Genomic DNA, 55,973 nt, shown 5'->3' with positions numbered 1-55,973 from the left:
GCCCCGGTAGAGATGAGCGATGGCGCCCATCTCAGCAGGATTGAAGGTGTGTTGGAGGTGTGTTTCGCTGGAAGCCGTAACAGACATGGCAGGACTCCGGTTGTCCGAACCGCAGATCACCGGCGTTGACCGGGAGAGTCCGCATCATCGACGCCGACGAACCTATCCGGAATTGTGACGTCGCAACTATGCTCGCCCCGGGGCCGAATTGCCAGCAACAGATCCAGCAATAGAACGGTGCACCACACCATCCTGAGCCGCGGCCGCATCAGGTCGCACCCTCTAAGTTCCCGCAACAGAGTCAGGATGGCGAAAGCGGCACTGCATACCGCGCAGCGGGATCGTCTGAGCGCAGGAGAACAGCGGCATCAGAACTGGCGCAGGACCATGGTTCGATCGATTGGGAGATGGCCCTGGCTGAGACCGGCAGATCGCGGCGTCCCTACCTCTTGGCCCCGAGATACGTCGTCCATACGGCGCTGGCTAAAGTCTGGGATGCTTTCCGAGCGCATGTCTTTTCGACTTCCGCCACGATCGACGACACACTGATCTTCGGCTGTGTTTGGCCACTCGCCGCGGCAACATAATTAAGTCCCGTCCAGAAACCGTGGATCCAGACCGTCCCCTCCAGCCGGTGCTCTTCCGCGGACCGCCAGTGCGCGCAACTCATGCTCCCGACGCCAATCATTTCGACTGAAACCTTGGCGTCCTGCGCTGAGGCCACGCAGACGGAAGCGCCAAAGACGATTGACGCAAATAGAGATCGCTTCACCATCCACCAGATCATCCTGGCACCTCTCGCCTGAACGCCAAAAGTCGGCTGTCGCGTAAGTCCAGCGATCGGGTTGTCCACCGGAATGCCGCTACCAAATGATGCCCGCAAGGTTCGCGGCACCATCGAGAGTTCGATCAACGTGGATTCTCTGCAGCATCACCACGAATTAGGCTGCAGCGTGACGAATGAAGGTGGCGTCAGCCCTTCTGCCGCTCCCACTTGTAGGGGCGATGGATAGCGCCAGGATCACATCCTGCTCGGCAAAGTTGGTCCATCAGCCATTGCAATCGCAGCGACAGCGCTAGCGATCAAGAGGTCTATGAGTCCACGCCCGAGCTTGCCTGCGCTTCAGGCGCCGGCCATCGCCTCTTCGATCGCCGAGAGCGCCGCATTCGCCTTGGCGCCATCAGGCCCGCCAGCCTGCGCCATGTCAGGCCGCCCGCCGCCGCCCTTGCCGCCGAGCGCCTCGGAACCCTTGCGCACCAGTTCGACCGCGTTGAAGCGCGAGGTGAGATCGCTCGTGACGCCGACGACGAGACCCGCCTTGCCATCCTCGGTAACGCCGACGATCGCGACGACGCCGGAGCCGATCTGCTTCTTGCCGTCGTCGACCAGGCTCTTGAGGTCCTTGGTCTCGACGCCCTCAACCGCGCGGGCCAGGAGCTTGACGCCGCCCGCTTCGCGCACGCCGCCGGCCGCCGCGCCGCCATTGGTGGCGCCACCGCCCATCGCCAGCTTCTTGCGCGCGTCCGAAACGTCACGCTCGAGCTTCTTGCGCTCTTCCATCAAGGCCGCGATACGCGCCGGCATGTCGTGGACTGTCGTGCGGAGTTCCGATGCCGCGGTCTTGGCAATCGCCATTGTATCGTTGGCATGCTTGCGCGCATGACGCCCGGTCAGCGCCTCGATGCGCCGCACGCCGGAGGCCACCGCGCTTTCGCCGGTCACGGTAATCAGCCCGATATCGCCGGTGCGGCGCACATGGGTGCCGCCGCACAGTTCGACCGACCAGCCGAGTGCGTTCTGCCCCTGTTCGCGCGGGCCCTTGCCCATCGAGACGACACGGACCTCGTCGCCGTATTTTTCACCGAACAGGGCGCGCGCGCCAGCTTCGCGGGCATCATCGACCGCCATCAGCCGCGTTGTCACCTCGTCGTTTTCGAGCACGACTTCGTTGGCGATGTCCTCGACGCAGGCGAGTTCTTCCGCCGTGATCGGCTTCGGATGCACGAAGTCGAAGCGGAGCCGATCCGGCGCCACCAGCGAGCCGCGCTGGGCAATGTGATCGCCGAGCACCTGGCGCAGCGCCTCGTGCAACAAATGCGTCGCCGAGTGATGCGCGCGGATCGAGGAGCGCCTGCCATGGTCGACTTCGAGCTGCAGCGCTGTACCCACCTTCAGCGTACCCTGCTCCACCGTGCCGATATGCACGAAAAGATCGCCGGCCTTCTTCTGCATGTCGGTAACGCGGAACTTGACGCCCTCGCCGGTCAACAGGCCGGTATCGCCGACCTGGCCGCCGGACTCCGCGTAGAACGGCGTCTGGTTCAGCACGATTGCGCCGCTCTCGCCAGTGTTCAGGCTGTCGGCGTCCTTGCCGTCCTTCACCAGCGCGGTGACCACGCCTTCGGCGCTCTCGGTGTCGTAGCCGAGGAATTCGGTGGCACCGAGCTTTTCACGTAGCGGAAACCAGACGTTCTCGCTGGCGGTATCGCCCGAGCCTGACCACGACGCGCGCGCCTTGGCTTTCTGCTTTTCCATCGCATCGGTGAACGAAGCCTGATCAACGCTGATGCCGCGCGACTTCAGCGCGTCCTGGGTGAGATCGAGCGGGAAGCCGTAGGTGTCGTACAGCGTGAACGCGGTATCGCCGTCGAACATGTCGCCCTTTTTCAGGCCGGCGCTCTTCTCGTCGAGAATGGCGAGGCCCCTCGCGAGAGTCTTGCGGAAGCGGGTCTCTTCCAGCCGCAGCGTCTCCTCGATCAGCTTCTCCGCGCGCACCAGGTCCGGATAGGCCTGCCCCATCTCGCGGACCAGCGCCCAGACCAGGCGATGCATCAATGGCTCATGCGCACCGAGGAGCTGCGCGTGGCGCATCGCGCGGCGCATGATCCGGCGCAGCACATAGCCGCGGCCTTCGTTCGACGGCAGCACGCCGTCCGAAATCAGGAAGGCCGAGGAGCGCAGATGGTCCGCAATGACCCGGAACGACGCAGCGGTCTGTTCCTTCGGTCCGGTCCCTAGCGCCGAAGCAGTCGCGTCGATCAGGTTACGGAAAAGATCGGTTTCGAAGACGCTCTCAACGCCCTGCAGGATGCAGGCCATGCGCTCCAGCCCCAAGCCGGTGTCGATCGAGGGGCGCGGCAGCGGCTGGCGCTCCTCCTTCGTCACCTGCTCGAACTGCATGAAGACGAGGTTCCAGAATTCGAGGAAGCGATCGCCGTCCTCTTCCGGGCTGCCCGGAGGCCCACCCCAGATGTGCTCGCCGCGGTCGATGAAGATTTCCGAGCACGGCCCACAGGGCCCCGTGTCGCCCATCGCCCAGAAATTGTCCGAGGTCGCGATGCGGATGATGCGGTCGTCCGAAAAGCCGGCGATCTTCTTCCAGTGGCCCGCCGCCTCATCGTCGTCGTGGTAGACGGTGACGAGCAGCTTGTCCTTCTTGAGCCCGAACTCCTTTGTGATCAGCTTCCACGCAAGCTCGATCGCGCGCTCCTTGAAGTAATCGCCGAATGAGAAATTGCCGAGCATCTCGAAGAAGGTGAGATGCCGCGCGGTGTAGCCGACATTGTCGAGGTCGTTGTGCTTGCCGCCGGCGCGCACGCATTTCTGCGAGGTGGTGGCGCGCTGGTAGGGCCGCTTCTCGACGCCGGTGAAGACGTTCTTGAACTGCACCATGCCGGCATTGGTGAACATCAGGGTCGGGTCGTTGCGCGGCACGAGCGGCGACGACGGCACGATCTCGTGGCCGTTCTCCGCAAAGAAATCCAAGAATTTCGACCTGATCTCGTTGACGCCGCTCATGTTCATCCAATCGGAAGTATGCCCGGGTCGGGCCGCAAATAGCCCAATCTTCCGGCGGTACGCTTTTAGACAAGGGCCGCCGTGCTGTCCAGAAACTGTGCAGGCGGATCATGGGCTTGCCGCAGCACACAAGATAGGCGCGCAAGTCCCGTTGATAATGCTGCGGCTGCGTTGACAGGCTTGGCAGGGCTGTGTTTCCCTCCTATCTGTAAGACGTCACGTCGGGAGAGATCGGCTTTAGCGCCGGCGCCGAAGGAGCAACCGCCCCGGAAACTCTCAGGCAAACGAACCGCGTGACGAACTAGCATCTGGAAAGTGACGCCGGGCGGCTTTGGCCCAGGGCGTCCGCCGACGGGATAATACTCTCAGGCACAGCGACAGATGGGGCTTTCTTTCGGGTTTTCGGGGGCTGGTCCCCGGAACCCCTGAGGGTCCCTGGATGCTGGCACGCGACGAATCTCACCTGAAACGCACCCCGTTGCACGCGCTCCATGTTGCGCGCGGCGGTAAGATGGTTCCCTTCGCGGGCTATGAGATGCCGGTGCAATACGCCTCCGGCGTGCTCAGGGAGCATCTGCATACACGCGCGAGCGCCGGCCTGTTCGATGTCTCGCATATGGGCCAGCTCGCGCTGCGTCCCAAATCAGGCCAGGTCGCCGATGCGGCGCTGGCGCTGGAGCGGTTGGTGCCGCAGGACATCGTGGCGGTTGCACCGGGACGGCAGCGCTACGCGCAGTTCACCAATGAAGACGGCGGCCTCCTCGACGATCTGATGGTGGCGAATTTCGGCGACCATCTGTTTCTGGTCGTCAACGCCGCCTGCAAGGCCGAGGACGAAGCGCATCTGCGCGCGCATCTCTCCGAGACCTGCGTCGTCGATTCGCTGGCCGACCGCGGCCTGATCGCGCTGCAGGGGCCGAAAGCGGAATCGGTGCTGGCCAAATTTTGTGCAGACGTGACCGCGATGCGGTTCATGGATACCGGGCCGCGGAAGGTCTTAGGCTTCGACTGCTTCGTCTCGCGCTCCGGTTATACCGGCGAGGACGGGTTTGAGATTTCGGTTCCGGCCGAGCACGCCGAGACGCTGGTCGCGGCGCTGCTGGATAATCAGGACGTGCTGCCGATTGGCCTTGGCGCGCGCGACAGCCTGCGGCTGGAAGCCGGGCTTTGTCTTTATGGCCACGACATCGACACCACGACGACGCCGGTCGAGGGCGCGCTGGAATGGTCGGTGCAGAAGAGCCGTCGCACCGGCGGCGCCCGCGCCGGCGGATTCCCCGGCGCCGAAAAAATCCTTTCGCAATTTGAAAAAGGCGCGTCGCGCCGCCGCGTCGGCTTGCGGCCCGAGGGCCGCGCGCCGGTGCGCGAAGGTGCGCTGCTGTTTGCCGACGCCGCCTCAAGCGACCCGATCGGCAAGGTCACGTCGGGCGGTTTTGGCCCAAGCCTCAATGCGCCGGTTGCGATGGGCTACCTGCCGACATCGTTGTCCGCCGACGGCACGCAGGTTTTCGCCGAAGTGCGCGGCCAGCGCCTGCCGCTGCAGGTCGCGGCCATGCCTTTCGTTCCCAACACCTACAAACGCTAGTTCTGCAAACGCTGATTCAAACGCCAGAGGAAGTTTCATGACGACGTTGTTCACCTCAGACCACGAATGGCTCCGCATCGAGGGCGATGTCGCCACCATCGGGGTCACCGACTATGCGCAGTCGCAGCTCGGCGACGTCGTGTTCGTCGAACTGCCCAAGGTCGGCCGCGCCCTGAAAAAGGCCGAAGCCGCCGCCGTGGTCGAATCGGTCAAGGCCGCCTCCGACGTCTATGCGCCGATCTCGGGCGAAGTGCTCGAAGTCAACGAGGCGCTCGCCGCCGAACCCGCGCTGGTGAATTCCGACGCCGCCGGCAAGGCGTGGTTCTTCAAGCTCAGGATTGCGGACAAGAGCGAACTCGGCGGCCTGATGGATGAGGCCGCTTACAAGGCACATACGGCTTAAGGAAAGCACGCCATGAACGCGCCGCTGAAAACGACCGCCGAAGCCGCCACCGATTTCGTGCGCCGGCATATCGGCCCCTCGCCCCGCGACATCAGTGCGATGCTGGAGACCGTCGGCGCGAAAAGCCTTAACGAGCTGATGAGCCAAACGCTACCGGCGTCGATCCGGCAGAAGGCGCCGCTCGATCTCGGCCCGGCGTTCAGCGAAACCGAGGTGCTTTCGCATATGCGCGAGCTCGCCGCGCAAAACCAGGTGTTCACCTCGCTGATCGGCCAAGGCTATTCCGGCACCATCCTGCCCGCGGTGATCCAGCGCAACATTCTGGAGAACCCGGCCTGGTACACGGCCTACACGCCGTATCAGCCGGAGATCAGCCAGGGCCGGCTGGAAGCGCTGTTCAATTTCCAGACCATGATCTGCGACCTCACCGGGCTCGACGTCGCCAACGCCTCGCTGCTCGATGAGGCCACCGCCGCGGCCGAAGCGATGGCGCTCGCCGAACGCGCCGCGCAGGCCAAAGCAAAATCATTCTTCGTCGACGCGGAAGTGCATCCGCAGACGCTCGCCGTGCTGCGCACCCGCGCCGAGCCCTTGGGGTGGAATCTGATCGTCGGCGATCCCCTCACCGATCTCGACAAGGCCGAGGTGTTCGGCGGCCTCTTGCAGTATCCGGGGACGTCAGGCGCGGTGCGCGACCTCAGGCCGGCGATCAATACGCTGCGCGTCAAGGGCGCGCTTGCCGTCGTCGCCGCCGACCTGCTGGCGCTGACGCTGATCGCCTCGCCCGGCGAACTCGGCGCCGACATCGCCATCGGATCGGCGCAGCGCTTTGGCGTGCCGATGGGCTATGGCGGCCCGCACGCGGCCTATATGTCGGTGCGCGACGCGCTGAAGCGTTCGCTGCCCGGCCGCATCGTCGGCCTGTCGGTGGATTCGAGGGGGCTGCCGGCCTATCGGCTGGCGCTGCAGACCCGCGAGCAGCACATCCGCCGCGAAAAGGCCACCTCCAACATCTGCACCGCGCAGGTGCTGCTGGCGGTGATCGCCTCGATGTACGCGGTTTATCATGGCCCCGAAGGGCTGACGCATATCGCGCGCAATGTGCACCGGCGCGCGGCGGTGCTGGCGGCGGGCTTGCGCAAGCTTGGCTTTGCATTGAAGAGCGAGGCGTTCTTCGACACCGTGACGGTGGATGTGGGTAGCCGACAGGGCGAGATCGTCGTCCGGGCGCATACTGAAGCGATCAATCTGCGCATCGGTGAAGGCCGGCTCGGCATCGCGCTGGACGAGACTACGACACAGGCGACCGTCGAGGCGGTGTGGCGCGCGTTCGGCGGCAAGCTGAGCTATGCCGACATCGAGGTCGGCGCGCGCGAGACGCTGCCGGCGGGACTGAAGCGCGACAGCGCGTTCCTTGTCCATCCCGTGTTCCATGCGCACCGCTCCGAGACCGAGCTGTTGCGCTACATGCGCAAGCTCAGTGACCGCGACCTCGCGCTCGACCGCGCGATGATCCCGCTGGGCTCGTGCACCATGAAGCTGAACGCGACCACGGAGATGATTCCGTTGACGTGGCCCGAGTTCGGCAGTCTGCATCCGTTCGCGCCATCCGAGCAGGCCAAAGGCTATCATGTGTTGTTCAGACGGCTGGAGAAAGCGCTGTGCGACATCACCGGCTATGACGCGGTCTCGCTGCAGCCGAATTCCGGCGCGCAGGGCGAATATGCCGGGCTGCTCGCGATCCGCGCCTATCATGTCGCGCGCGGCGAGCCGCACCGCAAGGTGTGCCTGATCCCCTCCTCTGCACACGGCACCAACCCTGCCTCCGCACATATGGTCGGCATGGAGGTGGTGGTGACCGCGTGCGACGCGCGCGGCGACGTCGACGTCGACGACCTCCGCGCCAAGGCGGAGAAGCATTCCAAAAATCTCGCCGCCGTGATGATCACCTATCCCTCGACGCATGGCGTGTTCGAGGAGCATATCCGCGATATCTGCGAGATCGTTCACGGCCACGGCGGCCAGGTCTATCTCGACGGCGCCAACATGAACGCGCAGGTCGGTCTCTCGCGCCCCGGCGATTACGGCGCCGACGTCTCGCATCTCAACCTGCACAAGACCTTCTGCATCCCGCATGGCGGCGGCGGCCCCGGCATGGGCCCGATCGGCGTGAAGGCGCACCTTGCGCCGTATCTGCCCGGCCATCCCGCCACCGACGGCGCGGTGGCGGCTTCCGTAGGACCGGTGTCGGCGGCGCCGGCAGGCTCAGCGTCGATCCTGACCATCTCCTACATCTACATTTTGTTGATGGGCGGCGAAGGCCTCACGCGCGCCACCGAGATCGCAATCCTGAACGCCAACTACATCGCAAGCCGGCTCGATCCGCATTTCCCGGTGCTCTACAAGAATGCCAAGGGTCGCGTCGCGCATGAATGCATCGTCGATCCGCGCCCGCTCAAGACCACGAGCGGTGTCACCGTCGACGACATCGCCAAACGCCTGATCGACTACGGCTTCCATGCGCCCACCATGAGTTTTCCGGTGCCGGGCACGCTGATGATCGAGCCGACCGAATCGGAATCCAAGGCGGAGCTGGATCGTTTTTGCGATGCCATGATCGCGATCCGAAGCGAGATCACGGAGATCGAGGCTGGCCGCTGGAAGGTCGAAGCCTCGCCGCTGCGCCATGCCCCGCACACCGTGCACGACATCGCCGATGATGCATGGAGCCGCGCCTATAGCCGAGCCAAGGGTTGTTTCCCCGACGGCGTCTCGCGCACGGACAAATATTGGAGCCCGGTCGGCCGCGTCGACAACGTCTATGGCGACCGCAACCTGGTGTGTTCGTGCCCGCCGGTGGCGGACTACGCGCAGGCCGCGGAGTGATGCTCTTGTAGGATGGGTAGCGCGAAGCGAAACCCATCATGGTCATCACCGCGGGTGCGCCACGATGATGGGTTTCGCTGCGCTCTACCCATCCTACGGCCACGCCGCTACGGCACGAGCAATACAGGGTCCCAGCGCCACAGCCGGTCGTTGGTCAGGTGCGTGCCGCCCCACCAGCGATCGATCGGGTTATGCTGGCTGAAATCTTCGTTGCCGGCCAAAATTGCCTTGCCGAGCGCGGTGAGCGATAGCCGGCTTTCCTTATATCGCTCGTATCGCTCATGCTCATCGTGCATCTCCAGCGTGAACGGCCATTCCGCGAGGCCTGACACGGCCGGCACCGGGGCCAGCGCAAGCCTTTCCAGGAGAGCACCAGCTTCCCAATAGCCGAACACGCGGCGCTGAAAGCGCTGCTTGAAATGAGGAAATACCTCGAACGGATGCACGTAACCGGCCGCGATCAATTCCAGAATTCGCAGTTCGGACGCGCCAAGCCCGGTTGCGCGACCGGGAAGCTCATCGAGCATTTCCAGAACGCATCGCCGAAGCTGCGGCAAGATGCTCAGATCCTTGCTCAGCAGGTTGAACCACGCGCGTGGCGTGGGTGCCCGGAAGGCCTGCCACGCAAGGCTTGCGATCTCGATATGATGGTCGTTGATCGCAACACCCGGAAACCTCAATTCGGCGAGACGCGCCGGTTCTGTCTCGCCGAGAGAGGCATCCAAATGTCGCAAGATAATGTTTAATGTTTTCGCCTGTGGGCCGAGATAATTCAGCAGCCAGATCAGGACTAGTTGGGCATTCGGCTCGGTTTCCATCCAGAGCTCGACCGTTTCGCAACGTTCGCAAGCCTCGATCAACCCGAGATCCTTGAAGCCGGATTTCTGACGGCGCTGCCGGGGCAAAGAATAGAGCCAATGCGAGTCCGGCCCTTGCGTTGTCCTTGCCTCCAAAAATGCTGCAAGCTCCGCATCGGAACGCGGCGCCCCCCAAACCATCCGAAGCTCGATGGCGACAGCCAGATCGGCAAGACCGGCCGTTACAACGCAGCCCGCACTTGAGGAATCTGACGTCAGGATCAAACGCGTCACGGTACGCCTCGTTCAGACTGCCTGCAGAAGGGCTTGGTCAGCGCCGGATTCCAGCGCCACAGATTATCGTTGGTCAAATGCGTGCCGCCCCACCAGCGGTCGATTGGATTGTGCCGGCTGAAGTCTTCCTTGTGGGCGACAACAGCCTTGCCGAACTCGGTAAGCGACAGGCGGCTGCGTAAGTAGGCCTCATGGCGATCCCTGAGGTTTTCCCGCAAAAGTGTGCGCAGCCCCTCGTCAAGGCCCGCCACGGCCGGTTTGCGCCCGAACGCCAGCCCATCGAGCAAATAGCCGCATTCCCATTCGCCGAAGATGCGCGTGCCGCGGATAGTCCGCAGATGAAACAGCGGATTGGTATTCGCAAATCCCCACGCCAACATCTCCAGTATCCGCATTTCAGTTGCGCCGAGCCCGGTCACGCCGGAGGGCAGCTCTTCGAGCAGTTCGACCATGGCCGGTCTTAGCAGCGGCAAGGCGCTCAGATTGCTGGAAAGCAGATCGAAGCAGGCTTCGGGCGTCGGCGAACAATACGCCTGCCAGCTCCGGCTTGCCGTGTTCAATTCCGCCTCCGTAACGGACAAATCGAACACCTCAAGCCTGCGAAACTCCTCCGCGCGCACGCCAAGCAAATCAAAGTCAACAAGGCGAAAAACCAGCTTCGCTGCAATCTCCGGATGAGACTGGAAGTAATCGAGCAGCCAGACCAGTTGCAACTGGTCGTTAGGATGCGGGTCGAACCACAGTTCGATCGTGTCGTAGGCCTCGCAGAATTCGACAAGGCTGAGGTCTTGTCTTTCCTCGTCGTCGGCAGGCCCCCGGCGGCCATAGTCCGACCAGTGATCCCCCGAACGCTGTTCCTCCGAACGCGTTCCGAGATAGGACGAAAGCTCGTCCGGGGACGGCAACTGCCCCCACGCGAAGCGATAGCAAAAGTGGATGACAAATTCGGCAAGGCCCGAACCAAGAAGACCAAATCCGGACGAACTGGTTAGGATCAGACGCCTCATGAGCCAATCACCTGCGCACGCAGAATTACCAAACAAAACGGGCGCTGAAGACGTCGGCAACTCAACGTCCGCAGCACCCGTCTGTCGCGTTTCAAACCTTATCGGCCTGAAGCGTCGGAAACTTACTCTTCCGCCGGCTCTTCGCCGTCGGCGTCGCGCTCAGCGGGACCGGCGAGGATCTGCTCGGCGATCAGGCCGGAGTTCTGGCGGATCGCCATCTCGATCTTGGCGACCATGTCGGGATTGGCCTTGAGGAAGGTTTTCGAGTTCTCGCGTCCCTGGCCCAGCCGCTGGCTGTCATAGGAGAACCAGGCGCCGGACTTTTCTACGATGCCGGCCTTGACGCCGAGATCGAGAATTTCGCCCATCTTGGAGACGCCCTCGCCATACATGATGTCGAACTCGACCTGCTTGAAGGGCGGCGCCAGCTTGTTCTTCACCACCTTGACGCGGGTGGTGTTGCCGACCACTTCGTCGCGCTCCTTGATCGCGCCGATGCGGCGGATGTCGAGGCGGACGGAGGCGTAAAATTTCAGCGCATTGCCGCCGGTGGTGGTTTCCGGCGAGCCGTACATCACCCCGATCTTCATGCGGATCTGGTTGATGAAGATCACCATGGTGTTGGACTTGTTGATCGAGGCGGTGAGCTTGCGCAGCGCCTGGCTCATCAGCCGCGCCTGCAACCCCGGCAGCGCGTCGCCCATCTCGCCCTCGAGTTCGGCCTTCGGCACCAGCGCCGCCACCGAATCCACCACCAGCACGTCAACCGCGCCGGAGCGCACCAGCGTGTCGCAGATTTCCAGCGCCTGCTCGCCGGTATCGGGCTGCGAGATCAAGAGCTCGTCGATGTTGACGCCGAGCTTGCGCGCATAGACCGGATCGAGCGCGTGTTCGGCGTCGATGAAGGCGCAGATGCCGCCCTTCTTCTGCCCTTCCGCCACCGTGTGCAGCGCCAGCGTGGTCTTGCCTGAAGATTCCGGCCCGTAGATCTCGACCACGCGCCCCTTTGGCAACCCGCCTACGCCGAGCGCGATATCGAGCCCGAGCGAGCCCGATGAAATGGTCTCGATATCCATCGAGCGGTCGTTCTTGCCCAGCTTCATCACCGAGCCCTTGCCGAACTGGCGCTCGATCTGGGAGAGCGCGGCAGACAGGGCCTTGGTCTTATCCATGGAGGATCCTTCAACGATACGCAGGGCAGTGGCGGACATAATACGTGCTCCTTATGGCGGGGATTCGCGAGCGGGACAAACGGGCGATGGAAGGTTTTAGGATTCGATTTCTGGATTCGTTGGCGTATAGGAATTTCGTACCACGTTTGTTCTATGTTCGCAATATGTTCTTTTCCCGGAGATGGCAATGGCCTGTTTCAACCGCTGGTGGCCGGTTTTGAAGTTAACAGTGGCCTAATTTGATTTTGAGCTTAGCCTTCACTGCCTCACAGCAAGATAGAGGCAACGCCCGTGAAGTCTCTCCATTGCAGGTTCAGCAATCTGTATGGCTTTCGCAGCTTCGAATGGAGCCGCTCTGGCGGAGTCGCAGGGATATCAATGCCGCTCCGCCGTCCGCGCGGAAATGAAGGGGCCTGATTGCCGGATGGCGCTCCCGCTTAGCCCGACCAGTCACTGCAATATACCTGCTAACGCCGAGGTCGAAGTTATGGACAATAAAATCAATGAGTGCGTCAAGCGGGGACAAGCAAAAACTAGATCATGATGGAGGTCTAGAGGCCGCCAACTGAGGCGGCCTTTTTCGTTCAGGCCTGTCTTTGCGAGCGGGCCTATTTCAGCCGGTACCTTGGACACGTGAAATTTGGCCCCTGGTGCCCCAAGCAAACTTGCCAGCTTCCCAACTTTCATAATTCCGTAATTTTACGGGCAGCGGACCTTCCCGCGGTCCGCGGGCTTAAGTATCATCGAGCCTTGGGGTCAATCGACGGGGTGCGTAAATGACGGGACACACTCAATTGGCAATAACACCACGCGACCGTTTTCTTGAGACGGCGCAAAAGGAACTGGCCGCCTTCGAGCAGCGCGAGCGTGAATTTTCCAGGAAGGAACGGCAGGAGCGGGCAGCAGAATTACAAATTCCCGTCTACAAGGGCGGACTTCACAGTTAGGCAGGGCCTGTAACAAGACTGTCATCGATCGCTAATAGCCGTAGCGGACCATCCTTCGAGATGGATCATCAAAATGGTTAGACTAATAAAGCCGCCCAACAGGGCGGCTTATTTTTTGATGTTTTTCCAGCCGCACGGCTCCAGCTACGTAACCATACGGAAGTGACCCGGCGCGCAGGGCTCGGCATATTTCCGCGGATGGGCCGACACGATGCCGAAATCGGCAGCTCGGCTCGGAACGCCCGCCCTTCAAGGCCCGGCGCGAACATGGCGAGCGCTCCATATCCCCGCCGTCTTGAGTCCATTTTTGTACTTTTCCGCCGGAACGGATTCCGCCGCAGTGCGTAATCGCATCAGGAGCGACGACGGGTAGTTTAACGGGGAACCAGAATTGTGCCGGGTAAAAAATATCTAACGGAACAAGCGGCAACCTTTTTGAAATTTGCAATGGCCACCACGGATCCGGACGTCGCCGCGGGCTTTCTCGACAAGGCCGCCGACCTTTCGGCCAGGAGTGAAGAGGCGCCGGACGCCAGCCCCCGGCCGCCTGACGTAGAGCAGCCGGAAAGCTAGCTCTCGCGATGAGGCCGCCGAACCGGCGGTCTCATCGTTTATTGGTCGATCTGCAAATCATGCCTTGCGACGTCTCATGCCTTGGACGCCCCTTCGGTGGCCCTTGGGCGACATCGCTTACAATTTTAGGCGTGCTTGCAGTTTCATTTGAACCGGCCGTCAAGACGCGCACGCTATGCCTTGCTGCATGCACATACAGGTTGCCTTCACCCCCGCCCCCACCCTGCCGATGGTTCAGCAGCATGGCGCCCATCTCCTCACACGGCGCTTGAGCCTCAGCCGCACCCCGGAGCCCTCGCGGGTGCCGCAGCCGGTCCGGCCGGACGCGCCCTCCAGACCCCATATGCCGCCGCGGCAGCCTTATCCGACGCGCCAGGAATAGGCGCCGGCAGCAGCGGCCTTTCCCTGCAAGCGCGGTCGCCCCAGCCAAACGACCCCGCCGCATGGGGCTATGCAGCGAGGTCGCCGACGGCGGGGAAAATCTGGAGGACCACCCCCGCCCTCGCGAGCAGATACGTCTGCCGCAAGGGCCCCGTTTCAGCGCGCAAATTGCTCGGCAAATTCGCCCCCAGCGCGTTGAACCTTTTTCTCACCATCCAGACAAAACCTTGCCTGGGACATTGCATCACTCGGGGAATAGGCCTGCGCCGCCAAGCGACCATACTCCGCTTGCGCGGCGCAGTGCTTTTTAGCGGCGCGCAAGCGGGGCCGGCGGGGGAATTCGGACGCGCCTGCGGGGTTGGAACGCATACAGCGCCAGGACTTCTGCCGCGCCGGAGCGCGGCAAATGTCAGCAGATGGAATATGGAACTTTGTGGTTCCGCTGCCGTTATCGCGGAGGAGTGCGGGAGATTTTCATGAACCACAAAGGCGTAGAATATACGCTCACCAAGTCGGAGACCCCGGGCTTCTGGAAATGGCAATTTCGGATTGGCGACCTGGTCAGGTCGGGTAAGATCGAGGCGAGCCTTGCCTTGCTGGCATGCGCCGCGTCGAGTTAAGAATCGATCGCGAACTGAAGCACGCGGCGCACCAACTGGTGTCCTGATCGGGGCCGTGGGGTTATTCCCGGCTCCTCTCCGTTTCTTCGCAGGCGTCTGGCTGGCGCCTGATCAAATCTCGTACAGTTGCATCGTTTATTTCTTGCAATTTTAGGTGATAAGTATGGATTTGAAGCGGTTGGGGCCGCGGCGGGATTTTTCTATGGTCTACAAGGGTGTTGAATTCACCGTGACGGCGGTCGCTCCGGGCATTTGGAAATGGCAATTCCGCATCGGCGACCAGGTCATCGCGGGCAAGACCGAAGCCAAGCTCAATCTGCTGGCCATCCGGCGGGTCCAGCTTCGGATCGATCGGGAGCTGAAAAAAGCCGAACGGGATTAGCCCGCTTCGTCGGATCCTTGCGTCAGCCGCCCGCCCGTGAAATCTTAAGTAATTACATAATGTTACAGATACATCATGATGTAGCGCATATGCACGGTAACAGGCATGGGCCCGTAAAAACCCGGAGTTGATCTTTCCGCGCGCCAGGAATCCACTCCGCCTGCACTTGCGCATTCTCAGGGCCAACGGCGGCCCATTTGACGTTTGGTCCATTGCCATGCCGATCTTCTTCTTCAGCGTTCGACATGGCGTGGATGCATGCGTCAACAACGACGGCGCGGAGTTTGCGGATCATAACGCCGCCTGGAAGGAAATGACCGGCGTCTGCGGCGACATGATCGCGGACATTTCCCGCCAACTCTCCGAAAACGCCGAGTGGCAGATGGAATTGCTGGATGAATCCAGGAAGCCGGTATTCCGGATTCGCCTGGTAGCGGAGACGCTGCAGGACGCCGATCAGGAAGCGAGCTAAATTCAGGCGTCCGCCTTCTTGGTAACGGCATCCGCTTCACCGGCCGGCGCGGCGCCCTTTCGCAGCTCCCGGGCGGAGATGAATCGGACGCCAACCATCTCGCCCCTGCGCCAGACCAACGTGCATACCCGAAGCACCCCGCCGCCCGCCGTGAGGGAAAGGCCGAACACTTTGGGAACAGCGAGGTCGCCCACATCCAGGCAGGCGCCGTTATCGGAAATGTCGAGGATGTAGCACTGGATCCATGGCGCATCCGGCGCCGGAATCAGGAATCCCGGCTTGCGCAAATCGACCCGAACGAACTTGCGGGCACCAAGGTCTTTGCGGTCTCTCGTCATGATTTCTCCTGCGCGGAGAAATCCTAGGCGGAATACCTGAATACCGAGTTATCGGAATTCGGCAAAAATCGAGGTGTTGGTGATTTCGTGGACCGATTGCTCTAATCGGCGCTGGCAAGCCGGCGCATCGTGAATTCGATGTCGCCATCGGGCAGCTCGCGCCAGCTTTCGACTGAGCTCATATAGGCCGCCTTGGGATAGCGGTCGAGAAAGTCGCGCGCCCGCGCTCTGGCCTTGTCGCGCGGCAGTGTAAAAGTCTCGCGCAAATAGCCGTCGTCCGGCTTGCGCCGGCCGCCCATCCGGCTCGCGAGATCGCGCGGACGAAAGACCATGTCGTAACTCCAGACACAGGACGACAGGTCGAATATAGGGGTTGCGGCGAACGAATCCTACTCGCCGCTGTCGCGAGACAGTTACTGGTTGTTGCTGCCGGTCTTGCTCTTCTTGGGCGCCGCTGCGGCCTTGGGCGTGTCCGTGCTGCGCACGGTGCCCCAGGGATCGGAAGAGGCCTTGGCGTCGGGTATCTTCTTCAAGGATTCCCGATAGGCTTTGTCCTTGATCGCATCCGCCTCCTTCTCCTCCGGCGATTTGGACTGGAATTCCGGCATCAGGTTGATGTTCGGGCTCTGCGCGTAGGCCGGCACCGTCAACAACACCACCACCGCGGCCGCGCTCAGCATTCTCATGAAGCTCTCCTTTGGGACGCTGACTTTGCGTTTCCGGCAAGGATACCACCGGCTCAACCGCCTCGCCAAGCATGGGGCCCCAGTCTCTGGTTCGACGCCGATTCGCAGGATTTCGTGCCGTATTTGTGGCCCACCGCGCCTGTTCCCTTGGCCGCAATGGCCACTACAATGCGCCGGCAACAAAATGTCGGGCGAGGAAACGGGCGTTCATGCAACAACAGCCACAAGCAACGGAATTCGGCATCGCGGAAGCCAGGCGGGTGCTTGGCGAGGTCTTTGCACCTTGGGTGATGGATCTCAATCTTGTGATCGAGCGCTTCGACAGTGCCCCACCAGGCGACGCCGCCGACTGGCAGCCGGGCGCGATCTTGCGCCTGCCGTTCTCGGAGCGGCTGTGCCGCAATGGCGGCACGGTCTCGGGCCAGGCGCTGATGGCCTTTGCCGACACCGCGATGGTGATCGCCAACCTCGCCGCCAACCGCGGCTACCGGGCCATGACCACGGTCGACCAGACCACGCATTTCATGCGCGCGGTCTCGGCCTCCGACGTGCTGGCGGACGCGCGCGTGGTCCGCCTCGGGCGCACCATGAGTTTTGGCCGCGTCACGCTTCTTTCCGCCACCGACAACAAGCCGGTGGCGATGGTCTCGAGCGCGTTCGCGATGCTGTAGTCCCGAAGGCGCCGTGGCCCGGATGGAGCGAAAGCGAAATCCGGGACTGCCGCACGCAATGCGCCGCGAGAATACGAAGGTATGTCAACCGTCATTGCGAGCGCAGCGAAGCAATCCATGCCGCCGCAAAGGAAGAGTGTATTGCCTCGCTTCGCTCGCAACGACGATGGTCCGCTCACGCCCTCCCCACCCTGCTCCGCCGCCAGCGCCAGACCAACATCGCCATCATCACGATCACAAAGCCAACCGCGATCGCTCCGCTCATGAATCGCCCGCCCGGCCGGTCGATGGTGCGCGAGCGCAGCGAGGGCGTTTCGCCCGGCCGCGCCAGGCGGAATGCCACCACGCTGTCGCCGATGGTCGTGCCCGACTCCGAATGACCGCCGGCGCCGATCGCGACATATTGCTCGCCCTTCCACTGATAGGTCATGGGATTGGCAACACCCGGCACCGGCAGCCGGCCCTGCCACAGCTCCTGCCCCGATCGCGCGTCGAAGGCGCGCAGATACGCATCCATCGCGCCGGTGAAGACGAGACCGCCGGCGGTGATCGCAACGCCGTTGACGAGCGGCGTGCCGAACGGAAAGGCGATGCCGAGCGGCGCGCGGTCCTCGGTGGTGCCCACGCGCGAACGCCAGAGAATCTTGCCCGCCTTCAGATCGACCGCGACCATCTCGCCCCAGGGCGGCTTGTTGCACAACAGGCCCAGGGGCGACGTGGCGACAGCGCGCGTCATCGCAAACGGCGCGCCCTGCTGCCGTCCGAAATCGTGCCCGGGCGGCGGCTCGAACCCTTGCGTGGCCTCACGCGGAATCAGTTTGACGATATGGATCGCGCGCGAAATGTTGGCGTAAAGGATCTGGTTGACGGGATCGAAGGCAGCACCACCCCAGTTCACGCCGCCGCCGGTCATCGGAAACACCACGGTGCCCTGCGTCGACGGCGGCGTGTAAATTCCGTCATTGCGCGCCGACGCGACCTTCGCGCGGCAGGCCCCGCTATCCCAGAACGGAATCAGGCCGAACACGTCGTCGGCCGAAATCTGCTGCGACAGCAGCGGCGGCACATGGGTCGGAAACGGCTGCGTCGGCGAGAGCTGCTCGCCTTCGGCGCCGCCCTGCGGCACCGCGCGCTCTTCCACAGGCCACACCGGCTTGCCGGTATCGCGGTCGAGCACGAACACAAATCCCTGCTTGGTCGGCTGGATCACGACGTCGCGCAGGCCCTCCCCGGTATCGATGCGCGACAACGTCGGCTGCGCCGACAAGTCGTAATCCCAGACATCGTGATGCACGGTCTGATACGACCAGGCCCGCTCGCCGGACTCGGCGCGCAGCGCCACCACCGAATTGGCGTAGTCGTTGTTACCGGGCCGCTTGCCGCCCCAGAAGTCCGGACTCGGCGAGGACGTCGGCAAGAACACCAGGCCGCGTTCCTCGTCCACCGACATCGGCGCCCAGACATTGGCGTGGCCGGCCACGACGCCGCTATGCACCAGCGGATCGAAACTCCAGCGCGGACGCCCGGTTCGTGCATCGAAGGCGCGCACCATGCCGGGGGGCGCCTCGACACGGCGGTTGTCCGCGATCGCAGAACCGACGATGACGGTGTCGCGGATAATGACGGGGGCCGACGTGATCTGGAATTCGCCGGGCCAATCCAGCGGCATGCCGGTCTCGACCTTGATCTCGCCATTGGCGCCGAAATCGGCGCAGGGAATGCCGGACCTGGCGTCGATCGCGATCACCCGCGCGTCGTTGGTGCCCGTGAAAATTCGTACGCGGCAGGCGGCCGTTCCGGCCGCCTTGTCGTCGACCCAATAGGCGACGCCACGGCAATTGTAACGGTTGGCCGGGCGTTGATTGGTCGAGATCTTCGGATCGTACCGCCACTTCTGCGCGCCGCTGCCGGGATCGAGCGCAATGACTTCGTTGAATGGCGAGCAGAAGATCAGGCTGTCTTCGACCAAGAGCGGCGTGGCCTGAAACTTGGTCCGCTTCATAACCTCGGGCGCGCGGGTGTCGAGATCGCCGGTGCGAAACTCCCAGGCGCGAACCAGATTGCCGACATTATCAGGCGTGATCTGGTTGAGCGGCGAAAACCGCGTTCCGCCGCGATCGCCGCCCCAGTGCTCCCAGGCGGAAGTTGGAAGCGGGATACCCGCGCAGAGGATGGCAACGATGAAAGTGAACAGACGAACCGGATTTCGCATCCTGCCCCCGCAAGCGCAACGCAACGCTTGCGGGATCGATTACCCTATTGCCACTTCAGTATCTACCCCGGTCGCCATAGTTGCCGCCATGGCCGCCGCGGCCGCCGCCAAATCCGCCGAGACCGATGCCGATGCCGATGCTGACCGGCGGTCTCGATGGCTCGTACACTTCGCGCGGCGGCGGGTCGTACACCACGCGCGGGGGCGGACGGCGAACGACCACGACGTCGTCATCCGGCTCGCTCCGACGCGGCGGCTTGCGATCGACCCGCTTCTTCGGCGGATCCGGCTCGACGCGCCGGACCGGGGCATTGACCTTCAGTGGCTGCGGCAACGGCGGCTGCACGTTGCAGGGGCACATCGGCCCGGTGAGCGCAACGTTTTGCGGCACGGCGGCGTTGGCGGCGGCAACCGCCGGCGTGAACTCGGGACGGTTGCGCAGCCGCTGTTCCAGCTTGCGCGCGGTCGCGGAAAGATCACTGTCGGGGAATTTCGCCAGGAAGGAGCGATATCCCGACGCGGTGTTGATGAGCACGGCCTCGTTCCACGCCACCATGCGCCGGTGCCGAACCAGCCAGTCGCGCGCCAGCCGCCCGAGCGCGGTCTGCGGAAACAGGCCGGCAAAGGCCTCATACGCTTCGTCGGTGCCGTCGGCCACGATCACCTCGTTCGCCGCCTCGACCGGCTTGCCCTTCAGATCGCGTGTCCACTCGGCGACCGATTTCTTCGGAGCGACCGCAGGCTTCGGCCCGGCGACGGATGCGCCCGAAAAGCGGAAATCCTCGGTCAGCGAGGAGCTGTCCCACGGGGTCTGCCGCCCTTCGGTGACCTTGTTCACCGCAAGCCGCACCCGCTTGAAGGTCTCCTCGATCGGAATGTTCTGTTCCTTGCCGGCCGCCAGCAGCGCATTCGTATACGGACTGTTGGAGCCGGAGCCGTCTTCCGCGACCGCGCCGGGCGAGGTCGAGAACGACAGGAACGTGCCGGGCGAGCCGACCTTGGCATCGACAAGGGCAAGCCCGCCGCCGGCGGTCTTGAGGTCCGGGAACGGATTGTTGCGGCAGGCGTCGAGCATCAGGATGCGCATCTTGCTCGGCACCGACGTCAGCGTGTTCAGGATGTCGTTGAGGCGCACCGCCTGGATCGGAATGTCGGCTTCCCGCTTCGGATCGATGTCGACCGGAACCAGAAAATTCTCGCCGTCGATCTGCAGCCCATGGCCGGCGTAAAACACCAGCGCTACGGTATCGGCGCCCTTGGCCGCGACCTTGCCGGCGAAGTCGCTGACTACTTCCCGCATCTGGCCTTGCGAAAGGTCGGACGCGGTCGAGACCTCGAAGCCGGAATCGGTCAACAATTGCGTGACCGCTTTGGCGTCATTGGCCGGATTGGGCAGCGCCGGCACCGAGCGATAGGCGGACTGGCCGATCACCAGCGCAAGGCGGCTTTCGGCAGAGGCCGAATGTGCGCCCAAAAGAACCGCAGCGGGAATCATCAATGTGAACAGCGCGTGACGGAACATGATGCCACCTCCCGGCAATGCAGGCTACGGATTGGTCATGGTCCCGAAGCCAAAGGTTCAAGCCGGCCGCGCCGTTCGGGGCGTGACAAGCGCTCCATTCAACGGCGATGTTGTCGCAGGCCCAAGTCCCGCGCAGTGATCTCAATCACAGTATCGGGATCGCGATCTGGTCAACATACCCTGTTCTACCGCAGCGTGTTCGGGGTAAAACCGCCCTCGGATGCGGCGGATCGTGGTTCACATAGCGCTGATGGCGGGCGCGGCGCTGATGCTTGCGGGTTGCGGCTTTGCCGACGTCCGCTCGCCGGTGCCCGAGTTCATGCGCGCCAAGGCGCCAGAGCCGCCCGCGCTCGAGCCGGCGCCTGACGTCAAGCGCATGCTGAAGGAGAAACTGGATTCGGTGTTCACCGCGGCCTCGCAGCCGACCAGTGTTCGCGTTTCCGAGCCGCGCCCCAACCTCCGCGGACCGGGCTGGACCGCCTGCGTCAAGGCCGAAGTGATTTCGGTGACCGGCAAACCGCTGGGCACGCGGACCTATCGTGTCGAGATTTCCGGCGGCGTGATCGCCGATCGCCAAAAGGTCGAAGCCGAGGATACCTGCAACACCGAGAGCTACGAGCCGGTCTAGCGCTACAGGCAGCGCGTCGTCGCCCGCACCGGACAAAGCTTCAGCGCGCTCGTCAGCGAGAACAGCACCCGCGCGCCGCGGGTGGGATTGTCAGGCGCGCGATAGGTAAGCGGCGCGGCAGCGCCGATGTCGGCCTGCAGGCCGTCGACGAGGAAGAAGCGAACGCCGCCGCCGGCCGATGTCAGCGACAGGCCGTCGCTCAGTTGGTAACCGTCATTCCAGGCAACGCCGCTGTCGACGAATCCGTAGATCTGATAACCGCTCAGATATTGAAGGTTCGTCTTCTGGTCGAAGCGCAGTTCCGCCGAGCCCGCCAGACCGTTATCGCCGCTGATCTCGGCGCTGCCATAGCCGCGTCCGAATGCGATGCCGCCGAGATAGAATTGCTGCGAGGTGAACAGCGGGCCGGATGCCGTCTGGCCGGCCGCGGCGAGTTTCAGCGACCATGCATCCGACAGCGTCTGGTAGCGCGTGAACCAGAAATTCAGCGCGGAGAATTTGCCGGACGCCCCGTCGTGCGACAGATAGTCCTCGTCGCGGTGCGAGGCGCCGAGAATGTCGAGGCCCTGGCGATAGTTCACGGTCAGATAGTTGGTGCCGCCGAAACTGTCCTGCAGCCGATAGTCCGACGTGAGGCTGGCGGTGCGGATACGATCGGCATAGATCGGGCCGAACACATCGTTTTCGGTGGCATTGGTGAATCCGGCCGCCGCGGTCAGCGTCAGGCTCGATTTCTGCGATTGCAGCGCAGCGATGCTGCCGTGAATTTCGAACGACTCGGTCTTGATGTTGTCGCTGTAGAGATGGCGGTAGTCGCCGGGCCAGACCTCGCTGTAGTAGCCCGATGCGCCGATGCGGGCGCCGTCGGCGCCGACGGGCACTTCGTAGGACAGGCGGCCGAACGCGAGCTGCCGCGGATCGCCGGGCGTGGTCGACAGGTTCAACACCAGGGAATCGCCGGGAGCGAGATAGGAGTTGAACGCCGCCGTCCCATAGCTTTGCCACGGTCCGACCGACGACGATCCCAGATTGTCGACGCCGAACGACGTAAAGAGGTGCCACGTCTTCAAAGACACGATCAGGCGAAAATGGCCGCTCGCGGTGCCGATCTCCTCGATCGCGGTGTCCTCGATCCGCACGCCGGGCCGTCCGTTGATCAGCAGTAACTGCCGTTCGAGCGTCGCAAGCCGCGAGGGCCGCTCAGTCAGCACGGCATCAAGCATCGGCCGGACGCCGAACTGTTCGGCGCCGTCTCCCTCCAGCGCCAGCTCCGTGATGCTGCCTTCGATGACTTGAATGCGAAGCCGGCCGCTCTGGATGTCCTGTGGAGGAACGATCGCCCGGCTGAGGTGAAAGCCGGCGGCGCGATAGACGTCGCTGACCGCAGCAGCGATAGCCGCGAGATCAGCCTGCGAAACCTTTTTCCCGATGTAGGACTGATACGTCGCCGCAAGCCGCTCCTGCGGCATTGCGACGGCGCCGGAGATCGAGACATGGCGGAGCACGAACAGCGGCCTGGAATCCCCCTGCCCCTCCGGCCGGGCGAATTGCGGCAACGGCAGCCGGGGCCGCCCGTTTGCGCCCTGGCTCGATTGCTGATCATCGAAACGTTTTTCGGTCTGCCGCGGATCATAGCCCGGCTGGTTCGCATGCTGCGCTTGCGCCGGAAGGCAGCCGGTCAGGGTCCAGAGGACGAGGCCGGCGGTGCTCAGGTGGTGCCGGGATAAAGCCGCATGGGCGCACTTCCGTAGAAGTACGGACGCCAAGCGCCAATCGTTAAGGGAGCCCCTACCCATATGATTTTTAATAAGATTTTATGGTCAATGAATCGTTAACGAGGCTCGCGCAGTTCACCGCTTCCGCTCACTCAATGTTGAAACATTTCCGCTACTAACCGGGACAAAGCGGCAATCAGAGAGAGTTTTCATGCGTGCGATCCCTCACGTCTCAAGAGCACTCGCGACCGTGTTCGTGCTGGCGACGGCTTCCGCCGCTTTCGCCGCTGACGGCGGCGACTGGACGGTCAGCAAGTCCTCGGGCGAGGTATGGCTCACGGGCAGCGGCGTGCAGCAAGCGGCGCTGAGAGAGGACGTGCTGAAGCCAGGGGACACCATCAGCACCGGCCGCACCGGGCGCGTGCTCCTGAAGCGCGGCGATGAAATGATCCTGGTTTCGCCGAATTCCGTGGTCGGCGTCCCCGCCCAGAAGAAGGAAGGACTCTCGACGACGATCAAGCAGCAGGCCGGCTCGATCCTGCTCGACGTCGAGAAGCGCAACGTCAAGCATTTCGAGGTCGAGACTCCCTACCTCGCGGCCGTGGTGAAGGGCACGCAATTCCGCGTCACCGTCAACGCGGGGAAGACCACCGTCGACGTGGTCCGCGGTCAGGTTGAAGTCGCAGATTTCAAGTCGGGCCAGATCGCCCAGGTGATGGCGGGCCAACATGCTACGGCGTTCGCCAACGGCAAGACCGGCCTCTCGCTGGGCGGCTCCGGCGCCCTCGCCCCGATCGAGCAAGGCAAGCCGCGCGCACCGTCGATCGAGCGCGTTCCGGTGCCGCGCGGAGGCTTTACCGCGATCCGCCACGCCACAAATGGACAGGGCGTCCAGCCATTGCGGCATACAAGCGTGCAGCCCGCAAAGCATGGCGTCACCCGGATCTCGTCATCGATCGGTGAAGTCCGGTTGAACGTCCACCGCGCCACGCACGGCCTCGCCCGTGACGGGTCGGCGGTGCATGGCGGATCGCGGGACGCCAAGAACGATACAATCTGGAGCCAGTCCGATTCAGCCGTGGCGAACAACAGCCAGGGCAATGCCGCCAATGGCGCAGCCAGCTCGAGCAACGCCGCGGCCTCCAGCGTCAGCACCACGATAGCCGCCTCCAGCGGGTCGGATGGTGGCGGCAATGGCAAGAGCAACAACGGCAATAGCAACGGCAACGGGATTGGGAATGGCAACGGGGCCAATGGTAACGGCAAGGGGAATGGGAACGGTAATGGCAACGGAAACGGTAATGGCAATGGTAACGGCCGGGGCAGGAACTAGTTTGCGACGTCAATTGCAGAGCTGACAGCCATCAGGCGTAGCGACGCCGCATTCCCAACCACCAGAATGGTGACCATGTGAAACGATATCGGCCGCATATTTTCGCGGTGATTGCGCTCGCAATCGTGTTGGCGGGCGGCTGGCACAATTCGCTTCGCCACGCATTGGCCGACCTGCGCTTTGCCTGGCAGTCGCGCCAGGCCTCTGGCGATATCGTGGTGATCGCGATCGACGCATCGTCGATCGACAGGATCGGCGTCTGGCCGTGGCCGCGCCTGCTCCACGCCGAGCTGCTCCGGCAGCTTCAGAAGGCGGACGTCCAGGACATCGCGCTCGATGTCGACTTCTCCACGCCCTCCGACGCGGCGTCGGACCGGAACTTTGCCGAAGCCCTGCAGAGCGCCGGCGGATCGGTGGTGCTGCCCTCCTTCCAGCAGCCCCGCACCGACAGGACGACGCTTCACGTCAATCGCCCGTTGCCGCAATTCGCCGAACATTCCTGGCCGGCGCTCGTCAATGTCGAGGTCGGACCCGACGGCCTCGTCCGCCGTTACCCGTTCGGCGAGAAGCTGGACGGCAAATTCGTGCCCGCGATGGCTGCCGTGCTCGCCGGCCAATACGATGAGAAGCGCACGCCCTTTCTGATCGACTTCAGCATCCGAACGGCGGGAATCCCCAAAGTATCCTTTGCCGACGTGCTGCGCGGCGACCCGGCGACACTGCAAAAGCTGCAAGGCAAGAAGGTCGTCGTCGGCGGCACGGCGCTCGAACTCGGTGACCGCTTCAGCGTCCCGAACGGCGCGATCGTGTCCGGCCCCGTGCTGCAGACACTGGCCGCGGAATCGCTGCTGCAGAACCGCGCGCTGCAATGGACTTCGCAAATCGTCACGCTGACCGGCCTCGCTTTGCTCGCCTTGCTCATGCTGTTCTCATGGCGTCGCCTTTCCGCCGGCAAGCGCGTGGCGCTGCTCGCCGCAACTTCTGTCGCCCTAGAAACAGGTGCGCTTGCCCTGCAAGCGGCTTTCCCGCTCATTCTCGACACCTCGCTGTTTCAGATCGCCATCATCGTCTACATCGCCGCGATCGCGCTCGACGAAATCGACATCCGCGATCTGCTAGGCAGGGTCGCCGAGAGCCGCTTTCAGCGCGTGGCGATGTCGCTCGGCGACGGCCTGATCTGCACCGATTCCAATTACCTGATCACGGTCTGGAATCCCGGCGCGACCGCGATCTTCGGCTATCTGCCTCAGGAGATGATCGGACGGCCGTTCGACGAGATTTGCGCCCGCGATGCGGATACGCCTGCATTTTCCGTCAGGGATGCAGCAGCACTCGCCGCCGGCACGGTGATCGAGTTCGACGCACGCCGCAGCGACGGCGAGGTGTTTCCGGTCGAAGCCAGTTTCTCCGGCTGGCAGGGTACTGATGGATTTCAGTTCGGCGCGATCCTTCGCGACATCTCGGTGCGCAAGCGTGAAGCCGAGAGAATTCGATACCTGGCGGAACATGACACGCTGACCGGCCTCATCAACCGCAATACCCTTCATGCCAAGCTTGAAGCGAAAATTGCCAAAGCCGGGGCTGACGGCCGCAAGGTAGCGCTGCTGGTGATCGGCATCGACGGCTTCCAGCAGGTCAACGACATGCTCGGTCATGCCAGTGGCGATCTCGTGCTTCGCGCCATATCAGAGCGGCTGATGGAGGTGATGCCGGCGACGGGCCTGATCGCGCGCTTGAGCGGAGACGAGTTCGCCATCGCAGTTCCGGCGAATGCCATCGGCCAAAACGTCAGCCGTTTTGCCGGGCAGATCGGTGCAGGCTTCGACGAACCGCTGCTCGTCGGCACGCGTCACCTCCGCGTCAGGGTCAGCATCGGCGCCGCTGTCTTCCCGTCCGACGGGCGGACGGCGGCCGAGCTCCTGGGCAACTCCCACATGGCGCTGAGCCGCGCCAAGGCAACCCGGCGCGGCGGTCACGTGCTGTTCGAGGATTCGATCCGCCGCGAACTAGAAACCCGCTTGACGCTGGAAGCGGAGCTGGCGCTGGCCGCGGAGCGCAATGAATTCGAACTGTTCTACCAGCCACAAATACAACTGGCCGACGGCCGTCTGATCGGCGCCGAAGCCCTGATCCGCTGGCGTCATCCCGAACGTGGCCTGGTTTCGCCGGGGGAATTCATGCCGGTTGTCAACACCTCGCCGATCTCCGAACGGATAGCGGAGTGGGTTCTCGAAACCGCCTGCGCCAAGGCGGCCGCCTGGGAGCGCGCCGGACAAAAACTCCGGATCGGCGTCAACCTTTCGCCCTCCCAACTGCAGTCGGGTGACCTTGCAAGCTCGGTCGCGCAGGCCCTTGCCCGCACCGGTTTAAGTCCAACCAGCCTCGAGCTCGAGGTCACCGAAGACATCCTGCTCCACGACGAGCAGAGCGCGCTCAATACGTTCCTGAAGATCCAGGCGCTCGGCGTGCGCCTCGTGTTCGACGATTTCGGCACCGGCTTTGCCAGCTTGAGCTACCTGAAGAAATTCCCGCTCGATGGACTGAAGATCGACCGCTCTTTCGTGCTCGGATTGCTGGTCAATCCCGACGACGCAGCGATCGTCAGCTCGACCATCGGGCTGAGCAAGCAACTGGGCCTGTCGGTCATCGCCGAAGGCATCGAGGACCGGGCCACGGCCGACTTCCTGATCAGGATGGGCTGCGAGGAGGGACAGGGCTATTTCTTCGGACGGCCGATGCCGGCGAGCGAGTTCGAAGCCAAATTCCTCACCGCTCCCGCAGCCGCTGAGGTGGCGTAACGGCTGAGCGCCCTGATCAGGCTGAACGATCCGTTAACGCGACCGCTCAAATCCGAGCTTCGCTGCAACGCAATCTTCCACCTCTTTCCATTAGCGTTGCCCCGTGAACGCGATGGCCGGGCGGCCCCCTCAAGGTGTCGTCGGTCACATAAATCGCGAACGGGGATTCGGGGAAGTGGCTGACATTGCCGACACATCGACGGCTCGTCGTGCATCGAGCAAGGATGCGAACGCACGCGCGCCAGACGCCGTCGGGGCGCTGACGCCGCTCGCCGGCGTTTCCGCAGGCCCCTGGCGCGCGCTCTCGGCACGCGCCGCCGAGCCGAACGGCTATTATTTGCCCGAATGGGAATTGGCGGTGAACGCTTCGGCGCGGGGCCGCGGCGACACCGACGCGCTCGGCGCGTGGCGCGATGCGTCCAGCCTGATCGGCCTGGTGCCTGTGATCTCGATGTGGCGCGCCTACAAAATCCCGCTGCCCGCTTTGGTCAGCGCCGATCCCTATGGCACGCTTTGCACGCCGCTGCTTGATCGCGACATGGCGGAGGAAGCCGTCACGGGCATTCTGCAGCAGGCCCGGAGGGCTGGCGCGCATGCGCTGATCTTCCGCGCCACCTCGCTTGATGGCGCGGCCATGAAAGCCTTTACCGATGTGCTGCATCGCAGCCGCATGCAGCCCGCGGTGCTGCAATCGCATGTCCGCGCCTGCCTTGATACCACCGGTGATGCCGACGACGTGCTGCGCGAGGCGCTGGGCGCGAAGAAACTGAAGGAACTGCGCCGTCAGCGCAATCGCCTCGCCGAACACGGTGCTATCAACTTCGACGTGGCGAGGACGCCCGCCGAAATGACCACCGCTGTCGAAACGTTCCTGATGCTGGAGGCCAGCGGCTGGAAGGGGCAGCGCGGCACCGCGCTCGGCCAGGACGACGGCGATGCGGCCTTCGTCCGCCGCGCCACGTCAGCGCTGGCCGAGACGGGCCAGTGCGAGATCGTGACCCTGCGGGCCGGCGAAACGCCGGTGGCCGCGGCCATCGTGCTGCGCCATCAGGATCGCGCCTTCTACTTCAAGCTCGGCGTCGACGAGCGCTTTGCGAAGTTTTCGCCGGGCGTGCAGCTGACGCTGGAATTGACCCGGCATCTCTGCGCGGATCCGGCCATTTCAATGGTGGATTCCACCGCCGCCCCCGACCATCCCATGATCAACCCGATCTGGCGCGGACGCCTCGCGATCGGCGACGTTTTGATCCCGCTGCGACGGGGCGATCCGGTCGTGTCGCTGATCCGCGCCGCGCTCGGCTTGCGCAGCGCGATCCGCGAGCCGGTACGCCGCATGGTTCATTTCGCCAGAGCACGGCAGGAGAAATCCTAAATGAATACGCTCGCCGCCATTGCGCCCGTGATTACGGCCGATCAAGACGCGCTTCGCCGCGACTTTCCGCTCAAGCCGTTTGCGATCCATCACAAGCTCGCCGGCCATCCGCTGCTGACGCTGCCGCGCATCGCGCAGCTCGCGGCCGAACTGCCGCGCGATCTGATCGAATATAATTCCGGCAAGGTCGCGATCAGCCAGGATCCGGACGCGATTCCCTCCGTCGACCTCGATCCGGTCGAAGTGGTGAAGCGCATCGAAACCGCCGGCGCCTGGATGGTGCTCAAGCGCGTGGAGAATTCGCCGGAGTATCGCCGCCTGCTGGAGGACACCCTGCTGTCGGTCGCCCGCGCCCGCGGCTTCAACAGCCTGCTCGACGCCGGCTTCGAGCAAGTCGAGGGTTTTCTGTTCGTGTCCTCGCCGAACTCGACCACGCCGTTCCATCTCGACAGCGAAGACAATTTCTTCGTCCACATCCACGGCGAAAAATTCTTCACGATCTTCGACAATACCGATCGTTCGATCGTCTCCGACGACGAGATCGAGCGCTCGATGACCAAGCACCGCAACCTGAAGTACGACGAAAGCTTTGCGCCGCGGGCTACGGAATTCCATCTGTTCGCGGGCGACGGCTGCTACGTGCCATACCAATGGCCGCACTGGGTGCGCACATCAGGCTCGTTCTCGATCTCGATGGCGATCACCTGGAAAACGCGCGAAGTGCGGCGGCTGAACGACCTGCACTTCTTCAATTCGATGCTGCGCGGCATCGGCTTCCCGCAACAGCCGCCCGGCAAACAGCCCGTGCTCGATAGGCTAAAGCTCGCGTTCTACCGCACGGTAACGACCGCGATAAGACCGCTGCGCGCCTCCATGGCGATGCGCCGCGTGCTGCGGCGGATCGCGCTCGGGAAACGGGCGAATTATTATCTGAAGGGCGCGTAGCCGCGGCAGCGGAGCCACACCGAACACCGTGGCAGACCAGGTAATTGAAATCCAGAAAAGCACATCGTCTCGGTTCATCAGCGGCCCCTACCCTTGTACCGATCCTGTCAATTGGTCTGCACGACTCTCGTATTGATCTGCGTCAATCTCCTCCCGCTTCCTCCTGATGAAATCATTTCGCGTCTAGGACAGGCGCAAGAGAGTGGACGGCTCCCGGCGGAATCCTGCCTAGATTTGCCTGCGAGGGAGGACTTCCCCATGGCCGACCACCACCCCACCATTTCGACTGAATCCGATCTGGCATCGCCGGCCCTGCCGGCCACCGCGGTCACGCGCCGTTCGCTGCTCGGCGGGGCCGGCATCGCCGTTGGCGCCGCCGTGTTGACGTCGCCGCCGGGCATGCCCGGAGTAGCCCCGGCTGCGGCGCAGACTGTGGGCGTGGGCGTGGACGTGCGCCCGCTCGACGCGGCGTTCAAGCGCCGCGCCTTCGAAGTCCGACAGGCCTGCGCGAGCAACAACGAGAAAATTCCGATCCCGCCGCACCCGGCGAATGGCGATGAGGCGCGCTACACCAACAAGATCGGGTCCGATACACGGGGCCTGCCGCATGACAAACGCGGCGAAGTGGAGCAAGCGGCATGGCAGGCGCTCTATGCCGCTTGCCAGTCGGCCGAAGCAGCTGATTTCGAGAAAATCCCGCTCGGCGGCACGCGCAAACTGGTCAACCCCATCGGCACCCAGGCCGTCAGTCTGAGCGGCATGAACCCTACCCAGATTGCGATACCGCCGGCACCGGAGCTTGCGAGTGCGGAGCGCGGCGGCGAGGCGGTCGAGGTCTATTGGCAAGCCCTGCTTCGCGACGTTCCGTTGACCGAGTTGCGCGACGACACCACCCATCGCGACGTGCTTGCGGCAACCGAGGAGATCAACAAGCTTGCCGATTTCCGGGGGCCGAAGTCCGGCGGGCGGGTCACACCCGGTACGCTGTTCCGTGCCAATGCGCTCTATTTCGACCCGGCTGACCCGAAGGGTCGCTCCGTCACGCCGGCAGGCGTTCTGGACGGACCAATGATCTCGCAATTCCTGCTTCGGGACGTGCCCTATGCCGCGCAGTGGATCAGTGCTCAAATTCGCACGGCGTTGCCCTCCAACGAATTCCTGACCGAATACGAGGAATGGCTGGCGACCCAGAACGGCACCGCACCGAAACGCCGGATACAGTTCGACGCGACGCCGCGATACATCACGACGGGAAGAGATCTCGCGGAGTATATCCATAGTGGTCCCGCACTTGGGTGGGCGGCAGCATTGATCCTTGCCACCCCCGGCGGCGGAGCGGACCCACGCTACACCGGCATGTATCCGCCGACGGAGCCCGTGTCCTACCCATCGAACCCGTACCGGAAATCAAAGACACAGCAACCTGCGGGGGGCACCTTCGGGTTACCCTATGTGCAGGCATTGCTCACCACGGGGATCAGTAACTCCGTCCGCGCGGCCTACTGGCAGAAGTATTTCGTGCACCGGGCGGTGCGACCTGAAGCCTATGGCGGTCTGGCGCACCATCGCCTCGCCAACGGCGTGAGCGATTATCCGTTGCATGAGAACTTCCTGAAATCGGAAGCCGTCGATCGCAGCAAAGCCAAATACGGCACCTATCTCTTGTCACAAACCTATCCGGAGGGAGCGCCGCTTCACTCCACCTATCCCGGCGGTGCCACAAGCGTTGGGGCCGTCACGGCTACCATATTGAAGGCGTTTTTCGACGAGACCCGCGTCATCGCCAACCCGGTACAGCCCGATCCGGCTGACCCGACGAAGCTCGTGCCCTATAGCGGCCCGCCGCTCACGGTTGGCGGAGAGTTGAACAAGCTCGCGGTGAATTTCGGTTTCGGACGGAATTGGGCGGGCATCCACTGGCGTTCCGACGCTTCCGCCTCCATGGCGATCGGCGAGGAAGTGGCGATCGGCATGCTGAGGGACGAGCGCACGACGCTCCGCGAGCCCTTCGACGGCTTCTCCTTCACGCGCTTCGACGGCAGCCGCGTGACAATCTGACGGCAGCCGGCGCCGCCCGTGCCGTGAGGCGCAGGCGGCACGGTGCCGCGCTGGCGGCGCGACTTGAACAGGTGCAATTGCCGCGGTGTTATCTGCACCGCTCCATCCGAGCTACGTAGACGCCTCACTGCAGCGGCGAATGCGGCGCCGGCAGCATGATGGTCGAGTGCATCTCCTCGAGGAAGCCTGGTCCCTTCCCCAAAAACTCCTGCCAGGCCGGATCCTTCATCGCGTTGCCGCGCGCTTCGGCGCGGGCGTTCAGGCTGGGATAGGCCCAGATGTGGCAGGCCTCGTTCGGCTGCCCCGCTTCGGTCGTCCAGAGGCCTACGATCTTTGAATATTTCTCACGCTCCGGCAACACCGCGGTAAACGCATCGAGCCACTGTTTCAGGCCACCGGCAGCTTTGCCGCGATAGTTGCGGAGTTCGTAGACATTGCCCGTCGATGCCGGCGCAACCGGTTCCCTCACCGCGTTCATCAGGCGGACGTCCTGACGCACCAGCAAGGGGCGGATCAGCGGCACATACTCGCCGGTCCAGCGCGGGTTCTTCGCAAGCTCCGCACGCATCCGCGCGCGCTCGTCAAAGCTGTTGTAGCTCCACATATGCAGGACCTGATTGAGCGGCCCGATCTCGGTCGACCAATAGCCTTCGAGCTTGCCGTAATCGTCCTTGCGGATCTCGCGCGACACCGTGCTTGCGGCCTTGATCATGTCGCCAAGTGTGCCGGGCTTTACGGTGTAGGTGCGCAGTTCGTAGATCATGATGTTCCCCCAGGGTTCGCTGTTGCTTTTGTGGCCCCATCAGGAGCCGTCATGCCGAAAGCAAGATGTCATGACGGATCATCAGGGGAATTGTTCCGCAAGAGCGAGGTCGGACGGAGCGGCGATTACTCCGCCGCCTGCGCGTTGATTTCGCCGGATACCTGGCGGATGGCGCGGGCAAGCTGGTCGGCGGGCTGGGCGCCGGAGACGGCGTATTTCTGTGCGAACACGAAGGTCGGCACGCCCGAGATACCCTTGTCGGAGGCCTCCTGCGCCTGGCTGGAGATCAGCGCGACATCCTCGTCGGTGGCAAGCCGCTTGCGCACATCGTCGGCATCGAGGCCGACATCGGCCGCGGCCTGCACCAGCACGTTCACATCGGTCAGATCGCCGCCATCGCGGAAATACAACTCCATCAGGCGCTGCTTCATCTCGGCTGATTTGCCCTGCGCCTCCGCCCAGTGGATCAGGCGGTGGCAATCGATGGTGTTCGGCTGACGCTTCACGAGTTCAGGCCGGTAGGTCAGCCCCTCTTCGCCTGCAGCCGCCACGACGCGGCCGGCGATGCCCTTGTAGGCTTCGACCGAGCCGAATTTTGCGGTGAGATATTCGTCGCGGCTGATGCCCTCGCGTGGCACCCAGGAATTGAGGAAGAACGGCCGCCAGCGCACTTCGACGGGAACATCCGGCACCAGCGCCAGCGCGTTCTCGATCCGGCGTTTGCCGATATAGCACCACGGGCAGACGACGTCGGAGACGATGTCGATCTTGAGGGGTTTTAGGGTGCTCATCGGGGTCTCCTGACTGAATGGTGCCCGGAAGGTAGTCCGATCGGGCGGGGAGACAAGGGGACGGCCTGCATGTCTCGTATCACTTCAGGCCGGAAGGCCCCTGTTTCGGGCCACCGAACAGGCCCGTGGCCCGTGGTCGCCAGACGTGCTGCAGGGCAGCGCGACAACGGCGCTGATGACGCGCGAGATCGAATGGCTTGGCGCCCAGGCCCAGGCGTCCTGAGCGCCGAGTGTCAAGGCGCCAGATACTGCAACAGCCTTGGATCGTTGCGAACCTCCTGCGCCGATCCCGTGAGCGCGACCCTTCCACGATCGAGCACAAAGGCCCGGTCTGCGACGCGTAGCGCAAGATCGAGATGCTGTTCCACGATCACGACGGCGATCTCCCTGGCGAGCAGGATCAGACGTTCGGTGATCTCCTCGATCACGCCGATCCAGACGCCTTCGGTCGGCTCATCCAGCAGTAATACCCGCGGGTTCGACAGCAAGGCGCGGCCGATCGCGAGCATCTTGCGCTCGCCGCCGGACAATGTGCCGGCGACCTGATCCATCCGCTGACCGAGCTTTGGAAATATCTCCAGCACACGATTAACGGCCTGGCTGTCGCGGTTGGTCAGCGCGCCGACGGCGAGATTGTCGCGCACCGAAAGCCTGCCGAACACCGAGTGCTCCTGCGGCACGTATCCCAACCCGAGGCGAATGCGCTGCTCTGTCGGTAGCTGGCCGACGCTGCGAGCATCGAGACTGACGGAGCCGCCGAGCAGCGGCAATTCTCCGACGATGGCCTTCATCAACGTGGTCTTGCCGGCACCGTTGCGGCCAAGTATGGCGACGCCGCCGCGCCAGGGAACGCCCAGCGTGACACCGAACAGCACCTGGCTGCGGCCATAGCCCGCATCAACATTCTGGATATCGAGATACTTGTCCTGGTCAGGCACGGCGGAGATAGACCTCCTGAACCCGGGCGCTCGACTGAATATGCTGCACTGAACCGCAATCGAGTACGCCGCCCTGATCGAGCACGGTCAGCCGGTCGCAAATGTCGCGAATAAAATCGAGATCGTGCTCGACGATGACAAGAGAGCAGCGCTTCTTGATCGGCTGCAGCAGTTCGCCGGTAACCCGCCGTTCCTCGAGGCTCATGCCGCCGGTCGGTTCGTCCAGCAGCAGGAGCTTTGGCTCAGGCGCCAGCGCCATCGCGATTTCAAGCCATTGCTGCTGGCCGTGGGAGAGCGCGGAGGCCGGATCCGCCGCCCGGTCCACCAGACGGAATTGTTCGAGCATGGCCATGGCGCGGTCGTGCAGGATTCCGCGGGTGCGCGAGAACACCAGCCGGGGAAGCGACGTCTGCGCCTGCAGCGCCAGCAGAATGTTGTCGTACAGCGTCAATGCCGGCAGAACACTCGTGATCTGGAACTTGAGGCTCATGCCGGCGCGCGCCCGCTCGGCAGGAGAGGCTCGCGAGATATCGCGGCCGCCAAACGTCACCGTGCCCGACGTCGGGATTTCGGCACCGGCGACGCATTTCATCAGCGTGCTCTTGCCCGAGCCGTTGGGTCCGATCAAGCCGTGGAATTCGTTCTCCGCGACCGCAAGATCCGCACCGTTCAGGGCCGTCAGCTTGCCGAATATCTTGACCAGGCCTCGCGCTTCAAGAAGATCCATGATCGCCCTTCCCCGGCGGCCGGCCGAAATTGCCGACGCGCTCGCGCTCGCTGAGGACCAGGCTGATCAGGCCGGCGGGACGAAACAGGATAACCAGCAGCAACAATACGCCGAGGATGATCGGCCAGATATCCTGATAGCTGTTCGACAGCCAGAAACTGACCGCCTCGATCGCAACTGTTCCGATCACAGCTCCGATCAGCGTGCCGGAGCCGCCGAACAACACGTAGAGGACCACCTGCGTCGATATCACCACGCCCAGCATGTTGGGCCAGACGAAACCTTCATGAAAGGCGTAAAGACTACCTGCGAGCCCTGCGACGGCGCCGGCGAAGGAAAAGATGATCGCCTTGAGGCGTTGTACCTGATAGCCGACGAAGGCGATCCGCTGCTCGTTCTCGCGCAGACCCGCCAGCGCAAGCCCGAACTGCGATCGCACCAGAAAGCGGCATAGAAGATAAACGAGGACGAGAATCCCGAGCGTCAGATAATAATAGACCGGCCCCTCGGTGATATCGTAGCTGCCGAGCGACATCGGCGGGATCGATGGAATGCCGTTCTGGCCTCCCAGATAATACCAGCCCCGCGCCACGCGATCCGCCGCGTATGAGCCGGTGAGCGTGCCCAGCGAAACAAAGATCACGCTGGAGGGATGACGTCCGAGCAGTAGAAAGCCGCCAAGCAGCAGTGCAAATGCGAGCCCGATCAACAGGCCGGCCGGCAACACGAGCAGGATCGAGGTCACTCCGAGATCGCGGGCGAGCAGCGCAACGCCATATCCCGCGGTCCCGAAGAACACGGCCTGCCCAAAACTCATGATGCCGGCGTATCCCCACACCAGATCGAACGAGAGCGCGAACAGGCAGAGGATCAGGACGCGCGTCGCATAGACCGTCAGATAATCCTTGAGGACCAGCGGCAGCAGTGCGCCGATCACCAGCACCACGATTTCGATGATCGGTAGCATCTGTAACCGGCGCGAGCGGCTGGCACGAAGCGAAAGGCTCAAGGGCGTCGTCTGTGTCGTTTCTGTCATCAAGTTGCCAGTAAATCCGCTCCGGAGTTCGCAGCGGCGGGTTGCCGCCGCTGCATTGCGCTCATCACTCAGCATTCCTTGGGATCGACGAGGCCGGCGCTGCGCGCAACGATCTCATAATTGCCGCCCTTGGCAACCGCCGTATACATCTTCATCTTGCAATGCCGCTTGCCGGGAACCATTTCCGCAGGTCCGCCGGGACCTTCGGCGATCTTCGCATGATCCAGCGCAGCCGCAACCGCGTCGCGATCGACCTTGCCGGCCTCCTTCACGGCCGCTTCCCATAGTTTGAGGCCACGATAAGTCCCGGTCGCGGCACTTCCCGCGGCAAACAGGAATGTGCCCGGGAACTGCTTTTCATAGGTCGCCTGAAGCTTGGCGCTGAACGGATCCTCCGGTGTCAGCGCCTTGAAATAATCAAGGCAACTCGCAAGTCCTTCGATCTCCGCGGCCTGGTTGATGTTGAGCGTGTTCTCGTCGTAATAGACACACGACAGCCGGCCGCCGTTCTTCAGAAATCCCGCCTCGTAAAGCTGCTTGAAGAACGGTCCTACCCCCGGCGGGATCACGGTGTTGAACACCACGTCCACCTTGTTGGAAATGACCCGGTTCACGGTGGCACTGAAGTCGATCTGGTCGAGCGGGTAGTATTCTTCAAAGATGACTTCGCCGCCATTGGCCTCGATCACCTTGCGGGCATAGACGTTCAGCGTGTGAGGCCAGACATAGTTGGCGCTCGGCAGCGCGAACCTCTTGCCGCCGTTCTTGATCAGCCAGGGAATGAATTCGTCGCACTGCTGCGCCGGCGTCGGGCCGGTGCAGAACAGATAGGGTGTGCATTCCTTACCCTCGTACAGCTGCGGATAAATGTAGAGCGTCTTGCCGCGCGCGACGATCACGTCCTTGATGGCGTTGCGCATCGAACTGGTGATGCCTCCCAGCACCAAGTCGACCTTGTCGCGCTGAATCAGCTTGCGGACGTTGCCGACCGCGACCGATTCATTCGACGCGGTGTCCTCGATGAACAGTTCCAGCGGCCGGCCAAGCAGTCCGCCGGCATCGTTGATCTCCTTGATCACCATCTTCGCGACATTCGCGTCCGCATTCCCGGCGTAGCCGATCGGACCGGTCAAGTCGGTCGCGATGCCGACCTTGATCGGGTCCGAAGCCGCATTCGCCCAGTCGGGGCGGACGACCCAACTGCCGACGCCCGTGGCAATGGCGGTACTGGCAAAGGCGAAGTTGGAGAGAAATCGCCGGCGGCTGAGATTGCTGCGGTCGCTGAACATGGACTAGACCCCCTTTGTTGAAATCAGACCTTGCGGCCGAAACTTGATGAAGATGATGGCGAGAACGAACACGAGGACGTCGGCGATCACAGGCGGAATGATCCATGGCAATGCGGCGGCGAGCGTTCCGATTACGCCCGCGCCCGCCACCGGCCCCGCGAACGAGCCCACCCCACCGACCATGACGGCGACGAACCCCTGAATCAGGAAGCGCAGGCCGAGATCGGCAAACAGCGAGAACACCGGCACGATCAGCGCACCCGCAAGGCCCGCGAGTGCGGCGCCGAACGCAAAGGTGGCGCCATAGATCGCATTGGTCGAAATACCCGATGCGCGGGCGAGCGCGGGATTTTCCAGCGACGCTCGAATTCGCAACCCGAAGGTGGTGCGCGCCAGCAGCAGATAGCTGCCGATCATCACCAGTGCCGTAATGAGAATGATGACCAGCCGCCAGGTGGAGAAATGCATGGTCCCGATAGTGACCGAACCGCCGAGCGGCTCCGGGACCGACAGATACAACCCGCCGATCAAACCGCGGACGATCTCGCGGATGATGAGCCCGAGTGCGTAGGTGCCGAGCATCGCCACGATCGGTGCGGCGTAAAACCGCCGGACGATCGTCCGCTCCAGGAAAAATCCCAGTGCGCCGACGACAAAAGGCGCAGCCAGCATTCCGAGCCAGACCGGCAGGCCTGCGCTGTGAACGATATAGGTCACATAGGCGCCAAGCAGGACGAACTCGCCCTGCGCGAAGTTGAAGATGCCCATCATGCTGGCGATGATTCCGAGTCCCAGCACGACCAGAACGACGATCGCGCCGAAACTCAGGATCTCGAACAGTGCGACGAACAGATTATCCATGTGGTATCACCAGCACCCCTGTCACCAGCCCCGCGCGACGTTCGGCTGCTTACATCTTCTTCCAGTCTCCAGCCTGCTCGAAGGCATGCGCCGCGCGATAAATGGTCATTTCATCGAAATGCCGGCCGACCAGCATCAGGCCGACAGGAAGTCCGTCCACCATGCCGCAGGGCAGCGACATCGCCGGGTGGTGCGTGATGTCGAACGGCGCGGTGTTGCTGATCATCTCGAACGCGCGCGCGCACACCTCTTCCCGGCTGGCGCCCGGTGCAGGCAACGGCGTCGCCTTCATCGGCGTGGTCGGCATCAACAGCAGATCGTAGCTCGCCAGAACCTTGTCATAGGCCGCGGTCACGCGACGCGAAATGTTCACGGCCTTGCCGTAGTAACGCGGACCAAAATTATTGTTGACGTAGACGCCAAGCATCAGAAACAGTTTTGTCGTTTCCGACAGCGAGTCCGCCTGGCCGCGCCAGCCACGATGAAAATCCATCAGCGACGTCGAGTAGAGGTCCGAACGGCTGAGACCATAGCCGTCGCCAAACATCATGGTCTGCGCGATACCTTCGGCTCCGATCGGCGTCCAGACCGCCGGTGCGACCATGTGCATCGGGATCGAGACTTCCTCAACGGTAGCGCCGAGGCTCGCAAGCCGCTTTGCCGCTTCCCGCACGCTTTCATTGACGGCGGCTTCGGCGCCGACTTGCTCAAAGCCTTCCTTGACGATGGCGATTTTCATGCCCTTGACGCCGCCGCCAAGCGCCTTGGTGTATTCCTGCACGGTGGGCGACTTGATCCGCGGATCATATCCGTCGTCACCGGCGAGCACTTCGAGCAGCAGGGCGTTGTCGGCAACGTTCGCGGTCATCGGCCCGGTATGGTCGACGAAGATTTCGATCGGCATGACGCCGGTGTAAGGCACCAGCCCCCAGGTCGGCTTCATGCCGTAGGTGCCGCTGAACGAGGACGGCATCCGGATCGATCCGCCCTGGTCGCCGCCGATCGCCATGTCGACCTCGCCGAGCGCGACAACGACCGCACTCCCCGAGGACGATCCGCCGGCGGAGTAACCCATCTTGTGGGGATTATGGACCGGGCCGGTCGAATTGGTGTGGCTGCCGCCGGATATGCAAAATGACTCGCAATGCACCTTACCGGCGATCTCGGCGCCGGCATCGAGCATGCGCGTGACGATGGTGGCGTCGAAATCCGGCACGTAGCCCTCGAGCGTCGCGGAGCCGTTCATCATCGGCACCCCGGCCAGCATGATGTTGTCCTTCAGCGCCACGACCTTGCCTTTCAGCTTGCCGCTCGCGGCACCCTTGACGGTCGATTTGCGGTACCAGGCGTTGCGCGGATTTTCCTCCGGGCCGGGCCGATAGCCCGGCGTCCGCGGGTATTTGACGACCGGGACTTCGTCGGGCATCGCGCCGACAGCGTTGTAGGCATCGACAGAGCCTTGCATCAATCCGCGGAAGGAAGTGACGTCCTCATCGGTCAATGCCAGGCCGCATTGATCGGCGACCGCGCGCAGTTGATCGGGCGTTGGAAGCGCTACTGTCACGATGGTTTCTCCTGTTTCTTCTGAATGCTTGTGGGCAAGTTGCCGGATGAAGGCCGGCCCCGTTCACATCACTAGAAACGGAAATGTTTTCCTTTTCAAGTATTATTTCGCAACCTTCCCTTTTGGTGAAACGATACGTGCGGCCGTCAGAACTGCTTGATCAGCTGGAAGTCGAGCCCGCTGGCCGCCGCAAGATAGATCGGCATGCGTGCGCTGCCGCGCCGGATGCCAATGGTGCCTCGCGCGCCCTGATAGTCCACATTCGCGGCAGCCGAGAGCAGCGGCTTTCTTGCCAGCGATCCCGCGCGCGCTGCGACCGTCTCCAGAAACCGCAACCCTTCGTAGTTTGACTGCGCGATCGAGCCGAGCGGCGGCGCGTGACGGCCGAACGACGCCTCGTATTGGCTGAGGAAGGCATCGTTCTCGCGCGACGCCCTGTCGATGAAATAGCCCGACGCGCAGAACAGGTTTTCGGTATTGTCGGCACCGATCCCGAGCAGCACGGTCTCGTCCATCGCGCCGGCTAGACGGAGCATTCGCCCGCCCAGCCCCTGCTCGCCAAAGGTACGATTGAAAACGACGCTATCGGCGCCGATCAACGTGATCAGAACCACGTCGGGCTTGGCGGCCCGAATCCGCGCGAGCTGGCTGCTGTGATTGTGCTCGCCGATGGGCACGAACTCTTCGCCGACGACACGCCCGCCGGCATCCGCGATGTATTTCTTGATCGCCTTGTGCGAGAGCCATGGCCAGACATAGTCGCTGCCGATCAGATACCAGTTCGACGCTTGCCTGGCATGGGCGAGCCACTCGATGGCCGGGCGCCATTGCGCCCCCGGCGTCTCGCCGATGGCCATGACGCCGGGCGTTCGCTCGCCGCCCTCATATACCGGCGTGTAAAGGTAGGGAATGTGTCCGGCGACGACCTTGCGCAACGCCACCCTGACCGCACTGATATGCGAGCCCATCACGAGATCTGCGTCTTCGGACGCGACAATGTCGGAAGCCGTCCGCGTCACGTCGTTGATATCGCCGCCGGTGTCATGGAACGCGACTTCAATCTCGCGGCCAAGAATGCCGCCGCGGCGGTTGATTTCGGAAACGCCCAGCAGCGTACTGTTGATGGAGGCCGGCCCCCAGATTCCCGACGGACCCGATAGTCCGACAAAATTGGCAATGCGCAGTTTCTTGCGGTCGCGGCGCTCACGGAACAGGCGCGGCGATGGCCCGGAGCTTCCCGAACCGAACCCCGGGAGTCCCCTTAGCAGCCATTCCGGCGGCATCGACGGCCCGCCGAACTTTCCAAATTGCGTTAGCGAGAGCAATTCGCTCTCCTTTCAGCTTCTTTAGTCCGGCGCGATCAGACTATCATCGGCAAGGTGATCGGCAACAAAAAATATCCTAGTGGAAAATATTGAATATTCAACGATTCTCATGCATATAGAACAAGCAAGAGCGCTAAATATTCATCCAAAACCCCCGTTATGAAGTTCAAACCCTTGGCCAAATCGCCCAGCAAACCCATCACCGAGCATCTCGCTTATCTGCTTGCGCAGGCCAACCGGGAGATCAACCGTCAGCTCGACGCGCGGTTTCGCAAGGAAGGCGTGCCGGTCGAGCAATGGCGTATTCTGAAAGTTCTTTCCGATGGCAAGGGCCACTCGATGGGTGAGCTCGCCGAAGCCGTACTGCTTAATCATCCGACCCTGACCAAGATGGTCGACCGAATGGTGTCCGACGCGCTCGTGTACCGGGTCCAGGACGCCGACGACCGACGCAAGGTTTTGATGTTCTCCTCCGATCGCGGCAAGGCGCTGACCCAGCGCCTGAACTCGCTGGCGCTGAGTCAGGAAGCCTTTATCGCCGAGAACTACGGCGACAAGGCCACGGCAGAATTGAAACGCCTGCTGGAAAGCCTGATCGAGAAGGCGAACTGATTTCTGATTACGCTACGCCGCCAACGCCGTGAGCGCGGCCTCGGAGGCAGCGTCCATCGGCATGAACATCTCCACGCGCAATTCCTGCAGCATCACATCCTGTGGTGTGCCCAGCGTCAGCACCGCCCCGATCAGACCGATACTGACGTTGCCCTTGCGCAAGCGCACTTCGCACAGCGGTCCCGGCACGTCGCTTTCGTTGAGCTGCGGGGCGGTGACATTATGGCGCTGATGGGTTTGGCTTCGCTCTACCCATCCTACTCAAGTCAAGCTCGCCGCTATCTGCCGCATCCGCTCGGCGGTCAGATCGTCGGCGGGGAAGAAGGTTTCCAGCGCCAGCTCCTGCAACGTGATGTCGACCGGCGTGCCGAATACCATGGTGGTCGAGATGAAGCTCAGCACTTCGTCATTGCGGCGCAGCTTGAAGGGGATCGCGACATTGTCGGCCGAGACCGGACCCGAGCGCGCCGGCATCCGGTAGGCTTTCAGTTCCTGATACAGTTTGAGCAGTTCGGGATCGGCCGTCGCCTCGCACTGCCGGTGCAGCCGCTCCAGAAGATGCGCGCTCCATTCGGCGAGATTGACTGTGCGCGGCGCCAGTCCCTCGGGATGAAAGGCCAGCCTTAGAATGTTGAAGGGTTGCCCGAGCAGATGCGGCGGCAAGCCTTCGAGCAGCGGCGCCACCATGCGATTGGCCGTCACCAGATTCCAGTGCCGGTCATAGGCCAGCGCCGGATTAGGTTCATGCGCCTTAAGGACGAGGTCGATCGCCTGCCGGGCTGATTTGAGCGCGGGGTCGTCGAGCGAGCGCTGCGGAAAGGCCGGCGCAAAGCCCGCCGCGACCAGAAGCACGTTGCGTTCACGCAAGGGAACCTCCAATCGCTCGGCGAGTTTCAGCACCATTTCGCGCGACGGCGCAGCGCGGCCCGTCTCGACAAAACTGAGATGGCGCGCGGATATTTCGGCGTCCCCCGCCAGATCGAGCTGGCTCAGATGGCGGCGCTGCCGCCATTCGCGCAAATGATCGCCGATGTGGACAGGCTGGGTTCGTTCGGCTCGCGCCGTGGCGGCATGTGCGTTCATGGTGGAAAACCTACCATGCGAATTTCGTCCATTCCATTACGTCCGAGGTAATCGAAACGGGTCACGGGCTGGCTCATCCTGAGGGCACAGGAGATGACCCATGCTGATGCTTTCCCTCTTCCGCTTCGTCGCCGCCGTAATCCCCTGGGTGGTCAATCTGGCCACCTGGTTGCTGGCGCGCTCCCTGAACTTGCCGCAGCCGTTGGTGCACGACACCAGCGTCTTCGTGTTCGTGCAGGTGCAGACGATCGAAAACAGAGTCGGCAAGGCGCTCTGCCCGATGCGGCTGATGCGTCAGCTCCGGTCGCTGCTGCAACGCTGATCGCTGTCTCGCCCAAAGTCCCCCCAAGCCAAAGGAGAACTGCCATGATTCATCCGTCCACATTCCTGAACCGCGCGCTGCTCGCCGACGCCATCTTCAGCGGCGTCGCTGCGGTGGCCCTTACCCTCGGCGCCGGCGCGCTCGCGCCCTTCCTCAATCTGCCGGAGGCGTTGCTGCGTGAAACCGGGCTGTTCTTGATCGCCTATACGGCGCTGGTTGGCTGGCTGGCCACACGGTCGACGGTGGCGAAGGCGCTGTTGTTGCTTGTCATCGTGGGAAATGCCGCGTGGACGCTCGGCAGCATCGCACTGCTGTTCTCGGGTGCGGTAAGCCCGAACCTGCTCGGCCAGGTCTTCATCGTTGCCCAGGCGATTGCGACAGGCGTGTTTGCTGAGTTGCAATATATCGGCCTGCGCAAGAGCGGCGAGACGGTAACGGCATAAGCCTCAGCCGTCATCGTCCGCGACAAACGCGAAGCGTTTGCGCAAGGGAGCAAAGCGACGAAGCAATCCATGCCTCAGCAAGTGGAGAAACGGATTGCTTCGCGGAGCCTGTCATCGGGCGCGCATTCGCGCGCCCGTTGGCTCGCAATGACGGGGAAAGAGCCTCAGCTTAGCATTACCGCCGCGATCATCCCGGCAAAGGTCAGCACCAGCCCGATCACGAGCATCGGCACCAGGCTGCTGCCGGAATACGGATCGGCCTGCTCCTTGTTGGTCACGACATGCGTACGATAAGCCATCACACTGCTCCTGTTTGATTGCGCCGAAATCGTTCCCCGTTGCCGAGCATGACGCCGTGGGTGCCGGCAATGCCGAGTTCGAGGCTTGACGCGATGCGGCGCGCCCGTTCCACGAAATGCGCTTCCGCCTCGGGCGGGCAGATCTCGCGGGCGGTTTGCTCGAACAATTCGAGCCAGCAGTCGAAATGCCCGGCGTCGACCGGCAGCGGCAGATGTTTGGCCATCGGGGTGCCGTGGTAGCGGCCCGTCATCAACGCGACCGATGACCAGAATGCGCACATCTGCGCCAGATGCGGCTCCCAATCCTTGATCCTGATATCGAAGATCGGCCCCAGCACCACGTCGGCCCGCACCTTGGCGTAGAAGCCGCGCACCAGGCGCTCGATCATCGCCTCGTCGATGCCCGTCCGCTCCATGATTTCGGCCGTCAAGCGCTCCCGCCGCACCGGCCCTGCCACGATCGCTTCCATTTCTTCGCCTGCCCTTAAATAGGTATTTCAAATACCTATTTAGACGGCTATAGATGAATTGCAAGCAGATCTTTCAAGAGGGCTCCCATGCGCCTGACGTCGTTCACGGATTTCGCGTTGCGCGCCTTGATGCGGCTGGCGGGCGACCCTGGCCGTTCCTTCGCCACCAACGAGATCGCGGCCGAGTTCGGCATTTCCCGCAACCATCTGGCCAAGGTGGTGCGCGATCTCGCCGATAGCGGCTTCATCTCGACCCAGCGCGGCGTTGGCGGCGGCTTCACGCTGGCCCGCCCCGCCCAGTCGATCACCATCGGCGAGGTGGTGCGCGCGCTTGAAGGGCCGCCGCTGGTCGAATGTTTTCGCGAGGACGGCGGCAATTGCGTGCTGAAGCCGCGCTGCCGGCTCAAGGCAAAACTCGCCGCCGCCCGCGAAGCCTTCATGCGCGAGCTCGACGCCACGACGCTGGCGGAATGCGCCTATCCCCAAAGCGCCAGGCGGAGCCCGGCACTTGCGTGAGGGCTGCAAGAAACCATGACAAGGCTCAGGTGCAACTCATGAAACCGATCGAGTTCGAAAATGGCGCAGTGCAGATCGACGCCGCCATCGTCGCCGAAGGCCTCGGCCTGGCGCCTTCCCTGCTTCAGGAAGCAATGCGCGCGGGCCGGATCACGAGCCTTGCGGAGCGCGGGATCGATGCCGACTCCGGCCGGCATCGCCTGACCTTCTTCTCCGAACACCGGCGGTTTCGCGTCGTGATCGACGAAACCGGCGCGATCATTCAACGCTCGGCGGTCGACTTCGGCGATTCGCTGCTGCCGAAGTCGGTGCACAAGGCTGGCGGATGAGACGTCAAATGGCGGTGGTCTGCGCCTCAAGGGAGAAAGCGGCGGGTTGAACCTCAAGGACCGGCGCGGGCGCGGAAACTGGCGGCTTGCTGGCGCTCGATTTTTTGCCGGCAACCCTGACGCGGCTGTTGCCGTTCAGACGTTTGGCGTTGAGCGACCTGCCACTGAGAGACTTCCCATTGAGAGACTTCCCGTTAAGAGACTTGCCGTTAAGGGACTTGCCATTCGGCGAATGGCCGTTCAGCTTGAGCGTCTTCTTCACCTTCCGCTCAGCCTTATCCTTCAGCTTCGCTTTAGCCTTCTGCTGTTCTTTGGCCAGCTTTTCAGCCTTCTTCAGCGCTTTCCGCTCGGCCTTGGCCTTGAGGCGGGCCTTCTCCGCCCGCGCCTCGGCGCGCTGCTTCTTGCGCTTCTTCTCGCAGGCCGCGCATTTGCAGCCGATCGGCTTCAGATAGGCTTTGAAATAATCGGTGCCGTAATCGTAGTTGATCTCCTCGCCCGGCTCGATGTTCTTGATGGCGCGGATGAACACCTTGCGCTTGCGTGGGCGAACGTCGGATTCCGCGTTCGGCTTGCAGGCGTGGTTGATGTAGCGGGCGATGTTCTTGCGCACCGAGCCGTCGATGGTCCAGCGGTCGTTCAGCTCGAACAGGTACTTGTTCTCGATCGCGTCGTCTTTTTTCTTCTTCGAATCCAGAAGCGGCCCAAAATAGCGGATGATTTTGGTGCCCTTCTTGATCGGCTTGGTGGCGAAGAGACCTAGTCCGGTGGGGGAGCGGCCGACGCGATAGGGCTTATTCGATGGTATGGAAGGCATGAGGACTGAATGACTGCGGGCTTGGGAAACGACGAATTGCGAGCCGCTCTTCTAGGACGATTCCGCGTCAATGTCAGGTGTTTCGTACCTTTGCCATGAACCTTCCCCAGATTGCGCACGTCTGATCCTGGGAGTTCCATGCGAGAAATGCAGATGAAACGCGTCCCCCATCGGCCGCTCACTGTGCCGGCCGCCGCCGCCCTGTTCGCGGCTGCATTCGGCCTGATTTCACCGGCCAACGCCCAAACATTCAGCAGCAGCTACACATCGACGGCGCCGAAGGACTGCCGCACCATCGGCAAACCCGAGAACGGCAGCACGAAGCAGGTGTGCCCCGGCAAATCGGGGCTGGTGGTGCTGATCAGCGAGGACGACCTGCGCCAAACCGTCTCGGTCGGAGCCGACCGCGCTGCCGCCAGCAGGGAGCCGGCCGCGGAGGCCGGGTTTGCCCCCTTCAATTCCACCGCCAATACCGTCGAATGGCGGGCCGTCGACGGCAAGCCGTTCGCGATCATTCAGCGCTGGCTGATCGCCGACAACGACGCCCCGGACAAAACCGGAAGCCCGACCTCGAAACCGATGCTCGCCGTGACGCGGTTGCCGCCGGGCCCTGTCTGTCACGTCGCCTATATCGACGGCCAGGCCAACCGCAATGCCAACGAGCTCGCGCGCCAGGCGGCGGACGAATTTGCGCGTGATTTCAAGTGCGGCAAGGACGAAGTGAAGGTAATCGGTGAAAAAGGCACCGCCGTCAGCCTTGTAAAGCGCTGACGCAGCCCACGGCCGGCGTGTTTTCGCCGCATTAACGTCAAAGCTACAGCCTTGAGTGCTTGATATATTCTCACGTCACGGATTTTAACGGCGGCCACACCGGAGCGACGATGCTAACGAGAATCATGGTTCTGCTGGTTGCAGGCTCCGCCCTCACCGGCTGCTGCGCCTCCGGCACCGGCTGCTCGACGACACAGACCGCAGGCGCCCCGATCGCCTGGGACGGGTTGGGCGAACCACCGACGGCAAATGACGCGCCGGGCGAGCCAAAACGGCCGGCAAAGCGAAGAACGGCCCGCAATCAGGAGATCATTCTCGGCCCGCTGAACGATGCCCCGGCCCAATCGAACGCCAAAGCGCGGTATGACGAGTGGACACGGCAGCCCAACGAAGACGCGGAAGCCGACGCAAGGCTCGCGCGCCAAACCAAGATTTGCAGGGGTTGCTAAGCGGCACGCCATCCACACCGTTGGCCGCGCAGGTCCATTCCGGCGCCAGCGAACTCGCCCCCAAACCGCTGTCCTATAGCGCCGGCGGCCGTGCGACGGTCGAGACCAGCATCGCATGTAGCAGCTGGTCGACGCCGGTGCCTTCCGGCAGCCGGTGCAAAATATCCTTCAGCCGTCCATCGAGCAGCAGCGTGGTGAAGCCGTGCACCAAAGACCACGCGCGCGCGATGGCCGCGGCCTGGTCAAGCGACAATGCTTCCAGCGCCGCGCCGGTGAGCTTCTCATCACGGCCGAGGCCAGCCGCGGTTGCCAGTCCTTCGAAGGAGGCAGTGGCCGCCTCGTGCAGCGACGGCCGCGTCATGTCGAGCCGTTCGGTTCGGAACATCAGCCCGTACATGCCGGGACGCGCCTCCGCATAGGCGACATAGGCCTTGGCGCGCGCCATCGCCTTCATCAGGGGGTGCGTTTCAGTCTGGCCCGCGGCCGTCATGGCCTCGTTGAAGCGCCGGAAGCCGATGGCGGCGAGTTCGCTCAGGAGCCCTGTGAGATCGCCGAAATGATGGGTCGGCGCGGCGTGCGACACGCCGGCCTCGCGCGCCACCGCGCGCAGCGTCAGGCCCGCCAGCCCATCGCGTTCCAGCACCCGCTCGGCGGCGGCGAGCAAGGCGTCGTGCAGATCGCCATGATGATAAGGGGCCTCGCCGGCTGGACGGCGACGCCGGCTGGCCGGCCTTTCGGTCACGGCTCTTGCCGGCTTGCGCTTCGCGGAGGGACGGCTGGTTCTGGCTTCTCTCGAGATTCTTGTCATACGAATCCTTATAGCTGCAATTTTTACACTGTAAAGATTTTGCTTGACGGTCGATGACAACGCGCTTACTGACATCTTTACGATGTAAAGATATATCCGGAGGAAACGTAAGATGCTCGACCAAGTGGCGACGACCAATACGGCGCGGGACAATCTGGCGCCGATCCCGATGGAATGCGACGCGCCGCATCTCAAGGTGACCGGCGAATTGCCGCGCGAGCTCAACGGCACGCTCTATCGCAACGGGCCCAACCCGCAATTCGAGGCGCCGGGCGCACACTGGTTTTTCGGCGACGGGATGCTGCACGCCTTCCACTTGGAGAACGGCCGCGCCAGCTACCGCAACCGCTGGGTCCGCACCCCGAAATGGCTGGCCGAGCACGACGCCGGCCGCGCGCTGTTCGGCGGCTTCGGCCGCAAGCTGCCGGGTGCGCCGGCCGGGATCACCGACGACGGCGGCGTCGCCAACACCAACATCATCTTCCATGGCGGTAAGCTGCTGGCGCTGGAAGAAGGCCATCTGCCGACCGAGATCGAGCCCGACACCCTTAATCGCGTCGGCTATTGCGACTACAAGGGCGCCATCAAGGGACCCTTCACCGCGCATCCCAAGATCGATCCTGTGACCGGCGAGATGGTGTTCTTCGGCTATAACGCCGCAGGCCTCCTTACCCCTGCCCTCTCCTTCGGATCCGTCAACGCCTCCGGCGTGGTGACGCGGTTCGATCGCTTCGATGCGCCCTATGCCAGCATGGTGCACGACTTCATCGTCACCGAAAACCATCTGCTGTTTCCGATCCTGCCCATCACTGGCAGCATGGAGCGGGCGATGCGCGGCAAGGCGCCTTATGCCTGGGAGCCCGAGAAAGGCGGCTACGTCGGCGTCATGAAGCGCAGCGGTTCCGCCAAGGACATCGTCTGGTTTCGCGCTGAGAGCTGCTACGTCTTCCACGTCATGAATGCGTGGGAGGAAGGCAACCGCATCATCGCCGACGTGATGCAATTCGAGGAAGCGCCGCTGTTCTCCCATCCCGACGGCTCGAAGACCGATCCGCAGAAATCGCGCGCGCGGTACTGCCGCTGGACTTTCGACCTCGCCGGTAATACCGACCGCTTCACGCAAACCTATCTCGACGATCTAACCGGCGAATTCCCGCGCATCGACGACCGCCGCGCGGGACGCGCGAACAGCCATGGCTGGTACGCCTGCGCCAACCCAGATCTGCCGATGTTCGGCGCGCTGTCCGGCATCGTCCAGGTCGACGGCAAGGGCAAGCGGCTCGGCCATTATCTGCTGCCGGCCGGCGACACCATTTCCGAGCCGGTGTTTGTCGAACGCGGGCCTGATGCCGCCGAGGGCGATGGCTGGCTGCTCGCCGCCGTCTGGCGCGCGCAGGAGAATCGCAGCGATCTTGCGGTGTTCAACGCTCAGGACGTCGAATCAGGCCCCGTGGCGCTGGTGCATCTCGGCCATCGCGTGCCCGACGGCTTTCACGGCAATTGGGTCGGCGCGGCGTAAGCGCAATCTCTTGCAGCAGTCATTCCGGGATGGTCCGAAGGACCGGACCTCAGATGCGCAATTGCGCATCGGGGAATCTCGAGATTCCGGGTTCGATGCTGCGCATCGCCCCGGAATGACGTCGTTGAACGCACAGCCTCGGGGAGACACACATGCATCTGCCCTCGATCACGTCAGCCTATCTCGCCATACTCGCCCTGCTCTATACCATCCTCGCCGTTCAGGTCGGGCGGCTGCGCATGAGAGACCGGACGGCGTTCGGCGACAACGGAAGCCTCGCGCTGCGGAGCGCGATCCGCGCGCATGCCAACTTCATCGAATACGTGCCGATCATTACACTGATGGTCGCGATGCTGGAAATGTCCGGCCTCGGAGCCATGTGGGTCCATCTGCTGATGGGCGCGCTGCTGTTGTCGCGGCTGCTGCATCCGCTCGGCATGTACGCCGCGCCCAATACTCTGCAATTCCGCGTCAGCCGGATGGGCGGCATCACCATCACGCTCGTTTTACTGCTCGCCTGCGCCCTGACGATCCTGGTCCGCGTCATATAAGACCACAAGCCATTGCAAATACGTTGATTTCTCACTTAGCTGGTTTTATTTTGACACTGTAAAGATTTTTCTTGACGACTCCCGACCCTGCCCATAGTGTATCTTTACGATGTAAAGATTAGCCCGAGAGGCTGCCATGACCATCTTCCTGATCCTCGCCCCATTCGGTTCGTTCGCCCTGCTGATGCTGGTGACCTCCGCCGAGATCAGCCTGTTCGCATCGGCCGGGATCTGCCTCGCCGTCATCGGCATCGACGTCTACCGCGGCCGTTCGATCAAGATGCTCGGCGCAGGCTGCGCCGTCGTGTTCGCCGCACTCGGCGCATACATCGCGCTGATCGATCCGAACTTGAGTCATTCGGTTGTCAAGCTGACAGTTGATATCGGCGTGCTTGCAATATCGCTGGCGTCGCTCGTCATCCGCAAACCGTTCGTGCTGCAATATGCGCTCGAGGAGGTCGATGCCGAGACGGCGAAGCTGCCCGGTTTCAAGAAAGCGATCTATATCATCACCTGGGCATGGACCGGCGCCTTTGTCCTGATGATCGCGGGTAACGTGCTGATGATCTACGTGCCGGGCGTGCCGCTCTGGTCCGGGCTCGTGATCGCCTTCGCCGCCCGCAACAGCGCCGCCTATTTCACGACTTGGTATCCACAATATCGCAAGACAAAGTATGGCTCCGCGCCGGCCAACGCCCTACCGGGCACCCACTAAGTACCCTTTCGATCCGCAACAATCCTCCAGCAGAAAGCAAGCCGATGAAGGACGTATTCGCCAGACTGGGCGCCGATTTTTTCTCCACCATCCTGTTCATCGCGATCTACCTCACCACCGACAATGTGCTGCTGGCGACCGGCGTCGCGATCGCAGGCGCCATCGCACAAGTGATCTACTCGCGCGTCAAGGGCAAGGAGCTCGGCTACATGACCTGGGCGAGCCTCGCGCTCGTCATCGTGCTCGGCAGCGCGACGCTTTTGACCCACGACCCCCGCTTCGTGCTGGCGAAGCCCGCGATCGGGCATTTTGCGATCGGCGTCATCATGCTCAAGCGCGGCTGGATGTTGCGCTATATGCCGCCGATCGTGACACAGACCATTCCCGAATACGTCACCTTCGCGGGCTATGCCTGGGCCGCGCTGTGCTTCGTGCTCGCCGCCGGCACCATCGGCGTCGCCATGACCGGCGACATGAAGCTGTGGACGTTCTACGTGACCGTCGTACTGGTCGGCGCCAAGATTGCCGCCTTCGCAATTCAATACATCGCGTTTCGTGTCTTGGTCGGTAGCCGGCTTCGCGCTGCCGCCCAGCGCGCCTAAAGAAATACGCGTCAAAAGGACGCTTGAGACGGTTGGGCTTGTATGGCGAGATAGGCTATACCGCCGGTCGAGTTGGCGGGATCTCGCAAACCATTCCGGTTTGCCGGGAAGAAATGTCGGGGAGACAAAGATGGCCGTGGACGGAAACTGGAACATCACCATGAGCACGCCGATGGGCGAGCGCAATGCAACGCTGTCGCTGACGAGCGCGGGTGGTACGCTGACCGGCACCCAGGGCGCCGACGGCAATTCCGGCGAAATATTTGACGGCACCGTCAACGGCGACGACGTCGCCTGGAAGATCTCCATCACCAACCCGATGCCGCTGACGCTTGCCTTCACCGGCAAGGTTTCCGGAGACAGCATGTCCGGCGAAATGGGCATCGGCCCGATGGGCAGCTTCCCCTTCACGGGATCGCGGGCGTAAGAGCCTCCATCGATCGCGATCAGATCGGAACTGACGGTCCGGGGCCCTGCCCCGGACCGTTTCCGCGTTCACGCTGGACCTATTTCAGCATCTGCGCGACGTTGTCCTTGGTGACGAGATCGAGGCCGGTATGGACGATCTCCGGCACCTTCCCGCCCTTCTTGATCGCGAGCAGGACATCCATCGACTTCTCGCCCATCTCGAACGGCCGCTGCCCCGTCAGCGCGTTGGCATAGCCGTCACGCAACAGCTCGAGCTGCATCCTCAGCGTATCTGCAACGACGAGGGTGAACTTGCCGGACTCGATGTCCTTCTTGTTCTTGCTGGCGAAGGCCTTGAAGCCTTCCGGCGCGAACATCGGCCAGCCGCCGACCGGCACGATCGCGGCGAGGTCGGGCGTTGCGGTCCGCAGGTCCGTCATCTGCTGAACGGCGAGCGCGGGATCGTCGTTGCAGAACGTCGGTGAGCCACCGACCTCGACCCATTTCGATCCCTTCAGCGCCTCACGGACGCCATCGACGCGCTCGGCGAGGTTCTTGGCGCCTGGCCCGCCCGAGACCATGGCGTATTTGCCGCCCTCGGGACGGAGCTGCAGCAATTGCTTGCCAAGCGCGACACCGAACTCCTTGTTGTTGGTGCCGATATAGGCAATGCGCTTGGACCCCGGCGCATCCGCATCGAAAGTGATGACGGGAATGCCGGCAGCACTCGCCGCCTCGATCGACTTGGTCATGGCCGCGACGTCGGCGACCGAGATCGCGAGGCCATCGACCTTCTGCGTGACGAAGTCCTGGATGATCTGCGCCTGCGTTGCCGGCTCATGCTCGACCGGCCCCCTGTAGATGCATTCGATGTTGCCGAGCTCCTTGGCGCGCTTCTGGCAGCCGTCGCGCGCGAAATCGAAGAACGGATTGTTCATCGCCTTGGGCACGATGACGAAGCGGTAGGTCTGGGCGAGCGCCGGCGTCACCATCATCGCGATCGCCATGCCGGCAAGCAGAACTTTCCTCATTGGTTCCCTCCACACGTTTGATTGCCTATCCTCAATTGCCTGATCCGGGAGCGGATAGACGAGGCCTTGTTGTCTCCCGGCCAGTGTCTCTCACAGCATCCGCGAGCGGACCCGGTCGACCAGCACCGCCAGGATGATGATCACGCCCACCAATGTCTGCTGCCAGTAGGAGCTGACCTGTGCGAGCACGAGGCCATTGCGAATCACCTCGAGCAGCACGCAGCCGACGATGGCGCCGAGCGGCCCACCGATGCCGCCGGCAAGGTTGGCGCCGCCGATCACCGCGGCCGCGATCACGGTGAGCTCATAGGAGGTCGCCATGTTCGCCGGCGCCGAGCCGAGCCAGCCGCAGATGATGATCCCCTGCAGGCCGGCGGCGAGCGCGCAGATTACATAGACCTCGATCTTGACCCGCACCACCGAGATGCCGGTAAGTTCGGCCGCCTTCTCATTGCCGCCGAGCGCGAAGACGTGACGGCCGAACGTCGTATGGTGCAGCGCGACCGCCATGAGCAACGCGAGGATCACGAGATAGATGAACGGCATGGGCACGCCGAGCACGTCCCCCGAGGTCAGCGCATAGAAATAGTCGGCATCCGGCCCGCCCGGAAAACTGCCGCGGCCGTTCGAGACGACATAGCCGAGGCCGCGCACGATCGAGAGCATGCCGAGCGTGGTCACGAACGGCGACAGCCCGAGCACGGCGATGCAGAAGCCGTTGACGAGGCCGACGATCAGCGCCACGCTGAGCCCCGCAAGCACCGAGACGACGAGGATGAGACCGGGCGCGTTGGCGACCACGGTCTTGCCGTCGGCGGCGAAATGCACGAACAGCGACGCCCCCGGCATGCCCGGCGTCGACAGGCCAGTCATCATCATCGAGGTGATCATGGCCGAGAAGCACATCATCGAGCCGACCGAAAGATCGATGCCGCCAGTAATGATGACGAAGGTGACGCCGAGGGTGGCGATGGCGATGAACGAAAAGTTCTTCGCCACGTTCTGCATGTTGCCTTGGGTGAAGAAGAAGGGGCTCGCGAAATGCATCACGATCAGCAGCACGACCAGCGCGAGCGTGACATAGGCGGTTTGCGACGCGAACACGCCGCGCTGCCACCACCTGGACTGGCCGACATTGGTGAAGGAGATCGGGGATTCCATCGGCAGAGCCATCAGGCCGCCTCCTTCGCGCCGGTGATGAGGGCCGTCACCTCTTCGGGGCTGGTATCGGCGATCGACTTGTCCGCCCGCTTCTCGCCCCGCCGCATCACGACGACGCGGTCGCAGACCGCGAAGACGTCGGGCATCCGGTGCGAGATCAGCATGACGGCCACGCCCTGCTCCTTCAGGCGATGGATCAGGCTCAAGACCTGCTCGACCTGACGGACCGAGATCGCGGCGGTCGGCTCGTCCATCATCACGAGCTTGGCGTTGGACAGCCGCGTCCGCGCGATCGCGACCGCCTGGCGCTGGCCGCCCGACATCTGCTTGACGAGATCATGCGGCCGGGTCTCCGAACGCAGCTCGCCGAACAGTTCGAGCGCCCGCGCCGCCATCGCCCTGTGATCGAGGAAGGCGAACGGGCCGATCTTGCGCTTCAGCTCGCGGCCGAGGAAAACATTGGCCGCAGCCGTCAGATTGTCAGCGAGCGCAAGATCCTGGTACACGACCTCGATCCCAACGGCGCGGGCGTCAACCGGGCGATAGAAATGCACGACGTTGCCGTCGAAGCGCACCTCGCCATGACTCGGCGGAAAATTGCCGGCGATGATCTTGACCAGCGTCGACTTGCCGGCGCCGTTGTCGCCCATCAGGCCGACGACCTCGCCCGGATAAACCTTCATGTCGACGTCATGCAGCGCGCGGATCGCGCCGAACTCCTTGCCAATGCCGGTCAGCTCCAAAACCGGTTGCGCTGTTGCATGAGGACTTGCCATGAACGGCCTCGCTCAAACGTACCGGTTAACCAGAGATTCCAGATATTCCTGACGGCCCGAGCGCGGCTGCGGATCGAACCCGGACCCCATCGCGCGATCGGCGAGATCGGCCAGCGAATGCTGGCCCGCGAGGATCGCGCGCCCCTCGGCGCCGGCCCATCCTTTATAGCGCTCGGCGAGCGGCGCAGTGAGCACGCCCGCATCGAGCATGTCGGCCGCGGCCAGGAAGGCGCGTGCGCAGGCATCCATCGAGCCGACATGGGCATGAATCAGATCGTCGGGATCGATCGACTGGCGCCTGATCTTGGCATCGAAATTGAGCCCGCCCGACGTGAAGCCACCGCGGTTCAGTATCTCGTGGAACACCAGAACCAGCTCCGACACGTTCATCGCGAACTGATCGGTGTCCCAGCCCAGCAAATCGTCGCCGCGATTGATGTCGAGCGAGCCGAACACTCCGAGCGCTTCCGCAAGGGCCACCTCATGCTGGAACGAATGGCCGGCGAGGATGGCGTGGTTCTGCTCGATATTGAGCTTGACGTCTTTCAAGAGGTCATAGCGCTGCAGGAAGCCGTAGCAGGTCGCGACGTCGAAGTCGTATTGATGCTTGGTAGGCTCCTTCGGCTTCGGTTCGATCAGGATCGGGCCCTTGAAACCGATCTTGTGCTTGTGCTCGACGACAAGCGAGACGAAGCGGCCGAGCTGGTCGAGTTCGCGACCGATGTCGGTGTTGAGCAGCGTCTCGTAGCCCTCGCGCCCGCCCCACAGCACATAGTTCTGGCCACCGAGCCGATGCGTCACCTCGAGCGCGGCGCGCACCTGCCCCGCGGCATAGGTGAAAATCTCCGGATCCGGATTGGTCGCAGCACCCGCCATGTAGCGGCGATGCGAGAACAAGTTGGCCGTGCCCCAGAGCAGACGGACCTTGGCTGTCGCCATCTTCTGTTCGAAGACATCAGCGATGGCGTTCAGATTGGCAACGGACTCGGCAAGCGTCCGCCCCTCGGGCGCCGCATCCGCGTCGTGAAAGGCGAAGAAGGGAACGTCGAGCAGGTGGAACAGTTCGAAGGCGACATCGGCCTTGGCGCGCGCCTGTGCCATCGCATCGGAGCCATGGTGCCAGGGCCGCAGAAAAGTCTCGCCGCCGAACGGATCGAGCCCGGGCCAGCAGAACGAATGCCAGTAACAGACCGCAAAGCGCAGATGATCTTCGAGCCGTCGCCCGCGCACGACGCGGTCCTTGTCGTACCAGCGGAAGGCGAGCGGAGTTGAGGCCTGCGCGCCGCCATAGGCGATCGGCGTGCGGATGGTGAAGAATTCGGATGCCGCGTTCACTTAAGTACACTCCTTCAGCGCAGGATAGAGCTTTCGCCATTGATGATAGGCGTCGTCATAGGCCGCGAC

59 protein-coding genes and 1 riboswitch (2 of these 60 only partly in view) are annotated in these 55,973 nt (G+C 63.0%); of the genes, 27 read left to right on the top strand and 32 right to left on the bottom strand.

Annotation, left to right across the window (positions count from 1 at the left end):
• The 3 genes from V1286_RS09080 to alaS all read right to left on the bottom strand — a co-directional run.
• Positions 1-87 carry the beginning of a DUF2270 domain-containing protein gene (locus tag V1286_RS09080; RefSeq protein WP_334479017.1) on the bottom strand. Its footprint begins 594 nt before the window's first position, so only the first 87 of its 681 coding nucleotides appear in the window; the start codon lies at positions 85-87; its stop codon lies off the left edge, out of view.
• Positions 88-442: 355 nt separating this feature from the next.
• Positions 443-913 carry a hypothetical protein gene (locus tag V1286_RS09075; RefSeq protein WP_334479015.1) on the bottom strand — a complete coding sequence of 157 codons (471 nt, stop codon included), beginning with the start codon at positions 911-913 and terminating at the stop codon, positions 443-445.
• Between the two features lie 210 nt (positions 914-1,123).
• The gene (alaS, locus tag V1286_RS09070; protein ID WP_334479014.1) at positions 1,124-3,799 is read right to left on the bottom strand and encodes an alanine--tRNA ligase; all 2,676 of its coding nucleotides are present in this window, start codon (positions 3,797-3,799) and stop codon (positions 1,124-1,126) included.
• Between the two features lie 211 nt (positions 3,800-4,010).
• Positions 4,011-4,101, top strand: a riboswitch (glycine riboswitch).
• A gap of 137 nt (positions 4,102-4,238) precedes the next feature.
• On the opposite strand from alaS, the gene gcvT reads away from it, so the two are divergent.
• The 3 genes from gcvT to gcvP are packed head-to-tail and all read left to right on the top strand — an operon-like array spanning position 4,239 to position 8,673.
• Positions 4,239-5,384: a glycine cleavage system aminomethyltransferase GcvT gene (gene gcvT, locus V1286_RS09065; RefSeq protein WP_334479013.1), complete on the top strand. Its 1,146-nt coding sequence runs from the start codon at positions 4,239-4,241 to the stop codon at positions 5,382-5,384.
• Positions 5,385-5,421: 37 nt separating this feature from the next.
• Positions 5,422-5,787: a glycine cleavage system protein GcvH gene (gcvH, locus tag V1286_RS09060; RefSeq protein ID WP_334479011.1), complete on the top strand. Its 366-nt coding sequence runs from the start codon at positions 5,422-5,424 to the stop codon at positions 5,785-5,787.
• Between the two features lie 12 nt (positions 5,788-5,799).
• Positions 5,800-8,673 carry an aminomethyl-transferring glycine dehydrogenase gene (gene gcvP, locus V1286_RS09055; protein ID WP_334479009.1) on the top strand — a complete coding sequence of 958 codons (2,874 nt, stop codon included), beginning with the start codon at positions 5,800-5,802 and terminating at the stop codon, positions 8,671-8,673.
• A gap of 107 nt (positions 8,674-8,780) precedes the next feature.
• Here the strand turns inward: gcvP and V1286_RS09050 are convergent, their stop codons facing one another.
• From V1286_RS09050 to recA, 3 genes are all read right to left on the bottom strand, one after another.
• Positions 8,781-9,764, bottom strand: coding sequence for a hypothetical protein (locus V1286_RS09050; protein WP_334479008.1), 984 nt, complete (start codon positions 9,762-9,764; stop codon positions 8,781-8,783).
• Positions 9,761-10,831 carry a hypothetical protein gene (locus V1286_RS09045; protein ID WP_334479006.1) on the bottom strand — a complete coding sequence of 357 codons (1,071 nt, stop codon included), beginning with the start codon at positions 10,829-10,831 and terminating at the stop codon, positions 9,761-9,763. The genes V1286_RS09050 and V1286_RS09045 overlap by 4 nt, the downstream gene beginning before the upstream one ends.
• Positions 10,832-10,893: 62 nt before the next feature.
• On the bottom strand, positions 10,894-11,982 hold the full coding sequence (gene recA, locus V1286_RS09040; RefSeq protein ID WP_334479004.1) for a recombinase RecA: 1,089 nt from the start codon (positions 11,980-11,982) through the stop codon (positions 10,894-10,896).
• Between the two features lie 737 nt (positions 11,983-12,719).
• Here recA and V1286_RS09035 point away from each other — a divergent pair.
• From V1286_RS09035 to V1286_RS09015, 5 genes are all read left to right on the top strand, one after another.
• Complete coding sequence (locus V1286_RS09035; protein ID WP_190242003.1) at positions 12,720-12,890, top strand: hypothetical protein; 171 nt, start codon at positions 12,720-12,722, stop codon at positions 12,888-12,890.
• 393 nt (positions 12,891-13,283) lie between these two features.
• Positions 13,284-13,463, top strand: a complete 180-nt coding sequence (locus V1286_RS09030) for a hypothetical protein (protein WP_108519705.1) — start codon at positions 13,284-13,286, stop codon at positions 13,461-13,463.
• An 857-nt stretch (positions 13,464-14,320) separates the two neighbouring features.
• Positions 14,321-14,464 carry a hypothetical protein gene (locus V1286_RS09025; RefSeq protein ID WP_334479002.1) on the top strand — a complete coding sequence of 48 codons (144 nt, stop codon included), beginning with the start codon at positions 14,321-14,323 and terminating at the stop codon, positions 14,462-14,464.
• A 202-nt stretch (positions 14,465-14,666) separates the two neighbouring features.
• The gene (locus tag V1286_RS09020; RefSeq protein WP_108519708.1) at positions 14,667-14,846 is read left to right on the top strand and encodes a hypothetical protein; all 180 of its coding nucleotides are present in this window, start codon (positions 14,667-14,669) and stop codon (positions 14,844-14,846) included.
• Positions 14,847-15,063: 217 nt separating this feature from the next.
• Positions 15,064-15,318 carry a DUF6894 family protein gene (locus tag V1286_RS09015; RefSeq protein WP_334479001.1) on the top strand — a complete coding sequence of 85 codons (255 nt, stop codon included), beginning with the start codon at positions 15,064-15,066 and terminating at the stop codon, positions 15,316-15,318.
• A 2-nt stretch (positions 15,319-15,320) separates the two neighbouring features.
• Here the strand turns inward: V1286_RS09015 and V1286_RS09010 are convergent, their stop codons facing one another.
• The 3 genes from V1286_RS09010 to V1286_RS09000 form a co-directional block, all read right to left on the bottom strand.
• The gene (locus V1286_RS09010) at positions 15,321-15,656 is read right to left on the bottom strand and encodes a PilZ domain-containing protein (protein ID WP_334479000.1); all 336 of its coding nucleotides are present in this window, start codon (positions 15,654-15,656) and stop codon (positions 15,321-15,323) included.
• 101 nt (positions 15,657-15,757) lie between these two features.
• A complete protein-coding gene (locus V1286_RS09005) occupies positions 15,758-15,988 on the bottom strand; it encodes a hypothetical protein (RefSeq protein WP_334478999.1) in 231 nt (76 codons plus the stop codon).
• 81 nt (positions 15,989-16,069) lie between these two features.
• A complete protein-coding gene (locus V1286_RS09000) occupies positions 16,070-16,342 on the bottom strand; it encodes a hypothetical protein (RefSeq protein WP_334478997.1) in 273 nt (90 codons plus the stop codon).
• Positions 16,343-16,551: 209 nt separating this feature from the next.
• Here V1286_RS09000 and V1286_RS08995 point away from each other — a divergent pair, with 209 nt between their 5' ends.
• Positions 16,552-17,013, top strand: a complete 462-nt coding sequence (locus tag V1286_RS08995) for a PaaI family thioesterase (RefSeq protein WP_334478995.1) — start codon at positions 16,552-16,554, stop codon at positions 17,011-17,013.
• 175 nt (positions 17,014-17,188) lie between these two features.
• Here the strand turns inward: V1286_RS08995 and V1286_RS08990 are convergent, their stop codons facing one another.
• Complete coding sequence (locus V1286_RS08990) at positions 17,189-19,225, bottom strand: pyrroloquinoline quinone-dependent dehydrogenase (protein ID WP_334478993.1); 2,037 nt, start codon at positions 19,223-19,225, stop codon at positions 17,189-17,191.
• Between the two features lie 55 nt (positions 19,226-19,280).
• Positions 19,281-20,747, bottom strand: a complete 1,467-nt coding sequence (locus tag V1286_RS08985) for a caspase family protein (RefSeq protein ID WP_334478992.1) — start codon at positions 20,745-20,747, stop codon at positions 19,281-19,283.
• A gap of 232 nt (positions 20,748-20,979) precedes the next feature.
• On the opposite strand from V1286_RS08985, the gene V1286_RS08980 reads away from it, so the two are divergent.
• Positions 20,980-21,375 carry a hypothetical protein gene (locus V1286_RS08980; protein WP_334478991.1) on the top strand — a complete coding sequence of 132 codons (396 nt, stop codon included), beginning with the start codon at positions 20,980-20,982 and terminating at the stop codon, positions 21,373-21,375.
• Between the two features lie 2 nt (positions 21,376-21,377).
• Here V1286_RS08980 and V1286_RS08975 read toward each other — a convergent pair whose 3' ends face one another.
• Positions 21,378-23,141 (bottom strand): ShlB/FhaC/HecB family hemolysin secretion/activation protein, encoded by a 1,764-nt coding sequence (locus tag V1286_RS08975; RefSeq protein ID WP_417021120.1) that lies wholly within the window; start codon positions 23,139-23,141, stop codon positions 21,378-21,380.
• A 160-nt stretch (positions 23,142-23,301) separates the two neighbouring features.
• Between V1286_RS08975 and V1286_RS08970 the strand changes: the two genes are divergently transcribed.
• From V1286_RS08970 to V1286_RS08950, 5 genes are all read left to right on the top strand, one after another.
• Positions 23,302-24,423 carry a FecR family protein gene (locus V1286_RS08970; protein WP_334478990.1) on the top strand — a complete coding sequence of 374 codons (1,122 nt, stop codon included), beginning with the start codon at positions 23,302-23,304 and terminating at the stop codon, positions 24,421-24,423.
• Between the two features lie 77 nt (positions 24,424-24,500).
• Positions 24,501-27,221, top strand: a complete 2,721-nt coding sequence (locus tag V1286_RS08965; RefSeq protein ID WP_334478989.1) for an EAL domain-containing protein — start codon at positions 24,501-24,503, stop codon at positions 27,219-27,221.
• 175 nt (positions 27,222-27,396) lie between these two features.
• A complete protein-coding gene (locus V1286_RS08960) occupies positions 27,397-28,593 on the top strand; it encodes a GNAT family N-acetyltransferase (protein ID WP_334478988.1) in 1,197 nt (398 codons plus the stop codon).
• The gene (locus tag V1286_RS08955) at positions 28,594-29,538 is read left to right on the top strand and encodes a cupin-like domain-containing protein (RefSeq protein WP_334478987.1); all 945 of its coding nucleotides are present in this window, start codon (positions 28,594-28,596) and stop codon (positions 29,536-29,538) included.
• A 258-nt stretch (positions 29,539-29,796) separates the two neighbouring features.
• A complete protein-coding gene (locus tag V1286_RS08950; RefSeq protein WP_334478986.1) occupies positions 29,797-31,596 on the top strand; it encodes a vanadium-dependent haloperoxidase in 1,800 nt (599 codons plus the stop codon).
• A gap of 124 nt (positions 31,597-31,720) precedes the next feature.
• On the opposite strand, the gene V1286_RS08945 is transcribed toward V1286_RS08950, so the two are convergent.
• From V1286_RS08945 to V1286_RS08905, 9 genes are all read right to left on the bottom strand, one after another.
• Positions 31,721-32,359 (bottom strand): NIPSNAP family protein, encoded by a 639-nt coding sequence (locus V1286_RS08945; protein ID WP_334478985.1) that lies wholly within the window; start codon positions 32,357-32,359, stop codon positions 31,721-31,723.
• Between the two features lie 125 nt (positions 32,360-32,484).
• Positions 32,485-33,150 carry a DsbA family oxidoreductase gene (locus V1286_RS08940; protein WP_334478984.1) on the bottom strand — a complete coding sequence of 222 codons (666 nt, stop codon included), beginning with the start codon at positions 33,148-33,150 and terminating at the stop codon, positions 32,485-32,487.
• Between the two features lie 233 nt (positions 33,151-33,383).
• Positions 33,384-34,088: an ABC transporter ATP-binding protein gene (locus V1286_RS08935; protein ID WP_334478983.1), complete on the bottom strand. Its 705-nt coding sequence runs from the start codon at positions 34,086-34,088 to the stop codon at positions 33,384-33,386.
• Complete coding sequence (locus tag V1286_RS08930; protein ID WP_334478981.1) at positions 34,081-34,815, bottom strand: ABC transporter ATP-binding protein; 735 nt, start codon at positions 34,813-34,815, stop codon at positions 34,081-34,083. The genes V1286_RS08935 and V1286_RS08930 overlap by 8 nt, the downstream gene beginning before the upstream one ends.
• Positions 34,802-35,851: a branched-chain amino acid ABC transporter permease gene (locus tag V1286_RS08925; protein ID WP_334478979.1), complete on the bottom strand. Its 1,050-nt coding sequence runs from the start codon at positions 35,849-35,851 to the stop codon at positions 34,802-34,804. Before V1286_RS08925 ends, V1286_RS08930 begins: the two co-directional genes overlap by 14 nt.
• A 68-nt stretch (positions 35,852-35,919) precedes the next feature.
• Positions 35,920-37,140, bottom strand: coding sequence for a substrate-binding protein (locus V1286_RS08920; protein WP_334478978.1), 1,221 nt, complete (start codon positions 37,138-37,140; stop codon positions 35,920-35,922).
• A gap of 3 nt (positions 37,141-37,143) precedes the next feature.
• On the bottom strand, positions 37,144-38,001 hold the full coding sequence (locus tag V1286_RS08915; RefSeq protein ID WP_334478976.1) for a branched-chain amino acid ABC transporter permease: 858 nt from the start codon (positions 37,999-38,001) through the stop codon (positions 37,144-37,146).
• 49 nt (positions 38,002-38,050) lie between these two features.
• Positions 38,051-39,565: an amidase gene (locus tag V1286_RS08910; protein ID WP_334478975.1), complete on the bottom strand. Its 1,515-nt coding sequence runs from the start codon at positions 39,563-39,565 to the stop codon at positions 38,051-38,053.
• Between the two features lie 146 nt (positions 39,566-39,711).
• Positions 39,712-40,890 (bottom strand): substrate-binding domain-containing protein, encoded by a 1,179-nt coding sequence (locus tag V1286_RS08905; RefSeq protein WP_334478973.1) that lies wholly within the window; start codon positions 40,888-40,890, stop codon positions 39,712-39,714.
• 174 nt (positions 40,891-41,064) lie between these two features.
• Here V1286_RS08905 and V1286_RS08900 point away from each other — a divergent pair, with 174 nt between their 5' ends.
• Positions 41,065-41,502, top strand: a complete 438-nt coding sequence (locus tag V1286_RS08900; protein WP_108519843.1) for a MarR family winged helix-turn-helix transcriptional regulator — start codon at positions 41,065-41,067, stop codon at positions 41,500-41,502.
• Positions 41,503-41,514: 12 nt separating this feature from the next.
• Here the strand turns inward: V1286_RS08900 and V1286_RS08895 are convergent, their stop codons facing one another.
• Together V1286_RS08895 and V1286_RS08890 are read right to left on the bottom strand one after the other, a co-directional pair.
• Positions 41,515-41,691, bottom strand: a complete 177-nt coding sequence (locus V1286_RS08895) for a hypothetical protein (RefSeq protein ID WP_334478971.1) — start codon at positions 41,689-41,691, stop codon at positions 41,515-41,517.
• A gap of 72 nt (positions 41,692-41,763) precedes the next feature.
• Positions 41,764-42,585 (bottom strand): helix-turn-helix domain-containing protein, encoded by an 822-nt coding sequence (locus V1286_RS08890; RefSeq protein ID WP_108519732.1) that lies wholly within the window; start codon positions 42,583-42,585, stop codon positions 41,764-41,766.
• 100 nt (positions 42,586-42,685) lie between these two features.
• Here V1286_RS08890 and V1286_RS08885 point away from each other — a divergent pair, with 100 nt between their 5' ends.
• Entirely contained in the window at positions 42,686-42,907 is a 222-nt protein-coding gene (locus V1286_RS08885; protein WP_108519733.1) for a hypothetical protein, read from the top strand.
• A 44-nt stretch (positions 42,908-42,951) separates the two neighbouring features.
• Positions 42,952-43,350 carry a hypothetical protein gene (locus V1286_RS08880; protein ID WP_334478967.1) on the top strand — a complete coding sequence of 133 codons (399 nt, stop codon included), beginning with the start codon at positions 42,952-42,954 and terminating at the stop codon, positions 43,348-43,350.
• Positions 43,351-43,514: 164 nt separating this feature from the next.
• Here V1286_RS08880 and V1286_RS08875 read toward each other — a convergent pair whose 3' ends face one another.
• Entirely contained in the window at positions 43,515-43,649 is a 135-nt protein-coding gene (locus V1286_RS08875) for a hypothetical protein (RefSeq protein WP_334478966.1), read from the bottom strand.
• Positions 43,649-44,119 (bottom strand): group III truncated hemoglobin, encoded by a 471-nt coding sequence (locus V1286_RS08870; protein WP_334478965.1) that lies wholly within the window; start codon positions 44,117-44,119, stop codon positions 43,649-43,651. Before V1286_RS08870 ends, V1286_RS08875 begins: the two co-directional genes overlap by 1 nt.
• 87 nt (positions 44,120-44,206) lie before the next feature.
• Here V1286_RS08870 and V1286_RS08865 point away from each other — a divergent pair, with 87 nt between their 5' ends.
• Together V1286_RS08865 and V1286_RS08860 are read left to right on the top strand one after the other, a co-directional pair.
• Positions 44,207-44,635, top strand: a complete 429-nt coding sequence (locus V1286_RS08865; protein ID WP_334478963.1) for an RrF2 family transcriptional regulator — start codon at positions 44,207-44,209, stop codon at positions 44,633-44,635.
• Between the two features lie 38 nt (positions 44,636-44,673).
• Positions 44,674-44,964 (top strand): DUF6522 family protein, encoded by a 291-nt coding sequence (locus V1286_RS08860; protein ID WP_334478961.1) that lies wholly within the window; start codon positions 44,674-44,676, stop codon positions 44,962-44,964.
• 4 nt (positions 44,965-44,968) lie between these two features.
• On the opposite strand, the gene V1286_RS08855 is transcribed toward V1286_RS08860, so the two are convergent.
• Complete coding sequence (locus V1286_RS08855; protein ID WP_334478960.1) at positions 44,969-45,778, bottom strand: SET domain-containing protein; 810 nt, start codon at positions 45,776-45,778, stop codon at positions 44,969-44,971.
• Positions 45,779-45,931: 153 nt separating this feature from the next.
• Between V1286_RS08855 and V1286_RS08850 the strand changes: the two genes are divergently transcribed.
• Together V1286_RS08850 and V1286_RS08845 are read left to right on the top strand one after the other, a co-directional pair.
• A complete protein-coding gene (locus V1286_RS08850) occupies positions 45,932-46,549 on the top strand; it encodes a hypothetical protein (RefSeq protein WP_417021119.1) in 618 nt (205 codons plus the stop codon).
• A 110-nt stretch (positions 46,550-46,659) separates the two neighbouring features.
• Positions 46,660-46,998 carry a hypothetical protein gene (locus V1286_RS08845; protein ID WP_145963696.1) on the top strand — a complete coding sequence of 113 codons (339 nt, stop codon included), beginning with the start codon at positions 46,660-46,662 and terminating at the stop codon, positions 46,996-46,998.
• A gap of 73 nt (positions 46,999-47,071) precedes the next feature.
• Here the strand turns inward: V1286_RS08845 and V1286_RS08840 are convergent, their stop codons facing one another.
• Positions 47,072-47,806 carry a TetR/AcrR family transcriptional regulator gene (locus V1286_RS08840; protein WP_334478958.1) on the bottom strand — a complete coding sequence of 245 codons (735 nt, stop codon included), beginning with the start codon at positions 47,804-47,806 and terminating at the stop codon, positions 47,072-47,074.
• Between the two features lie 112 nt (positions 47,807-47,918).
• On the opposite strand from V1286_RS08840, the gene V1286_RS08835 reads away from it, so the two are divergent.
• The 5 genes from V1286_RS08835 to V1286_RS08815 all read left to right on the top strand — a co-directional run bounded on the left by V1286_RS08835 (position 47,919) and on the right by V1286_RS08815 (position 51,620).
• Positions 47,919-49,325, top strand: a complete 1,407-nt coding sequence (locus V1286_RS08835) for a carotenoid oxygenase family protein (RefSeq protein ID WP_334478957.1) — start codon at positions 47,919-47,921, stop codon at positions 49,323-49,325.
• Between the two features lie 152 nt (positions 49,326-49,477).
• The gene (locus tag V1286_RS08830) at positions 49,478-49,876 is read left to right on the top strand and encodes an MAPEG family protein (RefSeq protein WP_334478955.1); all 399 of its coding nucleotides are present in this window, start codon (positions 49,478-49,480) and stop codon (positions 49,874-49,876) included.
• Between the two features lie 136 nt (positions 49,877-50,012).
• Positions 50,013-50,591, top strand: coding sequence for a hypothetical protein (locus tag V1286_RS08825; protein WP_334478953.1), 579 nt, complete (start codon positions 50,013-50,015; stop codon positions 50,589-50,591).
• A 44-nt stretch (positions 50,592-50,635) separates the two neighbouring features.
• The gene (locus V1286_RS08820) at positions 50,636-51,193 is read left to right on the top strand and encodes an inner membrane-spanning protein YciB (protein ID WP_334478951.1); all 558 of its coding nucleotides are present in this window, start codon (positions 50,636-50,638) and stop codon (positions 51,191-51,193) included.
• Between the two features lie 130 nt (positions 51,194-51,323).
• The gene (locus V1286_RS08815) at positions 51,324-51,620 is read left to right on the top strand and encodes a hypothetical protein (protein ID WP_108519745.1); all 297 of its coding nucleotides are present in this window, start codon (positions 51,324-51,326) and stop codon (positions 51,618-51,620) included.
• A 79-nt stretch (positions 51,621-51,699) separates the two neighbouring features.
• Here the strand turns inward: V1286_RS08815 and V1286_RS08810 are convergent, their stop codons facing one another.
• The 5 genes from V1286_RS08810 to xylB form a co-directional block, all read right to left on the bottom strand.
• A complete protein-coding gene (locus V1286_RS08810; RefSeq protein WP_334478950.1) occupies positions 51,700-52,632 on the bottom strand; it encodes a sugar-binding protein in 933 nt (310 codons plus the stop codon).
• A 90-nt stretch (positions 52,633-52,722) separates the two neighbouring features.
• A complete protein-coding gene (locus tag V1286_RS08805; RefSeq protein ID WP_334478949.1) occupies positions 52,723-53,805 on the bottom strand; it encodes an ABC transporter permease in 1,083 nt (360 codons plus the stop codon).
• A complete protein-coding gene (locus V1286_RS08800) occupies positions 53,805-54,569 on the bottom strand; it encodes an ATP-binding cassette domain-containing protein (protein WP_334478948.1) in 765 nt (254 codons plus the stop codon). Before V1286_RS08800 ends, V1286_RS08805 begins: the two co-directional genes overlap by 1 nt.
• Before the next feature lie 12 nt (positions 54,570-54,581).
• Positions 54,582-55,904 (bottom strand): xylose isomerase, encoded by a 1,323-nt coding sequence (gene xylA, locus V1286_RS08795; protein ID WP_334478947.1) that lies wholly within the window; start codon positions 55,902-55,904, stop codon positions 54,582-54,584.
• Positions 55,905-55,973: the 3' end of a xylulokinase gene (xylB, locus tag V1286_RS08790; RefSeq protein ID WP_334478946.1), read on the bottom strand. It continues 1,386 nt past the right edge of the window; only the last 69 of its 1,455 coding nucleotides appear in the window; its start codon lies off the right edge, out of view; it ends in the stop codon at positions 55,905-55,907.

Source organism: Bradyrhizobium algeriense (genome assembly GCF_036924595.1).
In the GTDB taxonomy this organism is placed as follows: domain Bacteria; phylum Pseudomonadota; class Alphaproteobacteria; order Rhizobiales; family Xanthobacteraceae; genus Bradyrhizobium; species Bradyrhizobium algeriense.
The sequence above is the reverse complement of the archived record's forward strand: the minus strand, read 5'-3'. Positions and strand labels throughout refer to the sequence as shown.

Excerpts from the sequence above, each read along its gene's own strand:
- V1286_RS08840 (WP_334478958.1), bottom strand. The coding sequence starts at position 47,806 with ATGACAAGAATCTCGAGAGAAGCCAGAACCAGCCGTCCCTCCGCGAAG.
- V1286_RS08925 (WP_334478979.1), bottom strand. The coding sequence starts at position 35,851 with ATGACAGAAACGACACAGACGACGCCCTTGAGCCTTTCGCTTCGTGCC.
- V1286_RS08890 (WP_108519732.1), bottom strand. The coding sequence starts at position 42,585 with ATGAACGCACATGCCGCCACGGCGCGAGCCGAACGAACCCAGCCTGTC.
- V1286_RS08805 (WP_334478949.1), bottom strand. The coding sequence starts at position 53,805 with ATGGCTCTGCCGATGGAATCCCCGATCTCCTTCACCAATGTCGGCCAG.
- V1286_RS09005 (WP_334478999.1), bottom strand. The coding sequence starts at position 15,988 with ATGGTCTTTCGTCCGCGCGATCTCGCGAGCCGGATGGGCGGCCGGCGC.
- V1286_RS08915 (WP_334478976.1), bottom strand. The coding sequence starts at position 38,001 with ATGGATAATCTGTTCGTCGCACTGTTCGAGATCCTGAGTTTCGGCGCG.
- V1286_RS08885 (WP_108519733.1), top strand. The coding sequence starts at position 42,686 with ATGCTGATGCTTTCCCTCTTCCGCTTCGTCGCCGCCGTAATCCCCTGG.
- V1286_RS09000 (WP_334478997.1), bottom strand. The coding sequence starts at position 16,342 with ATGAGAATGCTGAGCGCGGCCGCGGTGGTGGTGTTGTTGACGGTGCCG.
- V1286_RS08945 (WP_334478985.1), bottom strand. The coding sequence starts at position 32,359 with ATGATCTACGAACTGCGCACCTACACCGTAAAGCCCGGCACACTTGGC.
- V1286_RS08830 (WP_334478955.1), top strand. The coding sequence starts at position 49,478 with ATGCATCTGCCCTCGATCACGTCAGCCTATCTCGCCATACTCGCCCTG.
- V1286_RS09010 (WP_334479000.1), bottom strand. The coding sequence starts at position 15,656 with ATGACGAGAGACCGCAAAGACCTTGGTGCCCGCAAGTTCGTTCGGGTC.
- V1286_RS09015 (WP_334479001.1), top strand. The coding sequence starts at position 15,064 with ATGCCGATCTTCTTCTTCAGCGTTCGACATGGCGTGGATGCATGCGTC.
- V1286_RS08995 (WP_334478995.1), top strand. The coding sequence starts at position 16,552 with ATGCAACAACAGCCACAAGCAACGGAATTCGGCATCGCGGAAGCCAGG.
- V1286_RS08930 (WP_334478981.1), bottom strand. The coding sequence starts at position 34,815 with ATGGATCTTCTTGAAGCGCGAGGCCTGGTCAAGATATTCGGCAAGCTG.
- V1286_RS08845 (WP_145963696.1), top strand. The coding sequence starts at position 46,660 with ATGCTAACGAGAATCATGGTTCTGCTGGTTGCAGGCTCCGCCCTCACC.
- V1286_RS09025 (WP_334479002.1), top strand. The coding sequence starts at position 14,321 with ATGAACCACAAAGGCGTAGAATATACGCTCACCAAGTCGGAGACCCCG.
- recA (WP_334479004.1), bottom strand. The coding sequence starts at position 11,982 with ATGTCCGCCACTGCCCTGCGTATCGTTGAAGGATCCTCCATGGATAAG.
- V1286_RS08940 (WP_334478984.1), bottom strand. The coding sequence starts at position 33,150 with ATGAGCACCCTAAAACCCCTCAAGATCGACATCGTCTCCGACGTCGTC.
- V1286_RS08825 (WP_334478953.1), top strand. The coding sequence starts at position 50,013 with ATGACCATCTTCCTGATCCTCGCCCCATTCGGTTCGTTCGCCCTGCTG.
- gcvP (WP_334479009.1), top strand. The coding sequence starts at position 5,800 with ATGAACGCGCCGCTGAAAACGACCGCCGAAGCCGCCACCGATTTCGTG.
- V1286_RS08800 (WP_334478948.1), bottom strand. The coding sequence starts at position 54,569 with ATGGCAAGTCCTCATGCAACAGCGCAACCGGTTTTGGAGCTGACCGGC.
- V1286_RS08950 (WP_334478986.1), top strand. The coding sequence starts at position 29,797 with ATGGCCGACCACCACCCCACCATTTCGACTGAATCCGATCTGGCATCG.
- V1286_RS08860 (WP_334478961.1), top strand. The coding sequence starts at position 44,674 with ATGAAACCGATCGAGTTCGAAAATGGCGCAGTGCAGATCGACGCCGCC.
- alaS (WP_334479014.1), bottom strand. The coding sequence starts at position 3,799 with ATGAGCGGCGTCAACGAGATCAGGTCGAAATTCTTGGATTTCTTTGCG.
- V1286_RS08970 (WP_334478990.1), top strand. The coding sequence starts at position 23,302 with ATGCGTGCGATCCCTCACGTCTCAAGAGCACTCGCGACCGTGTTCGTG.
- V1286_RS08990 (WP_334478993.1), bottom strand. The coding sequence starts at position 19,225 with ATGCGAAATCCGGTTCGTCTGTTCACTTTCATCGTTGCCATCCTCTGC.
- V1286_RS08810 (WP_334478950.1), bottom strand. The coding sequence starts at position 52,632 with ATGAGGAAAGTTCTGCTTGCCGGCATGGCGATCGCGATGATGGTGACG.
- V1286_RS08820 (WP_334478951.1), top strand. The coding sequence starts at position 50,636 with ATGAAGGACGTATTCGCCAGACTGGGCGCCGATTTTTTCTCCACCATC.
- V1286_RS08815 (WP_108519745.1), top strand. The coding sequence starts at position 51,324 with ATGGCCGTGGACGGAAACTGGAACATCACCATGAGCACGCCGATGGGC.
- V1286_RS09020 (WP_108519708.1), top strand. The coding sequence starts at position 14,667 with ATGGTCTACAAGGGTGTTGAATTCACCGTGACGGCGGTCGCTCCGGGC.
- V1286_RS08985 (WP_334478992.1), bottom strand. The coding sequence starts at position 20,747 with ATGTTCCGTCACGCGCTGTTCACATTGATGATTCCCGCTGCGGTTCTT.
- V1286_RS08855 (WP_334478960.1), bottom strand. The coding sequence starts at position 45,778 with ATGCCTTCCATACCATCGAATAAGCCCTATCGCGTCGGCCGCTCCCCC.
- V1286_RS08955 (WP_334478987.1), top strand. The coding sequence starts at position 28,594 with ATGAATACGCTCGCCGCCATTGCGCCCGTGATTACGGCCGATCAAGAC.
- V1286_RS08835 (WP_334478957.1), top strand. The coding sequence starts at position 47,919 with ATGCTCGACCAAGTGGCGACGACCAATACGGCGCGGGACAATCTGGCG.
- V1286_RS08920 (WP_334478978.1), bottom strand. The coding sequence starts at position 37,140 with ATGTTCAGCGACCGCAGCAATCTCAGCCGCCGGCGATTTCTCTCCAAC.
- V1286_RS08875 (WP_334478966.1), bottom strand. The coding sequence starts at position 43,649 with ATGGCTTATCGTACGCATGTCGTGACCAACAAGGAGCAGGCCGATCCG.
- gcvH (WP_334479011.1), top strand. The coding sequence starts at position 5,422 with ATGACGACGTTGTTCACCTCAGACCACGAATGGCTCCGCATCGAGGGC.
- V1286_RS09035 (WP_190242003.1), top strand. The coding sequence starts at position 12,720 with ATGACGGGACACACTCAATTGGCAATAACACCACGCGACCGTTTTCTT.
- V1286_RS08880 (WP_334478967.1), top strand. The coding sequence starts at position 42,952 with ATGATTCATCCGTCCACATTCCTGAACCGCGCGCTGCTCGCCGACGCC.
- V1286_RS08870 (WP_334478965.1), bottom strand. The coding sequence starts at position 44,119 with ATGGAAGCGATCGTGGCAGGGCCGGTGCGGCGGGAGCGCTTGACGGCC.
- V1286_RS08865 (WP_334478963.1), top strand. The coding sequence starts at position 44,207 with ATGCGCCTGACGTCGTTCACGGATTTCGCGTTGCGCGCCTTGATGCGG.
- gcvT (WP_334479013.1), top strand. The coding sequence starts at position 4,239 with ATGCTGGCACGCGACGAATCTCACCTGAAACGCACCCCGTTGCACGCG.
- V1286_RS08850 (WP_417021119.1), top strand. The coding sequence starts at position 45,932 with ATGAAACGCGTCCCCCATCGGCCGCTCACTGTGCCGGCCGCCGCCGCC.